This is a genomic window from Blautia sp. OF03-15BH (assembly GCF_003463065.1).
In the GTDB taxonomy this organism is placed as follows: domain Bacteria; phylum Bacillota; class Clostridia; order Lachnospirales; family Lachnospiraceae; genus Limivivens.
The window spans coordinates 1-57,671 of the sequence record NZ_QSCM01000014.1 but is presented as its reverse complement, the minus strand read 5'-3'; the positions used below and the strand labels follow the sequence as shown (position 1 = coordinate 57,671).

Genomic DNA, 57,671 nt, shown 5'->3' with positions numbered 1-57,671 from the left:
GTATTCTCTTTTCCTTTTTCAATAGTGAAAAATACTTTTGATATTACACTTGTGTTTGTCACTATTATTTTATGTTTAATTAATCATACCCCTTTTTATGGTCTTGGTATAGGAACCATACTGACAGCCTTATTTATAGGAAGAATTATTAATATTTATGAAAAAAAGATACAGTTATCTTTTTAAAGGTGGCAATTGGGTATTACGATGCTAAACTGTTGGGGTTTAGGCTAATATTATATACATCAGTGCTCCATCTTTTCCAATGCCAACCCAATCAATCGATCCGCCTGATCTGCCATGAACAGCGGGATATTCAGCACGTCATCGTCCAGTTTCAAATTATCCAATGAGAAACGGATGCGGAGCTTGACCTTATCAGGAAACAGTTCCTTGAATTTCTTCATACTCTTGCTGGTTGTGTTGGCTTCGGATTTGACCTCCACGGGGAAGATGTCGTTTTCCCGTTGAATGAGGAAATCCACTTCGTAAGGTGGGTTGTTCTGGCTCCAATAACGGGGCATGACTTCAAACTGAGTAATTAAAGTCTGCAACACAAAGTTTTCGGTTAATGCACCTTTGAATTCAGTAAAAAGGCGGTTACCTTCGCCAAAGGCAGTGGGGGCCAACTGTGCCAGACGGCGGAGCAGTCCTACATCCACCAGATAAATCTTGAAGGCAGACAAGTCATCGTAAGCTGCAATCGGCAGGCCGGGAGCTGAGCTGCGATAAATTTTATGCACCAAACGGGCATCTACCAGCCATTGCAAGGCATCCTCGTACTCACGGGCTCGTGCTCCTTCCTTGACCACTTTATAGATGAACTTCTTGTTCTCTTTTGCTAGTTGAGAAGGAATGGATTTCCAGATCATTGAGATTTTCGGGAACTCGCTGAGATTAGGATGTTTTGCAAAATCTCGCTCATAGGCTCCGATGATTCCGGACAATGCTTCCTGCATGGCAGAAACATCCCGTGCTTCCGTCCACATCAATACCGATTCCGGCATACCACCGGTGACATAGTACATTTTCAGCTTCTCATACAGCGGATTAAAGAAGGCATCAGGGATGGGTTCAAGAGTGTCCACCTGTTCCAGATACTGTGCCAGATTTTCATCACCGTTGGCAAGTAGGAATTCATTAAAGGTCATCGGGTCAATCTGCATAAAGTTGACCTTACCCACAGGAAAAGAGGAAGGTTTCGCCAGAGCAATACCCAACAGAGAACCAGCGCAGGCAACGTGATACTGCGGTGCGTTCTCACAAAAATACTTCATAGAGTTAATGACCTTAGGGCAGTCCTGCACCTCATCAAAAATGATAAGGGTTTTTTCAGGCACGATTTTTTGACCGCTTGCCAGTATAAGGTTTTGTAGAATCCGGTCCACATCCTTGGTTGTTTCAAAAAATTGCTTATATTCTTCATTTTCGTCGAAGTTAAAGTAGGCTGTATTTTCATAATAGCGCCTGCCAAACTCTTTCAGAATCCAAGTCTTACCCACCTGACGTACGCCCTTCAAGATTAATGGCTTGCGGTAGGGAGAATTCTTCCAAGCCAGCAATTTCTTTAAAATAAATCGTTCCATAGAATCACTCCTCACATTTTTATTGGAGTTTTGCTCTCAATAATCACACTTTTATTATATGCTAGATCCATGAAAATTACAACCGAAAACACAAAATTATTTGATTCTAATGCTTATCGATCACACTTTTATACGAGAAAGTGAGAAATATATTCTGCCTGTGATTTCATACTACTACTCATCGTGACGGTCTGAGATTGCCTCTTTCGAGCTTATAGTAGTAACTGGGTACCAATCTCTATTTGCTCTGCAAAAGCCTTCAGCGAGAGCCCCAGAACCATTCTAACGCTCTTTAATGTCCCGCCAGATTTCAGATGCTCTGGTAACTCAGTTGCCTATAGCAATCCGTGTATTAAATGAGTGCGAATATATGTATCGGCTGTTCTTTTTTGTTTTTTGTTTTTGAATGTTAAAATAGTGATGTTTTTCTTGTGTACAGTAGAGCACTAGAGTATAATAAAATCAGTTTTTGCGGCATAAATTCACAAACTATAATTTAAATAAGGAAATCGGCAAACCAGATGAAAGTCTGGGACGCAAAGCTACAGGGCCTGTAAAATGGCAGCCAGTTGCATGAAATGAGGTGCACTGTCTGTCTGACAGTGTTTTTTTACGGTGTTATTTCATAGACGTAACAATAATGGATTTATCAGGAAAGAATGAGGAAGATAAAAGTATGAAAAAGGCAAAACGTTGCCTGATAGCAGTGGTGTCAGGTGTACTTGCAGCAACTGCTGTCTTGTCTGGATGTGGACAGTCAAAGAAAGAAGTATCTAAAAACGATGATCATCTTACCGTTTATCTGTGGGAAAATCGTTTGATGAAAAATATTGCACCCTATATCCATGAACAGTTTCCTGATCAGGATATTGAATTTATTATTGGTAACAATGACACCGATTTATACAGTTATTTTAAAGAACATGATGAATTACCGGATATCATAACAGTACGTCGATTTTCTGGAACAGATGCACAGGACTTACAGCCTTATCTTATGGATTTTGCTTCTTATGATGTTGTTTCCAAGTATTATTCTTATGCGGTGCAATATTATAAGAATGCGGAGGATGAAATCCAGTGGCTGCCAATCTGTGGTATTCCGCAGACGATCATTGCCAACAAAACACTGTTTGATCAGTATGGAATTAAAATTCCGGAAAATTATGAGGAATATGTACAGGCCTGTCAGCAGTTTTATGATAATGGCATAAAACCGTATTCCATGGATCTTGGTGAAGATTGGTCAAATCAAGAAATAATTCAGGCGGCGGCAATCGGTGAGTTTACAAGCCTGGATGGTATTGAATGGCGAAACGGTGCAGAGACTGCAGCGGATGAAGTGAAGTTTGATGATGCATTATGGAAACGTATTTTTTCAGAAACCAGTCAGTTTCTTAAAGACTCGCACTTTGGTAAAGAAGATATCAATATTGACATCGACACAGGAACCCAGATGTTTGTCGAGGGAAAATCAGCAATGTTTCATGGACATCCGACGGTTATGCAGCAGCTGCAGAAACAGATGAATGCGGAGCTGATCCGTATTCCTTACTTTTCACAGACATCGGATGAATCCTATGTGTACATGACTCCGTCCTTAAACATTGCATTTAACAAAAACCTGGAAAAAGACCGGGAGAAACTGGATACTGCACTGGATGTGCTGGATTGTATGATTTCAGAAGAGGGGCAAAAGCTGATTGCGGGTGGAAGCAGTGTCATTTCATTAAATACAGATGTTCCAACCATGATGCAGGATGTGTCTGGACTGGAAGAGGGAATTAATAATAATGCTGTTTATATCCGATATTCCGCTCAAAAATCATTTGATGCAAGTCTTGAGGCTGTTCACGGATTACTGTCAGGGGAAATGGATGAAACACAGGCTTTTGATACTTTTCGCAGTGTAATGAATCGTAAAGCTCCAGAAGAAAAAGCAACGGTGAATTTTGAAAATGAATATTCCATTTCACTGAACGATAGAAATGGCCGTGATGCAGCATCTTCCATTTTAACTACGATCAGAGAAGAAAATGATGCACAGCTGGCTCTGGCACCATATTATTATTTCACTTCTTCTATGTACAAAGGAGAATGCACCAGCAGCCGGGTTGGCATGATGACAGCGAAGAGTTCAGATACAGCATTATATTTTACAAACATTAATGGTAAACAGGTTTGTGAACTCGTGGAAAATTATCTCGCCGATGCGGATGAGAATTTTTATGTAACCAATAAATACGAATTACCAATTGCATCCGGTATGAAAATGATCGTCAATCAAGCAAAAAGTGGATTTTTGTTAAAGGACTTGACAGTTAATGATAAGAAAATAGACAAAGAAAAGGAATACTCGATTCTTCTTACAGACACCACAATGTCTGTTTTGAAAAAAATAAATCCGAAATGTGAGATTGAGCAGCTTAAAGATACAACATTATCAAGTGCATGGATCGCAGCAATGTCAAAAGGACAGCAGCCGTCAGCACCGGAAGATTATATAGAGGTTGAACAGTAAAAGTGGAGATAGAACAAGCGGTAAACAAAAGAAAAAAAATAACAAGGCTGTTGCTTATACTGCTTATTATTCTTTTAAGCTTAGTTTGTATCAAGTATTTTATAAGTAAGTCTAATAAGTATATCAGCGAAAATGGAAAAAGCAGTATGAGAGCTGTTGTTGAACAGATACAGCAGACCTATGATCTTCAGGTGAGTGGATACTACAGCCAGCTGCAGTTGGTTGAGGAATTTTTACTTCATGAGAGGGAGCTGTCTCTTGAAACGGATACGAACAAAAATTTCTTTGAAGCATGGGAAAAAGAATCGAAAAGCACCCTTATATTCATTCAGGAAAATGGTCAGGCAGTATCAGCAGGTGGAACAAAAATGCGGATTGATATGCCAAGTAAACTTCTGCTGGACTTAAAGAATGGATACAATATTGGAAAACTGGTGCGTCTTGATTATGATCAGAAGAAAAAAGACGGTTATCTGGTTGCGATTCCATGTCAGGAATACACGATCAATGGAGAAACTTATACGGCAATTGGAACTGTGAATGATCATTCGAAACTGGATTCCATGTTAAAACTGAAAGGTTATGACGGGAAAGCATATTTGTTCATACTGGATCATGACGGAAATATTACATATACGAACCAGAGTGGTGATAAATACCAGCGTAATTATTCTCTGTTAAAACATTTAAAAGGGGAACAGGCTATTACAGAAGAAGAGGCTGATTTGTTCAAAAAGAAGTTTGATAACGGAGAATCCGGAGTTGCACTTTTGGGAAAACAGAACCCCTATTATCTGGGGTATTGCCCGATAGAAAGCAACAACACCATTTTGGTATGTATTGTGGCAAAGGGAGTTATTGACAATGTGCTGAGGGATTACCAGAAAACGGTGTTGTGTACAACAACACTCATGGCAGGTTTTATACTTTTACTTTTTGCCGGATTATTCTACAGTATTTCCAGACTTAGTCTTGCAGATCAAAAAGCAGAATATGAAAAAAGAAATAATGAACTTCATTTGCAAACAATGAAGGAAATGGAAGTAGTCAATCAAAAACTGAAAAAGGCAAAGAACGTTGCAACAGAAGCTTTACAGACAGCTGAAAATGCAAATAAGGCGAAAACAGATTTTCTGTCGAATATGTCACATGATATTCGCACACCTATGAATGCAATCATTGGTATTACGTCTTTGATCAGACATGATGCAGGTAATAAAGCAAAAGTTATAGAGTATGCAGATAAAATAGATATTTCATCACAGCATCTGTTGGGAATTATCAATGACGTTCTGGATATGAGCAAGATTGAGGCAGGAAAAACAGTCTTCAAGTATTCTGACTTTTCTATTCTGGATCTTGTACAGGAACTTGACACTATATTTCATACTCAAATATATGAAAAGCAGCAGACCCTTACAATCATAAAAGAAAATATTCAGCATGAGTGGGTGAATGGGGATCAGGTTCACCTGATGCAGATTTTCAGCAACCTGCTTTCCAATGCAGTGAAGTATACCCAGGAAGGTGGGGAAATTCAGTTCTTTGTAGAAGAATGTGAGACAAAGTCATCTGTCTATGCAAAGTACCGTTTCTTGGTTAGCGATAATGGCTTGGGAATATCGGCAGATTTCAAAGAGACAATCTTTGATCCGTTTACCCGTGCGGAAAGTTCCCTTACAAATAAAATACAGGGAACCGGACTTGGAATGGCGATTACTAAGAATCTGGTTGAGGCAATGGGAGGTACCATTGATGTGGAGAGTGAATTGGGACAGGGAAGCTGTTTTGAGGTTCTCTTGGATCTGAAAATTGCAGAGGATAGAACGGTTGCTCTGGCGGCACAAGAAGAAACCGATGAGCAGGATGGAAATATTCTGCAGGGAATGAAATTCCTGTGTGCAGAGGATAATGAGTTGAACGCAGAGATCCTGACGGAACTGTTAAAGATTGAAGGTGCGGAATGTACCATCTGTGAAAATGGCGAAGAGATTTTGAAAGCATTTGAACAGTCTGCTTCAGGTGATTATGACATGATTCTGATGGATGTGCAGATGCCTGTTATGAATGGTTATGAGGCAACGAAGGCAATCCGCAGAAGTTCCCATGAACTGGCAAAGACGATTCCGATCATTGCCATGACTGCGAATGCATTCTCAGAAGACATTCAGCATTCCCTTGCGGCCGGCATGAATGCACATGTTTCAAAACCGGTGGATATGAAGCTATTGGAAAAGACAATAAGAATCATAAAATCGGGGGGGGGTACAGAAATGCAGGTTACTGAACAGTGACAAATGGATTTGATGCGGCAGTGCAATTTTATTAAAACAGGAGGTTGACAAGGAGATGTATAGAGAAATATATTTGACAGACAGACAGGAGGTTTAATATGATTTCGAGAGCAAAGAAATATGTGGCAGTATTACTGGCTTTTGTATGCGTGTGTATGATATTTTCTCCCCAGACTGCATACGCAGCCGAGGACAGTTCGCAGCATGAAACTGTCAAAGTCGGTTTCTTTGCCATGGATGGTTATCATGTGATGGATGAAGAAGGCAACCGTAGTGGGTATGGCTATGATTTTCTTCGGCTGATGGCCCGTTATTGGGATGTAGATTACGAATATGTCGGATATGATAAGAGCTGGGATGATATGCAGCAGATGCTTGAAGATGGCGAGATTGACATGGTAACATCTGCCCGCAAAACACCGGACAGAGAAGAAAAGTTTGATTTTTCACGTCCGATCGGAACCAATTATGGGATGCTGACCGTCCGCAGTGACAACAGCACGATTGTGGACGGCAATTACAGCACTTACAACGGTATGCGTGTGGCGCTTTTGAACGGAAACACCCGGAATGAAGAGTTTGCGGATTTTGCAGACGACAAAGGATTTACATATGTTCCATCTTATTTTGATACGACCACAGAAATGGATGAAGCCCTTCAGAGCGAAAAAGTTGATGCGATTGTTACCAGTTCTCTGAGAAAAACAAACAATGAGCGAATCGTGGATAAATTTGGCAGCAGCGATTTCTATGTCATTGTTAAAAAAGGTAATACAGAATTGCTGAATGAGATCAATTATGCAATCGACCAGATGAATGCAGTTGAGGGTGACTGGAAAACGACGCTTTATAATAAAAATTATGAAAGCATAGAAACTAAGAATCTGGAATATACGGAGAAAGAAAAAAGTATTATTTCACAGTATTCCAAGGACAACCCGCTTCATGTTCTGTGTGATCCGACCCGTTATCCATATTCTTATAATGAAAATGGTGAGATGAAGGGTATTATCCCGGATTACTTCCGGAAAATTGCAGACTATGCCGGGATTTCCTATGAGTTTCTGACACCTGCTACCAGAGATGAGTATATTGCTTATCAGAAAAATACGGAAACCACAGATATGAGCATCGATGCGCGCCTGGAAACAGATAACTATGCTGAGACGAAAAAATGGGGGATTACTGCACCTTTCATTACGATGCAGCTGGCAAGGGTGACACGGCGTGACTTTGATGGAAAAATTAATGTTGTTACTACTGTTGACCAGACAGCATCAAATTCAATTGAAGATGCAATGGCACCCGGTGCAGAAAAACTGATGTGCAGTACCCGACAGGAAATGATGGAAGCTGTCCGTGAGGGTAAAGCAGATGCTGCCTTCGTCTACTATTACATGGCACAGGCGTTTGTGAACAGTGACACTACGGGCACCATGACATATACTCTGCTGGAGCAGCCTACATTCACCTACCGCATGGTAATTTCATCAACTGAGAACCATGCGCTGGCTGGTATTCTGACGAAAGCAATGTATGCCATGCCCAAATATCTTGTTGAAGATCTTGCAGCACAGTATACCACATACAAAGCAACAGAGCTGACACTTGTTAACTGGATCCGTCTGCATCCTGTTGTTACTGTTTGGGTTCTACTTATTTTTGGATTGCTGCTGACTACTATGGCTGTGATAATGGTGTGTCTCAGTGCAAGAAAAAAAGCTCAGAAGGCGGCCCAGGAGAAAGCTGAGGAAATGGCGGAACTGGCAGAGCATGCACAGGCTGCAAACAAGGCAAAAACAGCATTTCTGTCACATATGTCCCATGATATGAGGACACCGATGAATGCAATCATAGGATTTACCGGTATTGCAATGAAAAACAATCCGTCAGACGAAGTGAAAAATTGTCTGGAAAAGATTGACGAAAGCTCAGAGCATTTACTGTCGCTGATCAATGATATATTAGATCTGACCCGCATCGAAAGTGGAAAAGTGAATTACAATCCGGTACCGGCGGATGTGAAAAACATTACAGATTCTGCATTGGATATTACAAAAGGTTTTCTTATGAACAGGGATATCAACTTTAAAATTCAGCGTGAAGAAGCAAAGATTCCAAATGTACTTGCGGATCCTGCACGCCTGCGCGATGTGCTGGTCAATATTCTGAGCAATGCCGTGAAATTCACTCCGGATGGAGGGACGATTACCTTTGAAGCCCGGTGTCAGGAAAAGGGCGGGGATGGATATATAAATATGCGTTACCGCATTTCGGATACTGGTATTGGCATGAGTGAGGAATTTACAAAAGAAGTTTTTGAGGAATTTGCACAGGAAGATTCCGGTGTGAGAACGCAGTACCATGGAGTTGGACTGGGGATGGCTATCGTAAAGAAGTATGTAGATATGATGGGTGGAACCATTTCCGTGCAGAGTAAAAAGCATGAGGGAACCACATTTACTGTGGATATTCCTTTGGAAATTACAGATAAGGAATGCAATAAGCCAGACACAGGTATTTCTGAAAAGGTGAATCTTACAGGTGTGAATGTCCTTCTTGCAGAGGATAATGAACTGAATGCAGAGATTGCTGCCGTGCAGTTGGAAGAGTTCGGGATGAATGTAGAAAGAGCTGTGGATGGAAAGAATGCTGTTGAAATTTTCAGAAATCATCCGGAAGGCACATTTGATGTAATCCTGATGGATATCATGATGCCTGAAATGAATGGTTATGAAGCGGCAAAAGCAATCAGGGCAATGAATGACAGACCGGATGGAAAAAACATTCCTATTATAGCAATGACAGCTAATTCATTTGCAGAAGATGTTCAGGCATCACTGGATGCAGGAATGAACGCACATTTGTCAAAGCCGATTGTGATTAATGAAGTTATAAAAACGATTATAAGGTATGTATAGAATGAAATTGCATACATTGTGGTCGCCTTTAAAGAAGGATGGATACATTGGAATCATTGGATATTTTGACACTGTAAAATAGAAAAATGCAAAATTAGAGTAATTACAATGCCACGTAAAGGGATAAAAATGAATAAATCAGTATTGCAAAGGGGTATCATTATAATATTGTGCAGTTGCATCCTTTTTTCAATCTGTCCGGTTTATGCTTTTGCAGCAGAAAATCAGAAAGAGAAAATTGTCAGGATTGGTGTACCGGATGATACATATGATAAAATAAATGGAAATGGAAAAAGAAGCGGATACGGCTATGAATATCTGCAGAAAATCGCAGGTTATACCGGGTGGAAATATGAATATGTAGATTGTACATGGGAAAATTGTTTCGACAAATTAAAAAATGATGAGCTGGATATGATAGAAGGAATCTCTTATACGGAGGAACGGGCAGAGACTATGCTTTTTTCCGCTATTCCAATGGGAGACGAAAGATATTATGTCTATGTGAAACCCGATCATACAGACATCTCATCCTCTGACACTGCATCTTTCAATGGGAAAAAGATTGGGGTGCTTATGGGTTACCTGTCGGAAATGGTATTGAACGAGTGGGAAAAGAAATATGATCTGCATACACAGCATGTCAATGTTTCAAATAATGAGGATGCTTTGAAGAAAATTGCAGACGGAGAAATTGATGCTTTTGTATCGTTAGAGGATTCCCGTCTGGATGGGTACGGAATGGTGGCCTTAACGAATCTCGGAAGTTCAAAAATATATTTTGCAATCGGCCAGAGTCATTCTGATTTAAAGACAGAGCTGGATAATGCTATGAGAAAGATCACAGATGATGATCCTTATTATGCAGATGAACTGCATAAGCAGTTTCTGTCAGTGGACAGTGTATATTTTCTGACGGGAGAAGAACAGAAATGGCTGTCAGAGCATGGAACAATCAAAATCGGTTATTTGATAAACGATGGCGGGGTCAGTACTCTTGATCCAGAAACCGGAAAAGTGAGTGGCCTGATCATGGATTACACCAAGCTTGCACAAAACTGTCTGGAAGGACAGACTTTGAAATTTGATCTCAAGGGGTATGATTCACAAGAGAATATGCAAAAAGCGTTGCATGATGGAGAAATTGATATGATTTTTCATGTGATGCAAAATACAAATGCTGCCGAAGATCTGGGCTATGATCTGACAGATACTGTCTGGAAGTATAATATGGCGGCTGCAACGGTTAAAAAGAGTTTTGATGAAAATGCTGAAAATACGGTTGCGATACCAAGAGAAGACAGTGATTTGAAGTCTTATGTTTCCTATAATTATCCACAGTGGCATGTGAGGGAATATGCTGCCTGGGAGGATGCAAAAAAGGCTGTTTATAATGGAAAAGCAGACTGCATGATCATGGACTCAGGCAAGTTGAAGCAATATTCAGATGATAATAAACTGCACAGTGTTTTTCTGGAAAAGTACGGCATGGTGTCTTTTGCAGTCAGACGTGGAAACAGCATGCTGCTGTCTGTCCTGAATAAGACGATAAAAACAATGTCTGCTTCAAAATTCTCCAATGCTGTGTATATGTATGACAATAATCTGAAGAAAGTTACGGCAAAGGAGTTTATAAGGGACAATTTCTGGGGCTTTACGGTGCTTGTTGTATCTGTTTTTTTGATCGTGCTGATACTGATACTTGGATTACTCCGAAAAGCCAGAATTGCAGAGAAAAAGGCAAAAGAGGCACAGCAGCAGGCAGAAAAGGCGAACAGTGCAAAGACAGATTTTTTGAGACATATGAGCCACGATATCCGGACACCTTTAAATGGAATTATTGGGATGCTCAATATATCAGAGCGTTATTATGGCGATAAAGAAAGATTATATGAATGTAAAGCAAAGGTAATGGAATCCATGGACTATCTGCAGTCCCTTCTGAATAATGTCCTGGATATCGGAAAAGTAGAATCTGGAACATTACAGTTGGTAAACAAGCCATTTGATCTGCTTGCAATGCTCGTCAAACAGATTTCGATTGTTGAGACAAATGCAAAGGAGTATGGTATCCGCTTTGAAGGCGGCGCTTCCATGAGTACTTTTCATCACAGATATGTTATTGGCAGTGAGGAATATCTAACCCGCCTTCTTATGAATCTTGCCGGAAATGCAGTTAAATATAACCGAAGAGGTGGTAAAGTCATCCTGTATTGCAATGAGATTTCAAGTGATGACAAGACGGCGGTTTTTGAATTTGTATGTTCTGATACGGGACTTGGTATGAGCGAAGAATTTCAGAAACATGCATTTGAATCCTATGCCCGGGAAGGAAAAGAAACAACGAATGGCTATAGTGGTGCCGGACTTGGACTTTCTATTGTAAAAGATATTGTGGACAGGATGAACGGAACAATCAAACTGGAAAGTAAAGAAAATGTAGGTACAACGTTTACCGTCACGATACCACTTGAGATTGATCATAATGCTGAGAAGGAACAGCAAAAAAAAGTGGAAAAGCCTGATCTGTCGGGTAAGAGTGTATTATTAGTTGAGGATAATGAGCTTAATCTGGAAATTGCAAAAATGCTGCTGGAAGATGAAAAGATGGTTGTGACTACGGCAGAAAACGGCAAGGAGGCTGTGGATATTGTTTCCCAATCCGTTCCAGGCAGATTTGACTTTATTTTTATGGATATCATGATGCCGGTAATGGATGGACTGGAAGCAACCAGACAGATAAGGACATTGAACCGTAAAGATACAAAAGAGATACCCATCATTGCGATGACAGCGAATGCATTTCAGGATGATATCAGGGACTGCATCGATGCCGGAATGAATGCACATATTGCAAAACCGATTGACAGTAAAAAAATAGAGGATACTTTACAGCTGGTTTTAAAATAGAAAGGGAAGAAAAATGATGAGCAACAAAAGTAAGAGCAGGATGCGGCAATATGGAAGCCTTTTGTTGTGCAGTATTCCTTGTGTTGTGTTTCTGGCAGCCTCGGTCAGGGCGGTAGAAGCTATCGCGGTGATGAAGCAATTGACTGGCTCGGTTTCAGCCGATTGTGGAGCCAGACCGTGGGTTATGCAGTAACCACAAGCCGAAAAGCCGAATAGATTCTTTGAACGCAGATTGCGAATGTCCGCTTTACTCGAAGAAAAACGCTTAGTGAGAGCCTTGCTTTGGCAAGGCTCTTATTTTGTGATAAAGGTGATGAGCCGGCGGCTGTTATCCGGACCGCGTCATTTCAGATTGAGAACTCCAATGACATTTCAGACACTCTTCTGAGCAATATCTTACGGGAGGTGTCCCATGCTTGAAGACGCAGCCGGGATCAGCCGTGTAGTCCTTGCGTGCGGCACTGTTGATTTGAGAAAAGGGATCGATGGTCTGGCAACGATCATCGGTGATCGGTATGAGTTGTGTACGAGATGATGAAGCAATGCCAGTTGGAGAGGAAGTATATAGAAATAAAGTATATAGAAATGAAGTATATAGATAATAACGATTACAAATTCGAATTCTACGACGGAAAAGTCTTGACTATAAGGTGAGATACCGATATTCTTACAAAAGAGAACGAAACCGTAGGAAGGAAATAAAATGAAGAAAAAAACAGGAAAATGGATCAGGCAGGTCAGGCTGGCCGGGATTCTTTTTATCATTGGCGTGCTGACTCTTGCTATATATGGAAGCTTTGCAGCGTATACAAGCTTTAACAGTGTGAAACGAGTGGTGTCTACCGGAACGCAAAGTGATACGATGTTCAGCTCAAACTATCTTTCACAACTGAATCTGGATGATGTGAATTATCCGGTTAAGCGTATTTCGCTTGCAGAGAAGGACGGAACATGTACCTTCACAATCCAGATCTGCAATTATGTCTGGGGAGACAGTAAACGGTATAATCTTAACGATATTACCTATAAGGTAACCGCACAGCTGTATGCAATGGATGGTGGAAAGCTTCCGGATAATATTACAAACATTAAGATGGAGAACAATCTATTTAATGAAAATGGAACGTGTACCCTGGGAAATCAGACATTAAAGACCGGAAGTGCAAAGAAAAACTGGTATCAATTTGTGATACCGGTCGACTTAAAGGATAAGGTGAAGATTCAGGTGGTTGCCGAGCCATCCGAAGAGAGTAAGGAGACTGTAAATCGTCAGAAGCTTGCGGCTGTCTTTTCTTTTGCGGATTATGAAGCGGTCAAAAGCTGGACCGGACAATTTCTTGATTCAAAGACCAAGGATCCGGATGCATATGATGCTTTTAATTATGAAATATCCGGAAATGGAGCAGGGACAGTGACTATGACGTGGCCGAAGAGTCTGCAGCTGAGTAAATGGGCTACGAATGGCACGCAGGAGAGCGGAACGTACAGCTTTGAGGTGGATGGCGCGACGACGGCTGTTCAGTTTCAGTTTTACAGAAACCCTGAAGAGCTATCAGCATTAAGTGGAAAAAGCTGGGCAGAACTGGAACAGTTGGTGAAGGTTACTTTTACAGAAAAGGTTGAAAGAAAATAATGACGAGAAGAAATAGTTGGATAAGACGTGTCATAGCAGTCGGACTGGCGGCAGGTATGGTGATGAGTACGACGTTACCGGCACTGGCAGAACGCGCAGAAGGATATGAGAGTTCAGTAGAAGCAGAGAACGATTTTGAGGACGGCGATTCTGCGGCTTCGGAAGAAGACTCAAAGGAGCAGGAGGTTCAGACAGAAGCAGCCGCGGAAGAATCGGAGCAGGTTCAGTTATCACTGGAGCTTTTGGCAGAAGGGCTGGAGTCTGATGCAGATAGTCCGAGTCTGAGTCTGGATAAAGCAGCTGAATTATCCGGGAAATTGAAAGTTGATCAGGAAACCAATACTGTAGAGGTTACAGATGGGGAAGGATTAATTTTGTTATCTAATGTTTACCCGGCGCAGTATTCTACGTATACTATTCGATTAATTACAACAACAGGCTGGGATCTTACCCAGCCCTTAACCTTAAATGGAACCAGCTACAATTTCCTTGGGCTGGGTGATGAAACCAGCCCTTATGAAGGAGCGTTTGAGCTGGATCAGGGAACCGCTGCCACACAGTATTCTATAGCGGCATCTCGTTCTCTCTTTAATGCGCTTTCGACAAAAGCAAAACTTGGAACAATCCCATTTTGTATTTCAGAAAGCACACCTTCCATGCAGGAACCTTTGCTGGCAGGAAAATTAAAACAAGGCGGAGCGGATGAATGTTTAACCGGTAAAATTGTACTTAGGGATTTGAATTCAGACAAGATATCAAATGCAGTCATCGGCGGCCTGATCGGTACAATGGAAAAAGGAACCAGTGCCACTCTGACTTTTGAAAATCAGTTTACAAAAGAACTGACAATAAGTACATCGAGCCATACGGGTCTTTTTTGCAATACAATGGCTGAAAACACTTCACTGACAGCAGAATTTAAGAAAGCTTCCAATGCAGGAAGCATCAAAGTCGAAGCGACGGAAGCGGGGATGGATGCAGGTGGCTTTGTCGGTCATATGGAGACGGATGCAGGATTGAAGATTGCAGGAAGTTCCATAGATCAAGTCACTTCTGATTCCGGAAATGCAGGAGGTCTTGTTGGTAGTGTAACAGATGGAAGCATTCAGTTAAAAGAACAGACGACAGCCTTTAGTTTTGCAGATACACTTACAGTAAAGGCAGGAAGTACATCAGCAGCCGGAGGTCTGAACGGTTACTGGCTTGTTACGAAAGGGGAAGCAGTTAGTTGTGATCTTTCTGATTATCAATTTAAGAAGCTTGTGATTTCCGGTGGGCAGGATGTCGGAGGTCTGTTCGGCCTGCTGGAAAATACCAGTACGGCGAAGACTGCGATTTCTATTTCTGCAAGTACAGCAAATACCATGACAGCGGAAGTATCAGGTACGGTTACGAACTTTGGCGGAATAATCGGAACGTATCAGTCAGATCAGATGGATAATACGCTGACGATCAAAGGTGAGTTTGATAAAGCAATCGATGCAAGTACTTCAGGTGGTGCGAATGTAAATAGTTCTTATGGTGGAATCATTGGCGTCATATCCGAAAAGAGTTATGTTGAGATAGAAAACGTATCAGCAACTACAGCTGATATGAAGAAGGATCCGAAAGCCAGCTTTGGCGGACTGGTTGGAAAAATGAATGATGGGCTGCTCAATGTGGGTAATGTAGCATTGAAAAGCAGTAGTGACCTTTCATACGATGCCGACAATGTGGATGGCCGGGGAGGTCTGGTGGGGCATCTGGTAAAGGGTGTACTGCGTCTGCACGGATCTACAGATCTAAGTGATCAGAAGATTACAACTGCATACCATCATGTGGGTCAGATTGTGGGAAACAACGATGATGGACTGGTGTACGCACTTGGTAATGGCAATGGCTTGAATGCAGAAGGAAGCGGATGGAGTCTTACCCGTTATTCCGGTGCGGATAGAGGCGGTTCCGATATCGGAAACTGGGGTGCAGTAATACGCCTCGGCGATAAACTATCTGAAGGAAACGATGGTGTGGTTACATTTGATCAAGATGCACACACGGTTCAGGTGCAGAATGGAAACGGATCAGAAATTAGCAGTGCCAATGCATTTGCGGCATATGTACTGGCTTTTGATCTCTCGAAGGCATACACAGGAAGCTCTGCGGCACTGAGCTTTGCTAAGCCGGTAGATGCGACAAAATCGCAGGCAGTGTCACTTACCGGAGATATTGATCTTACCGGCACCGGTATTCTGGGTATTGGTAAAGAAGATAACATTGAGGATACTGCGCAGAGATTTGCCGGAACACTGAACGGAAACAGTCATACGATTACTTTGGACATTGGGACAACGTATGGTGCAAATGTTTCAGGTACAGAAGGAAATGCAGCAGGGCAGCTTTATGCAAAGAGGAGTGATCAGAGAGATGCACATTATAGTCTGGCGCTGATTCCGTTCGCCGGTAATGTGACAATTCAGGATCTCACAATTGCGGGCACTGTTGCCTGTAGAGTTCCTAAGAATGTAAAGGAGGAAGAAAATTCAGGTGATATCAGATATCCGGCATTCGTCTCAGCGGCAATCGGTCTGGCAAGTGGGAATACAACTTTTGAAAATGTGACTGTTAATACCAAAGTATCTGTTTCAGAAGAAACTGATGCAAAAAAGCTCCACGTCTGGCAGGCAGGCTTACTGGGAAGATGTGAAAGTGAAGTATTGACCTTCAAGAATTGTACCTTGGGAAGTGAGTCCTCGTTTATTGACGAACGAAATACGGATAATCAGAGAATTGGTGGTCTGGCGGCAGAAGTGATGGGAGACTGTGAAGTGTTGGTTGACACATGTACATTAAGCGGTTCCATCACATCAAAATCTGCTTCCAATGCTAAAGTCGGTGGTCTGATCGCAGTCAGCAGGGGCGAAACACAGAATGGTACCAGTAATTCTTACACGTCAGCATACACAACGATTAAGATATCAAATCTTCAGGTGAAGAAAGAGAATATTAATACTAATGGTGCAAATAACACCAGTGGCGGACTTCTTGGCTATCAGTGGAAGAACACAAATGTGGTTTTTGCTGCATCTGTGGACAATACAGCCAGCAAAAGCGGAGTTACGATTTCCGGAGCCAAATTGAATGCAAAGGCTCAGTTTGGCGGTCTGGTATATCAGGCAACCGGATACTGGAATGCAACTGCTGCGAACAGTATTGTATTTAAAACAGAGAATAAGGCAACAACCTTTACCGGAAAATCAACGAAGAATACGCCAAGCGGTCTGCTGGTGGGAACTGGCCTGATCAAAGTGACACAAAGTGAAAATGTAGAGTCTGCACTGTATCTCGAGGCAGGTACATGGGGAAATGCTTCCGACGTTGCTTATAAGATTGGCAGTGATGCGGTAACACTTGATATCGGAAACTCAGAATACTTCGATGAACTGGTCGGTACGACAAAGAAGGATGATGCAGGAAACAGTAATGCAGTAGTTTCTCTGGCAGTGCGTGACGAGAATGAAACAGCAGAGCGTATTGATATAGAAGGTACAGGAAATACCTATACCGGACAGTTAGGCAATTATAAAAATGGAAATACAAGATACTACTACAATCTGGACAGTTACAGGAAGAATAATTCGGCTTTGAATGTGGACAGTGTCACATCACCGGAAAATATGGTTCTCTGGAGTGTGGCACAGTATGCTGCTCCGAATATCAGAGGCTACTTCCGTCAGGGAGAGCAGACAGATGTCACGATCACCGGTCCGATTGACCTGACTGGATATTCCTACTATCCGGTGACACCGCTGGGAGTTGTGAATCTTGGAACGAATCAGACGGCGACCAGTGTGACCTTTGATTATGATGGCATGAATGCAAAAGAGACGGAAAGTAAGAATAAACAACTGTCAGATTCTGACCATCAGCATTATTTGATGCAGCACGGATTATTTTATCATACCACTCACAACATAGCGGTAATAAATACCTCTTTTTTGGGAACGATAGGAAAAGAAAGTGCAGCAGATGCCGGTACATACAGTTCCGGTGCATTGATTTATGGAAGCGTAATCGGTGATCCGGTCAACAATATCGTTGAAATCAGCCTGAATAATGTGACACTGGCTGGAATTCGTGTGACGGAGATTGCAAAAGATGGCGCAGCGTATGCACCGCTTCTGATTAACCAGATGGATCAGGCAGTCAAATTAACAGTAAATGCGCTTTCTACAGGAGAAGGGTATACGACAGGAGAAGGATCTGGTAAGACAACTGATTACGCAGCAACCAGTCTGATCGGTAAAGTCGGCAGTGCGACGGCAACGAAGTTGACTCTTTCATTTTCCAATATTGCACTGGATGGGCGTCTGAAAGAGGATACATCGAAGTCTACATCCGTTTATAACAATGGGAATGAGCTGGTTGATTATCATACAACCCATACAATATTTACCAGGGCAACTCTTTTAGAATCCTTTATGTATTCTTCAGAAGGTACCGGTACGTATAATTTCAACAGTACGGATGATAAGGTCACTTACGGTGTAGAATTGACGAATACAGGAACAACCGGGCGCAATCCGGATAAGCAGCATCAGTATTATGATAGTGACAGCTATATCACAGATGAACAGAATCAAACGGCTAATGAAGAGTATGTAAAATCCAGATATAGCAGCTCGAAATTTATCCGTTACGTCTATACGCAGCAGAATATCAATGAAAGCAAGTATGAGTTAGATATCAACCAGAAGACAACCGGTCTCCTGAAAGGATGTGGAACGTATGGTGATCCGTATATTATTGAAAATGCGCATCAGCTGAGTTCGCTGGCAGCCTATATTCAGAGTCCGGGCAGTGTTTCAAAATTCCAGGCAATTTTCAATTCAAAAGTATTGGAAAATCAGGCACAGACTGCGGAAGGATATCATCTCCTAAATGGAGCAACAAGTGATGCAACAGGAACAGATATTACTTATACCTGGGAGAACGGAGTCTGGAAGAACGAGAGCGGAAGCGCAGCTGATGAGGGAAAAGCAACGAGCTATCTGCTGAATGCATATTACAAGATTGATAAGGATATTACTTTGTCAGCAGAAAGCTTTGGCGGTCTTGGTACGAAAGAGAATCCATTCAGCGGAGTCATTGTAGGTGCCTCTAAGAATAATACTACAGTTGCCTTAACAGGAACCAATGCGAATAAAGACAGCTTTGGCGGTCTGATTGATTATAGCCGGGGAAGTGTCGTGAAAGATCTGATTGTGGATTATTCACAGGCAACGATCACCATGCAGGCAAAAAGTCTTCCTGGAAGCGACAAAAATCCGTTTTTTGGCGGCGTGGTTGGTTACTGCATGGGTGGGGATACAATCATTGATCATGTGTCAGTAAATTATGCTGCGAATTCCGTGACATTCAGTGGAACTTGTTCATATATGATTGCAGCAGGCGGCTACGTAGGGCTGGTCGGCGGCGCAACCCATGTCAAAGAAAATACGGACTACGAAAAGACCGGTGGCGGTGTGGTGTTCCGAAATATGGATGGAACATCCAATACCTTTAAAGTAGCGTGCACAGATGCGGTAGCTTCCAATAAAACAGTGAATATGGTAAAGCAAGATGGCACAGCCGATGGAAAAACAGCATCAAACGGTGGAAATTATTTTTACCGCAATCCTTATGTTGGACGTGTTCTGGATGGCTATGCTTGCGCGGAAGGATGCACTGTAGATAACACAGATAAAAACTATACCATTCCGACTTTGACAGCAGGAACAAATGACCTTCAGGTAAGCGAATCAGATGAAAGCCTGAATGTTACCGTAACATCTGCCCAGGGATTGTGGCTGCTTTCTGCAATTGTAAACAGTGGTGCAGGGGCGATGGACTCCAGTGGTAGTTACACCGATGTTGACAGCAAATTTGTGGATGCTTATCAATATGGCAAACCACGTACTGCATCCTACGAAGGAATTGGAACAGCGTCAGCTGAGGATAAGAATCTTGCGGATGAAGCGTACTGGGGCGGAGTGGTAAGTACTGCAGGCAGCGATACGGCAAAAAGTCGCATGTCTTATCTGGTGAAGAATTATACCACAGGAAATGCGGCTGCCCGTCTGGCCGGGAAAAGTACTTTGGCTAATACCAATATTCCGGTTATGCTCACGTTTGAAACAGGCAGCATAGATATGAGCAGCTACGGAAATGGTTTCCGGGGAATCGGTTCCAGCTATGGAAATAATAAGCATGTTTGGAGCAGTAACTGTAGTATTCCTGAAGTATATCGCCGCAATTTATTGATTAAGAGCATCAACACCGACAGGACAGAAGACACACTGATTACCTTAAATATGAATCAGAATGATTATCACACGGAATACAGCAGTGGTACATGGCGAAATCAGGGTGCCGGACTGTTTGTGGATTTTCACTTTACAGATGGGTGTAAGGTAAATCATCTTAAGATATCAGGAAACGTTAAGCTTGGATTATTTGATATAAATGGTAAATTAATGTGCGTGACAAAAAGAACGGATCCGGAAGTGCATATAGGGGTAGGAGGTTTTGCTGCAAGAACTGCCAATTCCAGTGTTACTGTAACCTTTGATCAGTTTAATCTGGAAAATATAAACGTATATGGTGGTACCATGACGGGTGGAGCCATTGGTTATATTGATGGATATAGTGGAGCGAAAAGGAATGTATCTTTTACCAACTGGACGATTCAGAACGAAAAGGTAACAAAATGGGTTTATAACGATGGAAGTACAGGTGGATTAGTTGGATGGAATATTAGTTATGGTACTTTGTCAATTACCGGAAATGAAGATAGTTCTGTAAAAGATGTAGATCAATTATCTGTTACCACACATGCAGAGAACTTTTATACAGCTGCTGCCGGTGGTCTTGTGGGCGCGAATGATTACAGTTCTGTAACAGTAGAGAATGTAAGCGCACAGAATTTGAGTGTTTCAGGCAAAAATCTGCGAGATCTTGGTGGTTTGTTGGCAGAAGGCAGAAAAGGTGGTACGCTCGAAGTGAAGAAATGTTCCCTTGCTTCTATGAAGATTACGCTAGAGATCAATTCCAACCAGAAATCTTCAAGCGCCTGCACAGGAGGTATCATCGGATTTCACGAAAGACCGCTGACGATTTCAGAAGTAGAGATTACGTCGGATTCGACCATCAATGGTCAGCAATTTACCGGTGGTTTCGTAGGCTATTCAGCTGTAGATGTGACAATTCGTGACTGTAGAGAAGAAAATATCAATATTAAGACAGATATGAACTGGATCGGTGGATTTATTGGATATGTCAACCCGAACAGAACAGCCACATTTCAAAATTGTCAGGAAGAAAATGTGAACATTCTTGGTCGGTATACAGGTGGTCTTGTCGGAGCTATGGATGGCAGTATCAAGGCATCCAATATAGAGTTTTTTAATGTGATTGGAGTAACTTATAATGATAAAGGATACGCAGCATTGTTAGTTGGTAATACGGAAAACAATGCTACGAATAAGTACAGTAACAAAGTCAGTGGATATAATCTGTTAGCAAAGAATTGTAAATTTGGTTATAATAACAAAGCGAAGGTAGATGAGTTATCGACTGCAAATATCCAACAGATAGATACGTCAGGTTTTTGGATTGGTAAAGTCGGAGTAAATGGTACAGTCAATCTGGTAGCGGTTGCAGTTCAGGGGGATGATGTCTTTCCGCAGAAGGATATCGGTACAAAAAATGGAACTGCTGCGATCATTTATGCAGATGCATTTGTGGATCAGACGTATCAGCCGATCAATTCCACAGACAAAACATCTTCATCTGCCAGCCCATGGCTGGATGTTAATCCGAAGAGCGAGGTACCTTTTGCTGACGGCACAGTTATGACCGGTAATGGTGTCGGAATGCAGAAAGGCAGTACAACAGCCGGCGCTGTTTTAAAGGGCTTACAGGAAAAGACACCTGCTTCTGATGTTTATTGGAATTTACTGGAGAAAAAAGCAGAATTTGTGAATTTCTTAGATACGGACAAGGATGCCTACGTGACGACGTACAGGAAAGAAGAAAGCGCCACTACCACCGTGAGTGATGACGTTGATTTTCCGGTACTTGTGGTAAATAACACCGCAGATGTGGATACGATGATCTGGAATTACATAGCTGCCATGACGAATGTCAGCAGCGGAACAGGTGTGAAACAACAGAAGAATAGCATTACCGCAACAACTTATCAGTGGGATACCACACAGAATTCTTTTAAAGCGAAAGAGAGTGCGAGCTTAAGTATCAGTAAGGCGAAGAAAATCAGCATCGTTCCGAATGCCTACGACAATCAGAACAGTCAGTTTACTTTGCTGGATGTCACTTATGCGAATCCGACCAACAATCAAGCAGAGCCGTTTCATTTGTACATACCGGTGCTGGTGAAAAAGGTGCTCTATATCAGCTTTAAGACAAGATTTCTTGCGGGAACGGATTACTGTGCAGCGGACTATCCAATGAATGATAAAGCAACCAATCATTATGCAACAGCTGGCTTCGATGAACCACTGACTGCTTACATAGAATACAGCTATGAGAAAGATACAGACTGGCAGTCGATGCTGGATAACGGGGAGAATTTGCTGTGGTATTACGACAAAATCATGGATCTGGCATCGGGCAGTACGGCAGCATCCGGGAAGACTTTACTGCCATCCGGGACACGTCTGACACTGGTAGACAGGCAGACGAAGCAGTACTATACTTATACGACAGATGGTACAGAAGATCTGCATAAATTTGATTTTGCACAGATGATGACATCAGATGGAAAGACTCCATTTTGCCCGGTCTATATCTGTGATTTACTCGATATGACGGTTTCAGATGCGGTCACGGAGGAAACAGAAGGAACAACGTATTACGTAGTAGAAAATGATCCGGCGAAAGCAACAGTCAGAGTAGGAACGACCTGTTACCGCAGGGCAGAAGAGAAGGATAAGGATGTCAGCAAGTATCGTATAACGATCACGGAAGCATCCAAATCAGAAGCTCGAAGTGAGGGATATTATCTGACTGTTCAGGTTCCGGAAACAGCAGGATATTCCGTTATCAACAATCGGTTAAATTATGGAGCGATTTCCCGTAAAGAGGGAACACTTCCGGCTAAAATTACGTCAGATGAAAGGAAGTCCGGATCCGGCTATGTGGTATACAATGGCGTTGAGCAGGAATTTACGGTTTCCACGACTCGTGTTCATAATGGAAGCGAGATAAGTGATACGGTCATGGAAAATGGAGACAGTGTAAAAATAAAATTGCAAAGTACATTGAAGCTGACAGAAGCAGGAAAAGATCGATTTGATAAAGTCGGTCCGTCTGAATTTTATCACAGATTTGATGTCAGTCTGAAAAAATACCTGAAGGAATTAAACGGTGGTGAATATGATGTGATTGGTACGGAGAATGTATCTTATACATATACGCTGACAGGCAATGGATTGAATGTTAAGAAAGAAGAAAAGCTCCAGAACGTAGCGGGACTTGATACATTAACGCTGCAATACGGAGGCAGTGAGCTGAAAAAAGCGCTGGAGACGGCGAAAAGTGATGAGACAGCAATAACTGCTACGGCAGAAATTATACTTACTTATGTGACTGCAGATCATTTCCCTGAGAGAAATACATCGGACAGCAGTGACAGTAGTGGTATGTCGGTTGTTGCAGCATCCGCCATTGCAAATACGGCAAGCCAGCTGCCGATCACCACGAATAAAGGTACAAGTGAGGATAAAAACCGCTATTATACTACGAATCCATCCAGAGCCAGTCTGGAGTATTCTGCAATCGCCGGAATCAGTGATGCTACGCGCCAGCTGGGAATTAATCCAAGCGATGAGGTGAATTCTTCTGATACGATTGAAACGAGGGCAAAGTATGATTATTCCAGTGTGGATTCCGCTGTTCTTAAGAAGGCGGCAAAGATTCGGTATACGCTGGAACTGTTCCAAAAGAATCAGGACGGAGCTTATGCAGAGACGCCGTTAGAGATTGGAGAATATCTTATGTCTATGCGTATGGAAGCTGCCGGGGAGCCTTCCTCTTCATCAGAAAAATCACGCCAGTGGACGAAGCCATTTGTCTCAAGTGAGGATAAGCAGGAATTTGCTTATATTGATTTTACGCCGCTTACTGGAGAAGCATTTGAAGCAAAGGGACATACATATGCCAACTATAAGGTGCGCCTGACAGCCGTGCTGCTTGATCAGGATAGTAAGGAAATTGATGGTACAAAAGCGTCGGATTATATTATCTATACGAACGCACGCATTTATCAGCAGATTCTGGAAACAATGCAGGGCGCAGAAGCCGGAAATAAATGATGCTGACAGAAGAGCAGAAACGAGGTGAGAGGATGCAGGGAAAAAAAAAGAAAGAAGGACTGACCTCGGAGGAATACCGGCAGCAGGCCAGGGATGAGATAAGTAAGGTCAAAAATGAGTGGAAGGTTTTTCTTAGGACAGGTATCATTATGTCTGCTGCGCTGATTGTGATTATTATTGCCTGCGTTGCATGGTTTGTCAGTAATAATAAGGTGACGATATCAACGACAAGAGTTCAGTCTGCAGGCAGTGAGTTTGAGCTTGCTGCCGCATCCAAACCAAATAGTGAAACTTCCGCAGGCGTGTATGATAAGCTGCTGGACGTACCGCAAGGAACTAAAAGCAGCATCAAAAACCAGAACTTTCTGGCAACGGATGGCAGCCATACCTCAATCACCTGGGCAATTACCGATGACAGCAATATGAACAATAATACAGAAGTTGGAATTGAGCCTGGTGCCAGTGGGAAAATGACATTCTATATCATTTCGCATAAGGAGGGAGCACTGAGCGTGACACTGGATCTGACGCTGACCGGCTATACGGGTGAGGAAACAGCAGCGACATCATCAAATTTGCAAAAGGCAAATCAGAGGGCGCAGCAGTTACTGGAGGGCCATGTCCTTCTGTTTGTAGGCTATGATTCCGATGCACGTTCTTATAAGGGCTGGATTTCCCAAGATGCCGGTCCTTGGTCGATGACTTTGGACTCAGAAAAAGCTGTATTATCTAGAGATGAAAATGGAAAACTGACCTGGTCTGTTCAAAATGCAAAAAAAGATACGGCCTATCCGGTTACACTTTACTGGGTATGGCCGGAAATACTTGGCTCTTATCTGGTAAAGGATCAAAGCAGCATTGGAAAACGACCGATTTTATTTCCGGAGGATTGGAACGATGGATCGAGTCATCTTACGGAACTTCCGAAAACATTATTTAAGGCCATGTGCAGTTTAAATGATAATCGATATTTTTACTGGAAAGAGAGTGAAGAGTTTGCAGGAACGGTTACAGAAGGGAAACTGAACCAGATGCGAACGGATTTCAATCCGGTCATGTACGGAACACTTGCTGTTTATTATAATCAGGCAGATGAGTATCTGGGCAGCAACGTCCGTTTTATAAAACTGAAGCTGGACGCACAGTGAGCCATACTAGGCCCTGTCAGCAGAGCGGCAGGGATGTATTGCGAATGTCCGCTTTACGCAAAAGCAGACGGAGTCTATTTTACAAGGAGGGAACAGGCAGATGAGCCAGTCGGCAGAAGAACAGCAGGAGCACAGGAAACAAAAGAAGGACTGGAAGCAGGAAAGACGAAAAAGACGGGCTATATGGGCAGTGGTATCGGCGGCACTTGCCCTTCTGGCAGTTCCGGTTCTTGCATGGCTATACATGCAAAGAAGTATGGAAACCATCACAGAGATAAAGAAACCAGAGATACTGAGTATCAAAGCCGGAGATATGCAGGATATAGAGCAGTTGGAGCTTGGCACAATCGATGTCTCCGGGGATCAGAAAACAAAAGATGTGGTGTTTTGTGTATACAGTGCGGAAAAGGGAAAAAAATATGATCTGCAGCTTGCGCACACTACAAATATTGGCTTTACGTATTCCATCTACAAGGCATCATCGCCGATCGAAGGCGGTGATGTTACGTATCTTGGCAAACAATATAAAAAAGGTGAATTGCTGCCGGGAGGTTATCTGAATCTGGCTGCGGATGGGAAACACGCCACGAATGCCTATCACAATAATACGTATGGAGAGTACAATAATGTGCAACAGGCTGCAGAACCCCTTTACTGGAAATCAAAAGAGCAGGAAACGCTTTCGAACAAGAAGGATGAGAGAGAGGAGTTTTATGTAAATTATTATATTTTGCACATTTCCTGGGATGAAACAGTCCAGAACAACAAGGAAACGGACATGATATATCTCATGGCGGGCTGATATGTCTTTACCTGAATCTGAAAAGCAGTTCTCTTTTTTATTACGAAAGATTTATGAATACCACTGCAAAGATCGCATTGAATAGCATCCCAGCTTAAACTATTTGACCATGCCGCACATAATGGTTCCAACTATCTGAATGGACACGGTTTTGTAAGCATCATGCTCTGTGTATCTATGTGGAAGAAGGATAAAAGAATCCAAACGGGAACTTGCTGCCGCCATGATCCGTAATATCATGCCTGAATTTCAAAGCATGGAACATGTCATTATTTTCTGTGACAGCTGGTATACGAAACAAAATCTTTTCTGGAAAGGAAACCATGTATTTATGAAAAGCAAATATCAAAAAACACTGATTGCCTGTTATCTCGGATTTATCACCCAGGCAATCGCAGCGAATTTTGCACCGCTGTTATTTCTGACCTTTCACCGGAACTATCAGATCTCGCTCGGAAAGATCGCATTCATTTCAACCGCATTCTTTTTCACGCAGCTCCTTGTGGATCTGTTCTGTGCGAAATACGTGGACAGGATCGGCTATCGCAGGAGCGTTGTTGCGTCTGAGATCCTGTCTGGCTGTGGATGGATCGGACTTGCTATTTTACCGGAACTTCTTCCGGATCCATACGTTGGTATTCTGATCAGCGTGATCATTTATGCGATCGGAAGTGGCCTGATCGAAGTGTTGGTCAGTCCCATTGTCGAAGCCTGTCCTTTCGAAAACAAGGAGGCCGTAATGAGCCTTCTGCATTCCTTTTACTGCTGGGGATCGGTCGGTGTTATTTTGCTTTCCACCATCTTTTTTGCCGTTTTCGGGATCGAAAACTGGCATATTCTGGCTTGTATCTGGGCCTTGATCCCGCTGTATAACACCTTCAATTTTCTTTCCTGTCCGATCGAATCGCTGACAGAAGAAGGACAGGGGCTGGGAATCCGTCAGTTATGCCGTATTCCGATCTTCTGGATCACTCTTGTGCTTATGGTCTGTGCGGGGGCAAGTGAGATTTCGATGGCGCAGTGGGCATCCGCCTATGTTGAATCTGCCCTTGGCATCTCCAAAAGCATCGGTGATGTCGCAGGTCCCTGTCTGTTTGCCATTATGATGGGCATCAGCCGTTCTTTCTATGGAAAATACGGCGAAAAAATGGATCTGATGAAATTTATGATCGCTTCCGGTGCTCTTTGTCTGGTGTGTTATCTGCTCTCGGCGCTTGCTCCGCTTCCGGCTCTGAATCTTCTGGGCTGTGTCGTCTGCGGTTTTTCTGTCGGGATCATGTGGCCGGGGACGATCAGCATTGCTTCCGGCAAGATTCCGCTTGGCGGAACGGCGATGTTTGCGCTCCTTGCCATGGCAGGAGACCTTGGCGGTTCCGTAGGTCCGGGTATTGTCGGTTTTGTCACACAACGGGCGAATGATGATCTGAAAGCAGGTATGCTGGCCGGCAGTATATTTCCGGTCATATTGGTGCTGTCTGTTCTTCTGCTGAGGAAAAAACGGGCAGAAGGAAAATAGATCATATCGCGGAAAGATCAGATGTATGGATTGCAGAATGCTGTCCGGATGGTGTAAAATACAAGAAAAAGACCATCTTCAAAGGAGAGCAGGAAAATGGAAAAAGATCTGTTTGGAATCAATCGATGGAAAATCAATCTTCATACACATACGACACGTTCGGATGGCAGCCGGACACCGGAAGAGGTCGCAGAGATCTATAAAAAAGCCGGTTATGATGTGATCGCGGTCACGGATCACTGGAAATATCATGAGAGTGGGGAAATTGGCGGCCTTCGTATTTTAGCGGGGGCAGAGTATAACATTGGCGGCGGCAATGCAGGTACCGGCGTGTATCACATCCTTGGCATCGGCTGCAGCAGGGAACCGGATCTGGCGGGAACAGCAGGTCCGCAGGAAATCATCGATGAAGTGCATCGCTGTAAAGGGCTTGCCGTTCTGGCACATCCGGCCTGGTCATTGAATACGGCACAGCAGGCGGCTAAGCTTTCCGGCATCGATGCTACAGAGATCTACAATTCTGTTTCCGATGCGGGAGAGTCTTCTCGCCCGTATTCCGGAGATTTTGTTGATACAGCGGCATGTCAGGGCCTGTTCTACTCGCTGCTTGCTGATGATGACGCACATTTTTATGACGGCAGTGATGAGACGAAGGCATGGATCATGCTCGAAGCAGGAGAAAATGCCTCCGATGAAGAGCTGCTGAGAGCGATCAGAGAGGAAAAATTTTATGCGACCCAGGGACCGGAGATCCACATCAGGAGAGAAAAGAATGAAGTGACGGTCAACTGTTCACCGGTCAGCCGGATTTCCTTCTTTTCAAATGCCGTATGGGCACCGGAGCGCGGACATAGAGGAAACGGGTTGACGAAAGCCGTGTGTCATGTGGAACCCTGGGAAACCTTCATCCGGGCGGAGGTTACGGATGCACAGGGAAAAATGGCATGGAGCCGGGTGATAAGGCTGGTTTAAGTCGGAAATAACAGGGTGTAGCCTATGAAAAAGCCTGCTTTTTTAACAAAAGACTGGTTTTCCAGGCATGGGATCACGACAAGGATCGTGCTGTTGTTTCTGGTGCTGGTCATTATTCCTTTTTTTGTCATGGCGGCCTTTGTGGTAGGGATCTTCCGGGATTATAATATTACGGCTCTTGGAAATTCTGCGATGGACTCCATGGCATCTGTGGGCTATCAGATATCCGGGGAACTGAAAAACCGCATGGAAAGTTCCCTGTTTGCTTACTATAATGACATTGTAGAACTGCTGTCGGGGGAGACGCTTACAGAAAGCGAAGAGAAGCTGATCGAAAAGAGACTGAACTCCAGCGTATATTCCATAGAGGGGGCTGTTGCCGGAGCGATCATTGACCGGAACGGAAAGGTTTACCGTGTAGGCAATGATGCGATGGCTGTTTCCTTTATGGAGGAACATCGGGAGGAGGTGCTTGCGGCGGGAGGAAGATGCTGCTGGTATGTCATGAGCAGGGTATATGGTCGGTCTGAGAAAAACAGCTACATTCTGGCCAGATCTCTGAACAATAAAGAAATGCAGCACGTCGGTTTTTTATATATGGTTATGAGTGATTCTCTTGTACAGGATGCGTTTGGTCAGCTGCAGTCAGATGAAGCGGTGCGTTATCTTACAGATTCCGAAGGCAGGATCCTTTACAGTTCCAGAAAAGAAGCGGACAGGGATCATCTGGATATCTCGGTCCTGGATGAAAAGAAGATCACGGATTATCATCTGACTACGCTGGAGGACGGGAGAAAAGTGATCCTTGCGGGCCGCAGGATCGCCACGACCGGCTGGTACTGTATTTCAGTGATCGAAATGTCCTATATCATGCAGCGGGCACTGGCACTTCTGAGACCGCTTCTTTTTATTGCGATCATTTATGTGGTGTTCCTGTTTATCATGCTTTATATGCTGCGCAAATATGTTTTCCGACCGCTTGGGACTCTGAAGAAGGCGATGGATCAGTATGCACAGGGAACACTGGATTCCATGCAGATCCAGGCGGTGGGCGAAGGAGAACTCCGCAGCCTGTCCAGACATTTCAATAACATGATCAGCCGGATCGATGTCCTGATGGAGGATTATCGGATGGAAGCGGAGGAAAAGAACCGTCAGAAGCTTCGGGTGCTTTCCGCACAGCTGACACCGCATTTTATCTATAATGCCTTGAATACGATCAAATGGGTGGCGGTACTGAACCATCAGGAAAACATTCAGAAGCTGATCGAATCCCTGAGCTATGTGCTGATGAATGCGGCGAGGGATGATGAGGCAGGATACTGTGTGGAAGACGAGTTAAAGCTGGTGGAAAACTATGCGGTGATCCAGAAAGCACGTTTCATGAATTTTGAGCTTGTGATCGAAAAAGATGAAAACTGCAGGAACTGCAGGATCCGCAAATTCCTCCTGCAGCCGATCATTGAAAATGCGGTCGTTCACGGACTGGGCAGAGGAAAAATAAAAAACACGGAAATCAAAGTGAAGGTCTGGGCAGATGAAGAGCTGCATATCCTGGTGGAAGACCGGGGTGTGGGCTTTGACGTGGAAGAATGGAGACGAAAGCCGGGAAAGAAAGAAGAACATACCAATATCGGGATTCATAATGTAGAGGAAATGATCCACATGGAATACGGGGAAAATTATGGCATGTGGATCGAGAGCCGTCCGGGAGAAGGGACCAGAGTCACATACCTGCTTCCGGTCGTCAGGGGGAAGAAACATGATACGGATAATTATAGTGGATGATGAGATCCTTTCCAGGATCGGACTGCAGTCTTTTCTGGATGGAAAAGAGGGCATTGTGGTGTCCGGCATATTCGGGGAAGCGGAAGAGGCATTGCATTTTCTGGAAGAGAATATGGTGGATGTTGTTCTGACGGATATTGAAATGGCAGAGATGGACGGGCTGGAGTTTATCCGTGAGATCAGGGAAAGACAGCTGGCTTTGGGAGTCATCATTGTCAGCTGCCATGAGGACTTTTCCTATGCGCAGCGGGCAATCTCCATCGGAACGGACAGTTATATCCTGAAGCACAGCGTAACAGAGAAATCTCTGATACAGGAAGTAAAAAATGTCTATGAAAAAACTGTCGGGAAAGAGACAGAAAAAAAGAAGGCAGGAACAGAAGAAAAAAAAGAGAAGCAGATCCGCAGACAGTGCATTTACCGCATTGGCGTTTTGCAGCTGAACGGACGGAGTACGGAACAGCCGGAAGGTTCAGAGATGCTGGTACATCTTCTGGAAGAGATCGTAAACCGTTATCAGATGGGAACGTTGTTTTCCCCTTATAATCGTGAGATTTTCATTCTGTTTCAGATGGACGGGCAGTCGTCCGAAGAAGAACGCCGGAAGCTGCTGGAACACTGGCTCCGTCTGCTTCAGAACAATATCAGCCAGTATCTGACCGGTGCAGTGGTGATCGGGATCAGTCAGGAATTTGAAGAGCTTCCGGAGACGAGAAAAGAATATCAGCATGCGGTTCTTGCAGCAGAACAGTATTTCTTTCATCCGGAGCAAAATGTCTTTTTTTATAAAAGACCGTCCGTTTCCAATGCTCTTGGCATTTTTGAAACAAAGGACTTTCTGGAAGAACAGTGGCTGGAACGGTTTTCCAGAGAACTGGAACAATGGCTGGAACTGAGCGGAGAGCAGCAGCTTTCCGTGACGGTTGTAAAGAATATCTTTCTCCAGAACATGCGCCAGATGATGCATTATATTTTATCCGGTTATCATTTTGAGGAACATTTTCGTGGAAAGTGGAGACAGGATACGGAGCTCATTGCTTTTATCTCATCCGCTGCCAGCAGCGTGGAACTGAAAGACCGTGCCGTGGAATATATGAAAGAGTTTCAGGCGGCAGCCTTCCGGGCGGGAGTGCAGAATCCGCTGATCGAGGTTTTGAACTATATTGACAGGCATCTGGATGGAAAACTTACACTGCCGGAACTGGCACAGCTGAGCTGTATGAGTGTCCCTTCGTTTTGTAAGAAATTCAAAGAGCAGACGGGGATGACGGTTATGCAGTACATCAATGAGAAGCGGGTGGCCTGTGCGGCTTCCCTTTTGAAACAGTCGCAGTACTCGCTGGATGAGATCGCAGCGCTGGCCGGTTTTTCAAATTCCAATTATCTTTTGCGGGTATTTAAGAAAAGTACGGGAAAGACGATCGGGCAGTTCCGGAAACAGTATGGCCTGCGGGAGTAGAAAAATAAGATTTTGAATCAAAGTATAATTTTTTGAATTTTCTGCGCAATAATCGTATGATTGTGAAAAAACAAGAGAAGTTATTGCCTTGTTTTGAATAAAGAAAACGAGTAGAATGGAATTATCAGGTAATTATTCAGGAGCGGACGTGAAGCTGCTGAAAAGAAAGAAAATGATAAGGAGGAAACGCGTATGAAAATGAGAAAATGGATGGCATTGTCCTGTGCGGCAGCAATGGTTTTGAGTGCATTGCCGGTATCTGCAGATGAGGTAAATGAGGATGTTTCCGGTTCCATTACCGTATGGGAGCATGACTACAGCTTTGAGGAGCCCTTAAAGGCAGTGATCGAAGGATTCAAAGCAAAATATCCGAATGTGGAAGTGGATTACGAGATCAAAGCCTCCGACTATCAGCAGGTTCTTGCAACTGCTCTTCAGTCCGGCGAAGGTCCGGATCTTTTCTGGACAAACGGTACCGCTACAGATATCATGCCGGGTTATGTGAAAAACGGCATGGTAGAAGATCTGACAGGTGCGGTAGATTTCAGTATCATGACGGAGGATGCGCTCAAGCTTGCCACCATCGATGAAAAACAGTATTCGGTTCCCTGGCTGACCATGGATTCCCGTGCCTGCTTCTACAACAAAGACATCTTTGAAGAGAACGGCTGGGAAGTACCCAAGACCTTCAGCGAATTTGAAGAACTGCTGGCAAAGATCAAAGAAGCAGGGATCACTCCTCTTTCCCAGGCTTATGGTGAATGGAGTCTCCTCTTTATCTGGGAGCCGGTGATGTCTGCTTATGATCCGGAATATACCAGAGGTCTCGATGATTATACCAGCAAGGCAGATGGACCTGGCGCAAGCGGTTCTCTCCAGAAACTGGTAGACTGGGCAAATGCCGGATACTTTGGCGACAACTGGCTCGGCGTGATCAACAGTGACGATATGATTCTTGGCTTTACGACCGGTAATGCAGCTATGATGGTTGGCGGTACCTGGAACATTTCCACTATTGACCAGAACAATCCGGATCTGAACTATGGTGCATTTGCAATCCCGGCAGAAGACGGAACCGCTGGTCTGGTAGGAACCGCAGCAAATGGATTCTCCATCAACGCCAATACACAGAACAAAGAAGCAGCAGAGGCATTTGCCGGCTACTGCGCAAGCAAAGAAGGACAGACTGCATGGGTTCAGACCATCGGCGGCGTATCTGCATCTCCGGAAATTGAATCCGCACATCCGGTTGCACAGGAAATATCTGTAAGCGGCGGCGGAAACATTTTCAGAAGCTGGCAGAATGTACTTACAACTTATGCAAAAACAGATACAGCTGATACTGTCTGGTCAGAGGATATTCTTAAAGTTATGAGCGGCGAGATCACAGTAGATGATATGATGACAGATGTTGCAGCGATCATGGAATAAGTTCAGAGAACGTTGACAGAATGCAGGTATCAGAAATGATGCCTGCATTTTTCAATCGCGTTACTTTTGTAGGAGGACCGGAAAATGAAAAAGAACAAAAATTATTTATTTTTTATCACACCGGGTTTTGTGATCTATACCATATTTGCGGTCATTCCGATTATTTATGTGGTATATCTGGCCTTTACCAATTATACCGGTATGGGAAAGGCAGATTTTGTAGGGTTTGAAAATTTTGTCCGGATTTTTCACGATGACCGTTTTACGCCCGCATTTTTCAATGCGCTGAAAAACAACCTGAAATATCTGCTGTGCGTGTGGTTCATCATCACACCCTTCCAGTATTTTCTGGCGTATTTCTTTTTTATCAAAATTCCGGCTTATAAATATCTGAAGTTTATGGTGTTTCTGCCTTATGTCATCAGCAGTACCGTCATCGGCTTTTTTGCAACGCTCCTGTTTAATCCGAATATCGGTCTTATGAATACGATCCTGAAGAGCCTGGGAATGAGACAGAATGCCTGGTTTGGAAATCCTTCCATCGCTTTTAAACTGCTTGTCCTGGTGATCATGTGGCAGGGTGCCGGTTCCGGTATTATGATCTTTTATGCAAATTTCATGGATATCCCGCAGGAGATCATGGAGGCCTGCAAGGTGGACGGCTGTACGGAGTGGCAGCGTTTTACCAGGATCCTTCTGCCGCTTTCTCTTCCGTCCTGTGCTTCGATCATCATGATGAGTACGATCTGGGCTCTGGGCGTATTTGATCTTCCTTATATCTTAGGAGGCGTGAACGGCGGCGTCGGCGGCAGCCTGGATTTTGCAAGCATGGTATTTTACCGCTATACCTTTGGAAGCGGGCTGGATGCGAAAACAAATCTGGGCTTTGGTTCGGCGATCAGTGTGATCATGTTTTTGTTTATGCTGATAGTCACGTTCCTTCAGAACAAGGTGCTGAGCAAGTTTGAATATGAGAATTAGGAGGGACGCTTTATGAGGGTAAAAAAACTGCGGGAAAGTGATAAAAGAGGCGGAAAAGAAGTTCTCTCCCGCCGGGGGAAAGCCTTCCGATGGACGATCTCCATTCTTTTGATCCTGTATACCGGTATTGCCATTTTTGTTACGGTGGTAACGTTGCTGGATTCGGTAAAAAACAGAAGTGATCTTTTAAAAAGCTTCATCGCCATACCATCCAGCGTTACGTTTGACGCATATAGAAAAGTTTTGTTTGAAAATGATTTTATCCGGTATTTCGGAAACAGCCTGATCCTTACGGTGGGCGGCACCGCCGGCTGCATCCTGCTTTCCGCCATGATGGCATACGGGATTGCGAGATATGAATTCAAGGGGAAAAACCTTTTATCCAGCTATCTGCTTCTCGGAATGATGGTTCCGGTCCAGGTGACGATCCTTCCGGTCTTTCTGATGCTGAAAAAAATGGGGCTGTTGAATAAGCTTGCCGGAGTTCTGTTTCTGTACATTGCCGGAATTTCCATGTCCTGTATCGTTTTCCAGAAATTCTTCAAGACACTGCCAAGAGAACTGGAGGAATCGGCACGAATGGACGGCTGTCATGATGTGAAGCTGTTTTTCCGGATCATTTTCCCCATAGCGAAACCGGTGATCGTAACGATGGCTCTGATCAAAGCCATCGGCTGCTGGAACGATTTCTATATGCCGATGATCCTTTTGGGGAAGAAGAATACAACGACTCTGACACTTGGGATTTATCGTTATGTGGGTCAGTTTACGAGATATATGAGTGAAACGATGGCCGCTGTTGTGATCACCTTGATACCGATCGTGATTCTGTACTTTGCATTTTCCACGCAGATCATGGAAGGTATGACCAGCGGAGCTGTGAAAGGATGAGGGAGGAAAAAGATGAGTACTTATAAGAAAGCAGATTTATCAGGTGCGGAGTGGATCTCCACAGGCGGAGCCTGCATGACTCCGATGATCCGGAAAACCATGGTTTTTCCAAAGGTAAAATCTGCGAAGATCACCATTGCAGGACTTGGGATCTTTGAAGCGTTTATCAATGGAAAGAGAGTGAGCGAGGATCTGTTCCTTCCGCTGAGTACAGACTTTCATGAGAGACCGGAGAAGCTTTACCGGGGAGTTCCTTATGGAGAAAAAATGAGGCATCGCCTTTACTGTCCGGTATATGACATCACTTCTTACCTGAAGGAAGGGGACAATACCATTGCCTTTCTGATGGGACCTGGCTGGTATGAGATGCCAAATGAGTGCTATGAATACGGTCATATCAAACTCTGTTATGTGATCGATTACCAGGATGAAAAAGGAGAAGAACACAGGACTGGCTCCGATGGCAGCCACCGCTGGAAGGAAAGCTATGTGAAAAAAGCAAACCTTCTGAAAGGTGAAGTGCATGATTACAGAGATTATGATGAGAGCTGGATGGAGAATGCCTTTGATGATTCCGGATGGCAGCCGGTTTCTCCGGAAAAAGAGCCGGAGACCCGTCTGTACATACAGGATTGTCCGGCTGACCGGGTGATCCGCCACATTACACCAAAACTTCTGGCGGAAAAAGGTGATGTACGGATCTATGATGCGGGAGAGATCTTTACGGGTTATCCCGTACTGGTATCGGATGCTCCGGCAGGGGAAGAGATCACCGTGGTACATGGGGAACTTCTCAATAAAAAAGGCCGTCTTGCCAAAGAGAATACCTATAAACAGAAGACCGTTTTCTATACGGATGGAACAGAACGCAGGATGCACTGTCGTTTTACCTGGTTTGGTTTTCAGTATTTTGAGGTAAAAGGAAATGCAAGGGTGGTTGATTGTGTGGTGATCCACAGCGACGTGAAGGTGGATTCCACGTTTTCCTGCAGTGATGAGACATTGAACTGGCTCAGGGAGGCATATCTTCGGACACAGCTGGACAACATGCATTGCGGAATCCCTTCCGACTGTCCGCATGTAGAGCGAAGAGGCTATACGGGAGACGGGCAGCTCACCTGTAATGCAGCCATGATCCAACTGGACGGCGAGAAGTTTTACAGGAAGTGGATCCAGGATATCGCAGACTGCCAGGATTCCATCACCGGCCATGTCCAGTATACGGCACCATACATTCCGTCCGGCGGAGGCCCCGGCGGCTGGGGCTGTGCCATTGTCATGGTTCCGTATGTCTTTTATCGCAATTATGGAGACGAAACGATCCTGAAGGAACTGTATCCGCAGATGCTTCACTATCTGGACTATCTGGAGAACCACAGTGAAAAAGACCTGGTGGTTTCTGACCGGGCAGGAGAGTGGTGCCTGGGAGACTGGTGTGTTCCGACGATGGGCTTTGTGAATAATATGGATGCGATCTATATACCGGCACCGCTTGTAAACACTTATTTTTATATCCGGTCCATGGAAAAAGTGCTGGAGATCGGAGAGATCATTGGGGAACACCAGGCAGATGAAGCGATCCGGGAGAAGATCCGGCGTAAGAAACAGGCGATACAGGACACCTACTTTGATCCGGAAACCGGTGATTTTGCCGGAAACCAGCAGGGCAGCAATGTATTTGCCGTGGATCTGGGGATCGGCGACGAGAGAACCTTTGCGAATGTCATCAGACATTACAGAGAGATCAAAAAGTATGATACGGGTATCTTTGCAACCGATGTACTTACCAGGATCCTGTTTGAAAGAGGAGAAAGTGAGCTTGCCGTTTCCCTTCTCACATCGAAGGAAGACGATACATTCTATTCCAGAATGAAGATGGGAGGTACCACCATTCCGGAGTACTGGACCGGTCACAGGTCCCAGTGCCATCCGATGTTCGGGGCAGTCAGCCAGTATCTCTTTGCATACGTTCTGGGGATCCGGCAGAAGGAACATTCGATCTGCTATGAAGATCTTGTGATCGCGCCGGAATGTATGGACAGTATTGAGGAAGCAGAAGGCTCGATCATGACGAAAAACGGCAGGATCTCCGTGAAATACAACAAAACAGAGATCACTGTCCGGATACCGGAAAAAACAAAGGCACTCCTGCTTATGAATGGACAGGAGCAGGTTCTGGAAGCAGGAAAAGAAACGGTAGTGAAACGATAAGAAAAAGAAAACAGGCAGTGAAAGGATGGAGGCAAAAGTTTTGCCTCTATCCTTTTTTTGTGCAGGAAATCAGCGGATTTCGATTGTATACAAATCAGAACAATCAAATTGTGAATTGACAGTGCAGTGATAAAGTGGTAAAATGCTAAAATCTTAGAAAGTGTAACTGTTCAGGACGTTCAGCCCAACAGGCCACAGACACGCGCATTGCATGCGCTATCGCTGCGTTCGCAGCTTCTGTCTGATTTTTCATTTTGCTGATGTTCTGAACTGTTACAAAATATAAATAAATGGAGTGAGAAGATATGGTTCGTTATTTTTTGAAACGTCTTGGCATGATGCTGGTTGCCCTGTTTATGATCATCCTGCTGACGTTTGTGATCGAGCATTCCATACCGGGTGGTCCTTTTACAAGCGACCGGAAAGTCACACCGGAGGTAGAAGCGGCATTGAATGAAAAATATCATCTGAATGATCCACTGCCGAAACAGTTTCTTGATTATCTGAACGGGATCCTGCACGGGGATCTGGGACCATCCTATAAATATACAGGGAAGGAGGTCACAGATTTCATTTCCAACGGTTTTCCGGTATCGGCAAAGCTTGGAGGCATCACTGTGATCTTTGTGATCCTGGCGGCACTCCCTCTGGGGATCCTTGCTGCTGTGAAAAATGGAAAGTGGCAGGATATGCTGGTCATGGGGATCGCGACGATCGGAGTGACGATTCCGTCCTTTGTGATCGCCTCTCTTCTGATCTATGTATTTTCTTTCCGGCTGAACTGGCTGCCGACCTTTGGACTGGACAGCTGGAAGGGGTATCTTCTTCCAGTGATCACTCTGGGAGGTTATTCCGTGAGTTATCTGGCCAGACAGATGCGTTCCAGCCTTCTGGAAGTGATGGGCCAGGATTATATCAGGACTGCACGGGCGAAAGGCCTGTCAGAAACAAAGGTGATCTTCAAACATGCACTTCGAAATGCTCTGATTCCGGTTATCACAGTGCTTGGACCGACCATTGCAAATCTTCTGACAGGAAGCTTTGTCGTGGAACAGATCTTCGCGATTCCAGGACTTGGTGTTCATTTTGTCAACAGTGTTTCCCAGCGTGATTATACAACGATCATGGGAGTGACCGTATTCTATGCGGCCTTTCTTCTGGCTATGGTATTCCTTGTGGATATCTTCTACTGCCTCATCGATCCGCGCATCAAATACGAATAAACCATAAGAAGGGACTGAGAAACCATGGAAAATAAATGGGAACTGCTTGAGTCCTCCAATGAGGACCGTGAGAAAATATGGACAAAAAACCGTACATTCGCAGGTGATGTATGGTTTCGCTTCCGTCATAAACCGACAGCGATCGCAGGACTGGTCCTGATCCTGGTGCTGCTGGTCTTTGCCTTCATCGGACCGTTTTTTACACATTACAGCTATTCAAAGCAGGATCTGGATCTGGTCAATATTCCGCCCCGCATGACGGTCTATGAGACAAAGGATCATTCCGGTTATCTTTATATTACCCAGTCTCTGAAGGTCGTATGGGTAAATAAGGATGGAACGCTGGGAAGACAGCTCACAAAGCTGCGTGATGAGAGTGCCTCTTCCATGATCATTTTTGACTGTAACGGAGAAGAAGTAGCACTATACTATGGGATCAAACCGTACCTGATCGCAGATCCGGCCACCCGTGTTATTTATGATACGGCAAAGGTCTGGAACCACTCCTATATTCTGGGAACAGACAGCCTCGGCCGGGATATCCTGACCCGGTTGATGTATGGCACCAGGGTTTCCCTTCTGGTGGCACTTATTGCAGTGGTGGTGAACATGGTCATCGGTATCGTGTTCGGAGGCATTTCCGGTTATCTTGGTGGTATGGTTGATACGGTGATGATGCGTATTGTGGATATCATCAGTACGATCCCGCTGACGCTTTATGTCATCCTGATTATGGTACTTCTGGGAGCCGGCATACAGAGTATTATCATTGCGATCGGCACGACCTACTGGGTGGACATGGCCCGTGTGGTCCGCGGACAGGTGTTAAGTCTGAAAAACCAGGAGTTTGTCATGGCAGCCAGAACCATTGGTTCTTCCACCAAAACGATCCTTCTGGAGCATCTGATCCCAAACTCCATGGGTTCGATCCTTGTTACCGTGACGATGCTGATCCCGTCAGCGATCTTTATGGAAGCGTTTTTAAGTTATCTTGGAATCGGTCTGCAGCCGCCGCTTGCAAGTCTTGGTACCATGTGTAATGATGCAACGCAGAACCTCAGAACCTGTCCGTATCAGCTTTTTATTCCGGCACTGGTAATCTGTCTGATCATGTTTGGCTTTAATTTTATCGGAGACGGACTGCGTGACGCACTGGATCCGAAGCTGAAAAAGTAGGAGGCGGAGTATGGAACCGGTAATAGAGATCAAAAATTTAAAAACTTCATTTATGACAAGCAACGGAGAAGTGCAGGCCGTACGCGGCATCAGCTTTTCTGTCAATCCGGGAGAGATCCTTGGCGTGGTGGGAGAATCCGGAAGCGGAAAAAGTGTCACCTCCATGTCGATCCTGCGGCTTCTTGCAGATACGGCTGTGATCAAGGAAGGCTCGGAAATCCTTTTTGAAGGAGAAAATCTGATCCATGTAAATAAAAAGAAACTTCGAAGCATCCGCGGAGAGAAAATTTCCATGATTTTTCAGGACCCGATGTCCTCGATCAATCCGCTGATCCCGGTGGGAAAACAGGTCGGAGAGATGATCCGGGAACATCACAAGGATATCAGCAAAGAAAAAATCCGTCAGGAAGTGCTGGAATTATTCCGTAAGGTGCGGATCCCGGAACCGGAGAAGCGTTACAACTGTTATCCGCATGAATTTTCCGGCGGTATGCGGCAGCGTGTCATGATTGCCATGGCTCTGGCAAATAAACCGAAGCTTCTGATCGCAGACGAACCGACAACAGCCCTGGATGTGACGATACAGGATCAGATCCTCCGGCAGCTTAAGGAACTGGAAAAGGAATACGGAACAAGCATTATTTTTATCACGCATGATCTGGGCGTTGTGGCAGAGCTTTGTGACCGGGTGGTTGTCATGTATGGCGGACTTGTCATGGAGGAAGCGATGATCGACGATCTTTTTGAGATGCCGCGTCATCCCTACACGATGGGGCTTTTAGCCTCCATGCCGGATATCGAACAGGATAAGAGTGTCCGTCTGCAGCCGATCCCTGGATCTCCGCCTGATATGACGAATCCGCCGAAGGGATGTCCTTTTGCACCGCGCTGTCCTTACGCACGCTCCATCTGTGCAGCAGAACTTCCGGATTTTGTGGAGGTCGGAGAACGGCACCGGACCCGGTGTTTCCTGCAATATCCGGATGCGCCGGCAGATGCACACAATCCGTTCAAAAAGAATCCATTGAAACAGTGAGGAACATTCGATGAGTGGAGAAAATATACTGGAGGTCGAGAACCTCACCAAACATTTTAAATTATCCGGAAAGCAGATCGTTCATGCAGTGGACGGAGTCAGCTTTGCCATTCCGAAAGGCAAGACTCTGGGACTGGTAGGAGAGTCTGGCTGTGGAAAATCCACCTGTGCCAGAACGGTCATCCGGATGTATGATGTGACCGACGGAAGAATCCTTCTGGAAGGAAAAGATATTACAAAACTGAAGCAGAAGGAACTGAAGCCTCTCCGGAAAAATATGCAGATGATCTTTCAGGATCCCTATGCTTCCTTAAATGCACGTATGACAGTGCGGGATATCATCGCAGAACCGCTGCTTGCCCACGGGATCATAAAGAAAAAGAACGAAGCGGATGAGATCGTTTATCCGATGCTGGAAAGAGTCGGACTGACAAAAGAGCATGCCAGCCGTTATGCACATGAATTTTCCGGCGGACAGCGGCAGAGAGTCGGCATTGCCCGTGCCCTGGTGCTCCAGCCGGAGCTGGTCATCTGCGATGAGCCGATTTCCGCCTTGGATGTGTCCATACAGGCACAGGTGATCAATCTTCTGAAGGATTACCAGGAAGAAAAAGGGATTTCTTATCTTTTTATCGCCCACGATCTTTCCATGGTGCGTTATGTATCCGATGAAGTCGGTGTTATGTATCTGGGTCAGCTGGTGGAACTTGCGGAGGCAGACGAGATCTATCGTCATCCGCTGCATCCCTATACCAAAGGCCTGCTTGGAAGCATTCCGGTGGCCAATCCGAAGCTGGCACGAAAGAAAGTAAAAAGCAGTATCGAAGGCGATATCCCAAGTCCGATCAACCCGCCTCTGGGCTGCCGTTTCCATACCAGATGTCCTTATGCAAAACCGGAATGTTCCCGTGTGATGCCGGAAATGAAGGATATGGGAGGCGGTCATAAGATCGCCTGTCATCTTTATGACTGAGGTTTTCCGGAACTGTTTTCATCAAAGCAGATCCTGAAACATAGACAGGCGCATATTTGCGCCAGACAAAAAACTGCAGGCACCGGGATAAAATCCACGGTACGCTGCCAATTCTACAAGGAGGAGAGAATATGAAAAAAAGACTGAGCTTTCTTCTGGCAGTCGGAATGATCATCGCAAGTGCATTTCCGGGTGTCGCAAACGCAACAACGATCGATGACCTGGAGCAGGCTACATCGGAAGAAAATGAAACCGGGGATGCAGAAGCAGCAGAGCTGGCAGATGCACAGGAGCTTACCTTTGTACTGAATAACCAGCCGGACGGCATTGACCCCAATGTGACAAATAACTCCTTTGCCACTCCGTTTCTGATCAACTGCTTTGAAGGTCTTGTAACCTATGACGAAGCAGGCGAGATCGTTCCGGGTGAAGCTGAATCCTGGGATGTCAATGATGATCTGACCGTTTATACTTTCCATTTAAGAGATGGCCTGAAGTGGAGCGATGGAAGCGCTCATACCGCTCAGGATTATGTTTATTCCGCACTTCGTGTCCTGACTCCGGAGACAACGGCACAGTATGTAAACATGATTTCCGATTATGTGGTAAATGCACAGGAATATTATGACGGCACCGTATCTGCAGAAGAAGTCGGAATCAAAGCACTGGATGACACCACTCTGGAATTTGACCTGAAAGCTCCCTGCCCGTATTTCGTAGATCTGGTAAGCATGTGGGTATACGATCCGGTACAGGAAGCCACCATCGAGGCAAACGGTGATAAATGGAGCAACCAGGCAGACACTTATGTCTGCAACGGCCCGTTCAAGATCACAGAGATGAACATGGGTGAAAATGTGGTTCTTGAGAAAAATGAGAACTACTGGGACGCAGAAAATGTCACTCTTCAGAAGATCAATTACCGTTATATCCTGGATACCTCCACAGCACTGACAGCTTATGAGAGCGGAGAGGTAGATGGTGTCAGATCCATCCCTTCCAGTGATTATGCACGTCTGAAAGCAGAAAACGCAGGTGTTAAGGTCGAAACAAGCTATGGTACGGTATACTATGATATCAACTGTGCCAAAGAGCCCTTCAACAATCCGCTGGTACGTAAGGCACTCTGCCTTGCCATTGACAGAGAGGCTCTGATCAACAATGTTGCTCAGGTAGAAGCACAGCCGGCTTACAGCTTCCTGGCTCCCGGCTATGTGGTTGACGGAAAAGATATCACAGAAGGACGTTCTGATTATGGTCTGTCTTCCACCGCAGATGTGGAGGGTGCAAAGGCTGCCCTTGAGGAAGCCGGTTATCCGAACGGAGAAGGTCTTCCGACCGTACAGCTTTCTTTCTATTCTGATGACAATGTAAAGAAGATCGCAGAAGCGATCGCAGAGATGTGGGAGAACAATCTGGGTATCCAGGTGGAAGTAACCTCCGCAGACTGGGCAGTCTTCTATGATGCGGTACAGGCCGGCGATTATGATGTGGCAGCAATGGGCTGGAGTGCTGATTATGTCAATCCGATGAGTTTCCTGCCGTTGCTCTACACCGATGATGTATCCAACAATGTCTTCTACAGCAATACGGATTATGATGCAGTAGTAGATCAGATCAAGGTGGAAAAGGATCCGGCGAAATTCTCAGAGCTGGTAATGCAGGCAGACGAGATCGCTTCCAACGAGTATCCGGTACTGCCGCTTTACTACAAGTCCAACAGCTATCTTCTGAAGGACTATGTACAGGGTGTGTATATGACATCCTCTTCCAATATCTACTTTAAGAACGCTCAGGTTCTTGCACACTGACAGGAGGTACTATGCGCTGTACGATCATGACGGAGGGATTCGGGGATATGGTTTTTGACCTTTACCCGGAACTGGCTCCGATTACAGTAAAGAATTTTGTGGAAACCGTACAAAGCGGTTTCTATGACGGGCTTGCATGGTGCAGGATCGTGAAAGGGTATGTGATCCAGGGAGGTTCTCCGGACAATGACATCATGACAGACAGTGACTGGCACATCAAAGGAGAGTTTGAGGAAAACGGGATCCCGAATCCGGTCCGCCATATCCGCGGTGCCATCTCCATGGCGCGTGATGACGGGTATGATACGGCCGGAACACAGTTTTTTGTGGTCCATCAGGATGCGGAAAAGCTGAATGGAAGATATGCCGCTTTTGGACAGCTGGTTTCCGGCTTTGAAGTGCTGGATGCCATCGCAGAGCTTCCGACCTCAGGTCCAGACACCTGGAACAAACCGCTCCGGATGCCGGTGATCCGAAAGATCATCATCGATCCGGAGAAATAAGGTATCGGAACGAACAGGAACAGATGATTTTCAGAAAAAGCAGGAAGAACAGTCTATGGCTGCATTCCTGCTTTTTTGTTGAAAAGTTTCTTGTAAAAAAGGCAAAAAAATGATATTATCATCGACAGTTAAGAGAGTCAGGAGAGAATAAAAAAGATGAAAAACAGGTTGGTTTTTCGGATCGGTACGTTTTTTTTATCTGCCAGCTTTATGATGGGTGTGATCCATACGGCTGCAGATCAGAACGTATTGGCAGAGGAAGCGTCAGGAGAAGAACTGATTACGATCGTGCCGGAGGAGACAGAAGCTCCACAGACAGCAGAAACATCGAGTGAAGAAGCCGGCAGTACCGTGCCGGAGGAAACAGAAGTTACGGAAACACCAGAAACAGCTGAACAGCAGACAACAGAGAAGGCTTCCGAAACTGCGGAAACAGAAACGGATCCGGAGGTTGTGATTGTACCGGATGTCCGGGAAACGGAAGGTACGGAGCCGACAGAAGTGCCGGAGACGGAAAACCAGGAAACAGAGGAGATCCAGACGGAGATCACACTTCCGGGAAAAAGTGTGGTTCTGCCGGTTTCTGCATTTTTACCGCTTCAGGAAGAGAAAACGCCGCTTTTTCTGAATGCTTACAGTGGTCTTTATCTGCTTCATATAAAAAGTGATCAGGAAATGACGGAGACGCTGCTTTTCAATCAGAACCTGAAAGAAGAGGATGTCGTGCTGTATCGTTTTGATGCAGAAAAAAACGGGACGGCAGATACGGAACCTGTCTCCGATGTCCTGGAGTTCCAGGAAAACGGAAAGCTTCTTTCACTGAGTCTGAACGCCTTTTCTGATTATGTTCTTGTGATCTCTCATGCGGAGGCTTATGCAGGGCTTGGCTGCACCGTAACGTGTACGGCCGGGCAGATGCAGGAAACAGAAGGCTCAGGAGAAGGATCGGATATCATTGTGATCGATCCGGAGCCGGAAACAGAAAGTGAAACTGCTTCAGAGCCGGAGAGTGAGAGCGTCACAGAAGCAGAAACAGAAAGCGAAACTGCTTCAGAGCCGGAGAGTGAGAGCGTCACAGAAACGGAGCGGACTCTCACATCCGTGAGTCTGAAGGTGGATCAGGATCTGGAGAGTGTTCCGGTCACTTTTCTGGAGCAGTTGAACGAGCTGGATGTTTATTCCGTTGTTCTGGTCTATTCAGATGGCTCTACGTCCTTGCCGGATGAAACAGAGGAAGCTTGTGACGTATCGGTGGACTATGAGGACGTGAGCAATGCGGATGGAAGCGTTCACAGAACATATCATGCCGTGGTAAAAGAGCTGGAAAACGGTAAGGAATTTGAAGATAGCAGCAGTATTGACATCGGGATAAAAACACCGGCTGAGATAAAGACGGAAGAAATGACGACGGTCATACTGGAAGGGAAAAAGAAATGGGCTGTGGTCCGGTCAACGCCGGAGATCACCGGTCGTTATGCGATGAACAGTGACAGGCTCATAAAAAAGATGTATTACGCTTCAGAGGGTGGTGAAGCTGTCTGCGCGGAAAAAGCGTTTGAACTGCAGGCAGGGATCACATATCAGTTTCTGATCAGTCTGAACTGAGAATAAAGTAAGGATTTTTGGGGATTTCGATAAAAAGCGGAAAAGCTGTATCCGAAATCCCTTTTTGGACGCAGCAGCGAAGGGACTGCGGATGTCCACTTTACTGCTTTATATGAAGATGCTAGGGTCAAAAGTTCAAAAAGCCGTTCATGCTTGCATGATAAGGCTTTTGAACTTGGGATCCGCCAAACATGAGAAAGTAGCGATTTACGCAGTAAATCAGCGGATTTCGAATGTTTGTAGAATTGCGAGAGCTGCTTCACAGCGGAGCAATTCGTAAGCATCAGTTGGGGGCAAAAGACCTTTTGCCCCCAACATCATATGAAAGAACAGGAAAAAGGAGGTGAAGCCTGCATGGAATATCCCGCACGGGAAGGATCCAAGGAGCAGAACTGTGGCAGCCGGGGGTTAAAACGAAGACTCACTGCTGCCCTGGCCGCTCTTCTGATCACGACTCTGGCCGTTGTTTCTGCAACGTATGCCTGGTACATATACAACACCGGCAGTCGCACAACGAATGTGCGGATGGCAGCAGGAGCAGGAGCCAGTCTTCAGATCAGCAACCGTTATGACGGAAGCTATGGTTCCGCTGCTGTTCTGGACAGCTTCACCGGAAGACTGCGGCCGGTATCCACAAACCGGATCCAGAGCGGCTTCCAACGGGTCAGCGAATTTGCCCCGGGAGCTGACGGGCAGGCAAAAAGCGTGGCTTCCACATTTGAAAAAGGAAACAGCAGCGATTATTATAAAACCAGTCTTTTTCTCCGGACCAACGGAGAGGATACGGATATTTATCTTTCCAATATCGGTTTTGAGGACAGCAGCGAGAAAAATCCGATCTCCTCTGCCATCCGTCTGGGCCTGGTCGTTCATGAAGCCGGAAAGAACGGCAAAGTTTCCGGAGAATATATTTTTGCCATCAGTAACAGGAAAAATCCGGAAGCAGAGTACAACACGGCAACAGGCAGGGAAGGGTATGTTCTGGATGCCGCCAAAAAGGACGGCAGTACGGTCCGTTTTACACCTTACACCTCGGAGGTGTTCTGTGAGTATGACAACAATACCGGAGCAGTGACCCTGAAAGACGGCTCGCTGAAGCTCTGCACCGTTTCGGGAAGTGCCGACGGGAAAAACGGGGAGCCTGTGGAAATCGAACTTTATATCTGGCTGGAGGGCTGCGATGAAGACTGTACCTCCAATCTTGCAGACCAGACGTTGAAAAACCTGGCAGTTTCTTTTGCCGGCGCAGGAAAAAAATAAGAGAGGAGCGGGAACTGTGAGTGAGGAAACAAAAAAACTGAAGCATTCTTTTTATCTTACGTTTTTCTGGGTTTTGCTGCTTCTGGCAGTGGTGAGCGGAACGACGTATGCCTGGTTTACACTCAACGGCCGCTCTTCTGTGAACGTGACGCCGACAGGCGGAACCGTCAGTGAAGGCGATACCGTTCTTCTGATCTCAAACAGTGAGAGCGGGCCTTTTGACAAAAGCTGTGAATTGCGCTTATCCGGAGATCCGGAAAGCTTAAAACCGCTTTCTACAGCGGATCTGACTTCTTTTTATCAGGCGACTGCTCAGGACCATGAAGGGATCGCAGTCCGTTACAGGGATTTGTCGGCAGAGGTGGACCAAAATGTGCTCCACGGCACCGTGTACCTGCAGTGCCGCTATGCGCCCTGTGACGTTTATTTTGACAGAAACGAACTGAAGCTTGGAACGGATGCGCAGGCACTGGCTGCCATGCGGCTGGGACTGAAGATCACGACAGGCTCCGGTTCGATGACTTATCTATTGAAACTGGATGATATGGGGGCAACAGCCGGAGCCGAGGCCGTGCGGACCGTTCCGGGGGCAGACACCGTGGTTTCTTCTGTAAACGGGGATGGTCAGGCGGTTTATACCGCCGATCCCGCACAGGAGATCGCAGGATTTTTTGCAGTGGACGGAGCGGAAGACGGAAGCTACGAGGCAGGAAGCAAACGCCTTTGTTCTCTGGGAGCAGACGAGGTGGCAGCCGTGGAATACTGGCTGTATCTGGAGGGCTGTGACGATCACTGTTCGAATCCGGTACAGAATCGAAGCTCTGCATTTGCCCTGGCCTTTGCCGGCGTGAGTGCGGAAGCAGAGAAGAAAGGGGGGCAGTCATGAGACACGTATGGAAAACGGGGTTTCAGATCCTCACGGCAGTGGCGGCAGTGACAGCCCTGACTTCTGCAACGTATGCCTGGTTTACCACAAACAGGCAGGTTTCAACCAGTACGGCATCTGCCCGGACCGGGACAGAGTCTTTGACACTGGAAGTCAGCAGCAGTGGCGGCAGCGCTTTTCGAAATCAGAGCAATGCGCCGATCACGCAGGTCAATGAGGCAGACGCATCAAAGCTTCTGCCGGTTTCCACTGCAGATCTGGTGAACTTTGTATACAGTCCGTCAACCGTGGATGATCAGGCGGTCCATTTTGAAAAGCTGGACAGCGAGAGGTACTATTATCACGGCAGGATCTATCTGCGGGCGGCAGGAGAAGGCTTTCCTTCCGGAAGCAGGCTGGAACTTTATCTGGATCAGTCGGATGGAGTTCTGGGAGAGGCAGCCGATGGACAGCTTCTCAGTGCTTCAAGGCTGGGGCTGGTCTTTGATGAAGATCCGGCTTCTGCCAGGATCTTACGTTTTACAGAGACGGAAAGTCCGGCTTCGGAACAGGTATATAATACGGTGATCGATGGCAGGACACTCGGAAAAGATCAGGTTTTAAGCTGGACCGGGACGGGGGTTTTACCGGCAGCAGATCCGAGCGTACCGGTGACCGATTATACGGCAGCCTTTACCTCTGATGGATTGAACCTGCCGGAGCAGCCGCTCTTTACGATGGAACTCGGGGTGATCTATCCTTTGGATGTATACTTTTATCTGGAGGGCTGTGATCCGGACTGCTCTGACAGCGTGAGCTATGACGGAGCGGACATTCATCTGGCGTTTTATGGCGTCTTATCAGAGGAGGGCAGCCGATGAGAGAAAAAGAAAAAAAGGAGCGGAAGCTGCGCCGGACCCGTGTATACACCTCGCTTCTTCTGGTTCTGCTGGCTCTGGTGGCAGTGACGGCGGCTACGGTGGCCTGGTTTTCCATTGCAGACAAAACAAAAGTCAATACCATGGGAATGAATGTCACAGGAGATCCAGATCTTCGGATCGACCTGGATCCTCATGGGACTATGGAAGAATACGTAAAGACCTTATCCTTTGAAGACATTGCGGCACGCATACAGAAGGAACGGGGATTTTCCATGAAAGATACGCCTCTGGAGCCGGTGACGACAGCTGATGAGGAGGTCTTCACTTACGAAAACGGAGCGGTGGTCTCTGATACCAGTGGTGCGTATCTCACCTTTACGCTGCATTTTATGGCAGAAAAAGATATGCTGGTCCATCTGACCAGCGCAGACAGTGAAAGCGGGGCAGGGGATGGAACGGCCGTATTGTCGGAAACGGCCGGCCTTCCGGAGTCCATGCGGATCAGTTTTTCCGTGGACGGCCAGACCTGGGTCTATGATCCGGGAATGGGAGATGATAGGGAAGCAGTTCGTGGAGCCAGTGTTTTCGGTCTTCCGGGTGCGGCGGCCATGCAGCTGACAGAGAGAAATGCCCTGTTTTCTCTTTTGGAGGGAAAGGATCAGGCGGTTCTGGTGCATGTCTGGATGGAAGGAAGCGATCCGGCCTGTACGGATGAACTGAGAGCGGCGGATTATTCGATCCGTCTTCGGTTTACCGGCGAAACGACAGAAAGCAGTACGGAGAAAGAGTCGGAATAAGTTTCACTTTTCCCGGGAAAACAGAGCAGAAAAAACAGGCAGCTGCCTGTGGAAAGAGCAGATAAAAAGGAGAAGAAAATGAAAGTTTTAAAGAAAGCAGGAACAGTTGTAGTCAGTGTACTTTTGTGGGTGGTCATTCTGGTGGCGGCGTTGTATGCCTTTACGACCATGGCAACCAGGGACAACCAGAATGTGGCAGATCTTTTCGGTTATACGCCTATGGCCGTGCAGTCAGATTCCATGGCACCGACCTTTGAAAAAGGAGATCTGATCCTGATCAAAAAGTGTGATACCTCCACGCTGAAAGAGGGAGATATCATCTGTTTCCATACAATCATCAATAATGAATACGCATTGAACACTCACCGGATCCAGTCTATCGTTGAACAGGGCGGAGCCAGAAGCTATACTACGCTGGGTGATAACAATAACGGGATCGCAGATACCCATGTGATCTCGGATGGTGATATCGTCGGAAAATATGTGGGAAAAGTACAGAAGCTTGGAACCGTCATGGATTTCCTTTCCGGAAGCACCGGTTTCCTGCTTGTGATCGTACTTCCGATGCTTCTCTTCTTTATCTATCAGATCTATCATCTGATCATGATCAGTATCCGTCTGAAAAAAGCCATTGCGGTGGAGACGGCCAGAGAGCAGGAGCTGGAGCGGCAGAAGGTCGCAGCCGGCAGTCAGCCGCAGCAGGATGCCGAGGCAGCAAAAGCGGCTCTGGAGGAAGCCAGAAGGCTGCGTGAGGAGGCGGAAGCCATCCGTGCCAAAGCAGAGGAAGAGCTTGCCAGGGCAAAGAAAGAAAATGGGGAGGATAAGCAGGCGTGAGCGGATTTTTAAAGTTTGCCTTTGAAGTATTGTCTCAGGTGGTGTACAACCTGGTGGCCTGGCTGGCTGCCTTTGTGAAGCTTTTTATCACAGGCTGGGCAGAGTATTTCACGATTTTTTTTACGTATTTTAAAACCCTGGATATCATAGGGAAAGTGCTGTCAGTACTGCTGATGCTGCTTTTGATCGCGATTCCTGTGCTGATCCTTGTCATCCTTATCCGTCACCTGATCCTGAAGCACCAGCTGAAGGCGGATCAGGTGGATAATGCCGTTCTCTATAAAGAGATCGGCCGTCTGAACAAGCAGGTCCTGTCTCTGATGGATGAGAAAAACAGGATCCTGGCGCTGAAGGTCAATGCTATGGGCGGCACAGAGCGGATTCCCTATGTGGGAGCTTCTGCACTGACGGATGATGTGCTTCCCACCGTTGGAAATGTGACGGCAAAGAGAGCAGACGGCAGTGTGGCTGAGGCAGGCGCGGCATCAGCCAGCTCTGCAGCAGGTAATGTGATCCCCGGCAATGTGACTGTGATCGGCGGAGACGGCTCTCTGGCCGCAGCAGCGGCCTCTGCAGCCCTTGGTGAGACAGCGGCAGCGGCGGTCGAGGCAGTGGAAAATGCCAAAGCCAAAGCGGAAGCAGACGAGAAGAAGAAGGTCATCCGCTTTCCGAAGCTGGCATTGGTGGATGCCCGTTATGCGGTATTCCAGTATCCGGCTTACGACAATGAGATTTCTCTGGAAGGCTTTGCAGAGGGCTACCGGCTTTTTGCCGCCAGTCAGCTGCACCTTTATTACACTCCGGAGATCATCCGGCGTTTTATTGCCGGCATGGCTTCCAGTAAGATCCTGATCCTGGAAGGTATTTCCGGTACCGGTAAGACCAGCCTGCCGTATTCTATCAGCCGCTATATGGGCAATCCGGCGACAATGGTTTCCGTTCAGCCGTCCTTCCGTGACCGGACGGAGCTTCTTGGTTATTTTAATGAGTTTTCCAAACGGTTCAATGAAACGGAGTTTTTGAGAGCTCTTTATGAGGCGGGATACCGTCAGGATCCGACACTGATCGTGCTGGATGAGATGAACCTGGCACGTATTGAGTATTACTTTGCAGAGATGCTGTCTGTGCTGGAGATGCCTTCGAAAGAGGAATGGGTGCTGGATCTGGTGCCAACAGCCTGGGCAGGAGATCCGAAGCTGATGGAGGGCGGAAAGATCCATGTGACCGATACGACCTGGTTTATCGGAACAGCCAACAACGATGACTCTACCTTTACCATCACAGACAAGGTTTATGACCGTGCCATGCCCATCGAACTGAACGACCGTGCCGATGCTTTTGAATGTGAGCTTCATGAACCCTGCTATATCCGTGCAGGATATCTGCAGGAGCTTTTCGTCCGTGCACGGGAAGAGCATCCGGTCAGCGATGAAATGATAGAGAAAATGACAAGGCTGGACAGCTATCTTGCTACCCGTTTCAAGCTTTCCTTTGGAAATCGTATCATGAAGCAGCTCTATGACTTCATTCCGGTTTATGTGGCCTGTGGTGGAACCGAGCTTGGCGGCATGGACTATATCATTGCCAGAAAAGTGCTGAAAAAATTTGAAAGTATGAATGTAAGCTTTGTCCGGGATGAGATCACAGGACTGATCGATTACATGGACAAAACCTTTGGAAAAAATGGAATGCCCGACAGCAAAGCCTACCTGGAACGAATCCAGCAGCTGTACTGATCCAGAGCGGGTAGAATCAGGTTGTCCCAAAGAGAGGATAAAAAATGTCAGAGACGATCAACGATTTATATTTGAAATATGCGGAAGGCATCGGAGAGAGCCTGGAAAGCGACCGGTACTTTCAGTATCTGTTTGAAATGGTGCAGGCCGGTGAGAATACGCTGCAGCAGAAGAACCGGATTCTCCACAAAGTAGTGGATGAACGCTGGATCGGAACGATCGAGGAAGGGATCGATGCCATTTTCAACATCATCGACAAGCCGCGGCGTTTTGTAACCACAAAGGAAGAGGTGGTGCCTGTGGCTCTGGCCAGAAAGATCACGGCAGACAGTGTGCGCCATCTGAGCATGAACACCCAGTTTATCGCCAGCGATGAAAACGGAGAGATCCAGCCCACCCGGATCCTGAACGTGTCCACAGAAGAGAGCTTTGATCTTTACGAAAACCGGTTTGTGTATCATCTGATCCAGCGGCTGTTTACCTTCGTAGATAAACGGACGGATGTGATCTTCTGGTCTGCCGGTGATGAGATCTGCAACACGATGAGCATGGAAAGCAAGGTGGACGATGCGTATGAGGAAATTTCTTATAAAGTAGAGATGACCATCAAAAACCGTCAGAGCTATGCGGAAAATGACAGTGACCATATGGAAGTCTTCAAACGGATCGACCGCCTGCGCCGGCTGGTACGGGATTTAAGAAACAGTTCCTTTTGTGAACTCATGGCCGGCTGTGCCAGAGTGCAAAGCCCGATCCAGAGAACCAACCTGATGATGAAGGATCCCAGCTACCGCGCCTGCTACAAGCTGTGGCAGTTCATCGAGAGCTATGATGAGGTGGGTTATACCATTGAAGAACAGGATTCAGCCCTGGAATTCGATGAAGAATATCTCTTACAGATGTATATAAACCTCATCACCAACTATACGGTGTTCAAAAGTCTTCTGGAATCGGATCCAAGAAGCATGCATGAGATCGCGGAGGAACACCGGGAGCCGGTGAAACCGAAATTCATCAAAGAGATCAAAGAGGAGATTGTGGAAGACCGCGATATTCCTGACGTGGAGATCCGGAAGGTCTTTGTGGAGGAAGTGACGCAGGCTCAGATCGAGGCGGAGGAGAAGCTTCAGAAGGAGATCGGGCAGAGAGAGGAACTGGAACGGACCGTTTCTGATCTGAACGGTCAGGTGGACAGCCTGAACGACCAGATGGAATATCTGGAGGAGCAGCTGGTGGATGCAAACATGCAGCTTGATCTGCTTAGGCAGCAGCTGGACGAGAGCCAGGCGGCCCTTGCAGCCGCCGGTGAGGAGACCCGGCAGGCGAAGGAGCAGGCAAAAGAGGCAGAAGAAAACCTGATCATCATCCGCCAGGAAGCAAAAGAAGAAGTGGAAGCGGCGAAGAAAGAGGCAGAAGAGGCTGCGGCCGCCGCAAGACAAGGTGCGGCACAGGAGATCAAAGCCACCCGTGACAAAGCACAGCAGGAGCTCGAGGCTGTACAGAAGGCCGCACAGGAAGCCCGTGAGAAAGCTGCCGCCGAGCTGGCTGCCGCACAGGCCGCCGCGAAAAAATCTGCCCAGTCTCAGGCTGAGAAGGCACGCAGGGAGGCGGATGCGGCGCTGGAGAAGGTTCGAAGGGAGTCCGGACAGGCTATGGAAAAGCTCCGCCGGGAAGCAGATTCAGCAATTGCGAAAGCAAGAAACGAGGCCAGGACGGCCAAGAGTCAGCTGAAAGAACTGGAGGAGGAAAAAGCCGGACTGGAAGCACAGTTGAAGAAGATGGAAAAGACTCTTGCTTCCAACCGTCTTTCCCGCTATCTTGTGAACTCTTTAAAAGAACACCGTGACCGGAAACATTCGAAAGAGGGCGGATCATGATAAAAAAAGGAATCCTTGTTCTGATCGATTTTTTATCGATAGCCATCATTGCAGCGGCGGTAGCCGTTCTTTGTATCGTTCTGATGACAAAGCCGGGAAAAGCCCCTTCTGTACTGGGGTATACGGTTCTTAGGGTGACGACGGGAAGCATGGCTCCCACCTATGATGTGGATACACTGCTTTTAGTGAAAAAAACAGAGCCTGAGAGGCTCCGGGAAGGCGATGTGATCTCTTTTTATTCCATGGATCCGGCGCTGGACGGTGCAGTCAATACCCACCGGATTGTATCCGTGGAAAAAGAGGGAGATGGTTACATCTATAAGACCAAAGGAGACGCCAACAATGTGGCGGATACCTATGAGGTGCAGTCGGAGTATCTGCTAGGGAAAGTGATCTGCTCCAGCCTGATCCTGGGAAAGCTTTCCCGCCTGGCAGCCAATCCCCTGATCTTTATCCCTGTGATCCTTGTTCCGTTGTCTGTAATCCTTCTCAGCAACCTGATCCATACGGTAAGACTGGCGAAAAAAATCAGCCGGGAAGAGGAAGAAGCAGCAGTACGGGAAGCCGTAGAAGAGCTCCGCAGAAGAAAACAAGAGAAAGATGGAGGGTGTGACTCGGTATGAGTCACACCCTCCATCTCTTAGAACTGTCTATTTCCCGACAGCACCTTTTAGTGTTAAGGGCAGATGTTTCTGCCCCCTCGTTTATGGCTGATGATCAGATGTTCAGAAGGTCACTGAATACTTTAAGGGCGCCGTCCGTATCGTGCGCAAGCACACGTTTTGCGAGAACTTTACCAAGCTGAACACCTTCCTGGTCGAAACTGTTCAGATTCCAGAGGAAGCCCTGGAACATGATCTTGTTCTCGAAGTGAGCAAGTAATGCACCAAGGGAAGCCGGGGTAAGCTGCTCACCAATAATAATGCTGGATGGACGTTTCCCCTTGAAGTTCTTGTTCAGGTTCTCATCCTCTTTACCGCATGCAAATGCCACAATCTGAGCTGCAACGTTAGCGCAGAGCTTCTGCTGGCTGGTGCTGTTCTCAATATCAACATCTACTCCGAGCTGGCTGTTTCTGAAGCCGATGAACTGAAGAGGGATAATATCAGAGCCCTGATGTAATAACTGGTAGAAGGAATGCTGTCCGTTGGTTCCTGGCTCACCGAAGATAACAGGACCTGTCACATAGTTAACCGGCTCACCGAAACGGTTGACTGTTTTACCATTGGATTCCATATCACACTGCTGAAGATGTGCCGGGAAACGGCTTAATGCCTGTGAATATGGAAGAACAGCTGTGGAAGGATATCCCTGTACGTTTCTCTCATATAAACCGATAAGAGCATCCAGCATATCCGGGTTCTTCTTAAGGTCGCGGTTTGTTGCAAGCTGATCCTCAGCAGCAGCGCCGTCAAGAAGCTGAGCAAATACTTCCGGTCCGAACGCAAGAGACAGGATCGCTCCGCCTACACCGGAAACAGAAGAGTAACGGCCGCCGATATAGTCATCCATGAAAATAGCGGTAAGGTAATCTTCGCTCTTGGCAAGAGGAGAAGTCTCGCTGGTTACAGCAAGCATATGTCTGGAAGGATTCAGGCCAGCCTTTGTGAGAGCATCTTTTACAAAGGCTTCGTTGGTCAGGGTTTCAAGGGTTGTACCGGATTTGGATACAACGATGAATAAGGAGTGCGCAAGGTCTACAGAAGCAAGGACTGCAGCTGCATCATCCGGGTCAACGTTGCTGATGAATTTCGCTTCCATTTTGAAAGTGTTATTGGCTTTCGCCCAGTTCTCCAGTGCGATGTAAAGAGCACGGGGACCAAGGTCACTTCCGCCGATACCAATCTGTACAACTGTGGTGAATTTTTCGCCGGCTTCGTTGGTGATCTCACCAGCATGAACCTTATTTGCGAAATCTGCTGCTTTCTTCTGCTGGGCAACGTAGAATTCACGTTTGTCTACACCATCTACAACAACCGGGTTACCAAGCTGCTTACGTGCAAGGTGATGAAGGACCATACGGTTCTCACCGGTGTTGATCACTGCACCATTGAATAATTCCTGGAATTTGTCAATCAGCTGTGCCTCATCAGCAAGCTTCGCAAGTGCGGCTAAAACGGTTTCGTCTACTTCTTTGGCTGCATAGTTGTAAGAAAGACCTGCTGCCATTGGTGTACTATAATCAGCTACACGCTTGCCACCTTCTTCACCGGACAAAGCTGCTGCAATGTCTACGTGATTCTTAAGCTCTTTCAGTTCGCCAAAAGAATCAAGTGTGTCAAGATTTTTCCATGTTGCCATAATATAATTCCTCCTTTAGATGGTTGAGATTATGCTCTCACAGGAGCTTTAATATAAGCCCGTATTAATGCCATTATACTGAAAAAAAACAGGAATTTCAATCTATGGATAAAGATTCGTGAAAATTTAACATTTTTATTCCAGAGGAAATGTGATGGAAAAATGTGAAAAAATATCAACAGATGATTGATGAAAAAATGTATCAGCAGTTTCATTGACAGCTCTTTTCCATATGAGTATAGTATTTTTTAATTGGAAGTTAGAGAACACTAACTTCAAAAGAAAGGAGAAAGTACGAATGTACAACAAGAAATACCTGAAAAAATGTATGGCAGTTATTCTCTCAGCCAGCATGGTAATGCCCACAAGTATTGCATCTATGGCATCTGAACCAGCAACAGAGGTGACAACAGAAGCTGCGATCGAGGAAAAGGAGACGGTACAGACGGAGGATGCTACCGAAGCAACAGTCGAAACAGAAGCCGTGGAAACAGAAACGGAACAGGCTGAGACGGTACAGACGGAAACCGCAATGGAAGAAGACACCGAAGCAACAGTCGAAACAGCAATTGTGGAAACAGAGATGGAACAGACCGAGACAGCGGCTGTTACAACAACCGCAACAAAAAAAGCTGCAGCGCCGAAAATTGCAGAAGACGAGTCAACAGTGATTTCTGATGATTGGGATGATGAGTATTCTGTTGACTACAAAATGATTTATCTTGACAGCGATGGAAGTGACCTGTGGTCAGAGGAAAAAATAGTACTTGATGGTTCTTCCTGGACATTTGATGCTTATGTGCCTGTCAGGGAAGGATATACTTTTAAAGGATGGGTAACAGAAAAGGGGTCTTCATCTGTCATTTATAAAGCAGGTGATAAAATCACAGTTACGGAAACAGATAGCAGTAAATATGAAAAAGTCGTGAAACTCTATGCGGTATGGGAAAAACAGGGAACGACCTACAAAGTAACTTACTATAATGCAGACGGAAGCCAGGAACTGAAGACTGACAGTAAGGTAAGCACAGAGGAGAGCTGCTCTTTCAGTGCCTATGCGGGAGCAGAGAAGAAAGAGGGCTATGAGTTCATCGGCTGGTCCACGACACCGAATGCGACAGCGATCGATTATAATACGACAAAAGGTCCGAGCCTGAAAGCCACAACCCCGGAACTGAAACTGTATGCAGTCTATGTGAAGACAGTAAAGAATGAGCAGGTAAACATAAATGTTTATGTAGAGTATCTGGATGAAAGCTTAAACAAAGGATACGAAGTAGACGAAAGCAGCAGGAAGGAAGTAAGTGTGACCTGCCGGACCGGAAGTGCCCATAAGGAAGCCGGATATACACACCAACTGAAATATAAAGATATCGCAGA

General features: G+C 45.8%; 36 protein-coding genes and 1 riboswitch (1 of these 37 running past the window's edge). Of the genes, 34 read left to right on the top strand and 2 right to left on the bottom strand.

Annotated elements, in window-relative coordinates; translation table 11 throughout:
* Positions 1-186, top strand: partial view of a YczE/YyaS/YitT family protein gene (locus tag DXA57_RS13250; protein WP_082424688.1) — the 3' portion only. Its footprint begins 420 nt before the window's first position; only the last 186 of its 606 coding nucleotides appear in the window; its start codon lies beyond the left edge, outside the window; it ends in the stop codon at positions 184-186.
* A gap of 59 nt (positions 187-245) precedes the next feature.
* Here DXA57_RS13250 and DXA57_RS13245 read toward each other — a convergent pair whose 3' ends face one another.
* A complete protein-coding gene (locus DXA57_RS13245; RefSeq protein ID WP_117767808.1) occupies positions 246-1,586 on the bottom strand; it encodes an ATP-binding protein in 1,341 nt (446 codons plus the stop codon).
* 501 nt (positions 1,587-2,087) lie between these two features.
* Positions 2,088-2,163: riboswitch (cyclic di-GMP riboswitch) on the top strand.
* A gap of 99 nt (positions 2,164-2,262) precedes the next feature.
* Between DXA57_RS13245 and DXA57_RS13240 the strand changes: the two genes are divergently transcribed.
* From DXA57_RS13240 to DXA57_RS13085, 32 genes are all read left to right on the top strand, one after another.
* The gene (locus tag DXA57_RS13240; protein ID WP_117767807.1) at positions 2,263-4,107 is read left to right on the top strand and encodes an ABC transporter substrate-binding protein; all 1,845 of its coding nucleotides are present in this window, start codon (positions 2,263-2,265) and stop codon (positions 4,105-4,107) included.
* A gap of 146 nt (positions 4,108-4,253) precedes the next feature.
* Entirely contained in the window at positions 4,254-6,401 is a 2,148-nt protein-coding gene (locus DXA57_RS13235; protein WP_117767806.1) for an ATP-binding protein, read from the top strand.
* 98 nt (positions 6,402-6,499) lie between these two features.
* Entirely contained in the window at positions 6,500-9,322 is a 2,823-nt protein-coding gene (locus DXA57_RS13230; RefSeq protein WP_117767805.1) for a transporter substrate-binding domain-containing protein, read from the top strand.
* Between the two features lie 129 nt (positions 9,323-9,451).
* The gene (locus tag DXA57_RS13225; protein ID WP_158571330.1) at positions 9,452-12,232 is read left to right on the top strand and encodes a response regulator; all 2,781 of its coding nucleotides are present in this window, start codon (positions 9,452-9,454) and stop codon (positions 12,230-12,232) included.
* 412 nt (positions 12,233-12,644) lie between these two features.
* Entirely contained in the window at positions 12,645-12,767 is a 123-nt protein-coding gene (locus DXA57_RS17540; protein ID WP_147345700.1) for a transposase, read from the top strand.
* A gap of 168 nt (positions 12,768-12,935) precedes the next feature.
* Positions 12,936-13,865 (top strand): hypothetical protein, encoded by a 930-nt coding sequence (locus DXA57_RS13220; protein ID WP_117767803.1) that lies wholly within the window; start codon positions 12,936-12,938, stop codon positions 13,863-13,865.
* Complete coding sequence (locus DXA57_RS13215; protein ID WP_147345699.1) at positions 13,865-24,214, top strand: hypothetical protein; 10,350 nt, start codon at positions 13,865-13,867, stop codon at positions 24,212-24,214. Before DXA57_RS13220 ends, DXA57_RS13215 begins: the two co-directional genes overlap by 1 nt.
* A 32-nt stretch (positions 24,215-24,246) precedes the next feature.
* Entirely contained in the window at positions 24,247-25,362 is a 1,116-nt protein-coding gene (locus tag DXA57_RS13210; protein ID WP_147345698.1) for a hypothetical protein, read from the top strand.
* Positions 25,363-25,462: 100 nt separating this feature from the next.
* Entirely contained in the window at positions 25,463-26,164 is a 702-nt protein-coding gene (locus tag DXA57_RS13205) for a hypothetical protein (protein ID WP_117767800.1), read from the top strand.
* A 331-nt stretch (positions 26,165-26,495) separates the two neighbouring features.
* Positions 26,496-27,680: an MFS transporter gene (locus tag DXA57_RS13195; RefSeq protein WP_117767813.1), complete on the top strand. Its 1,185-nt coding sequence runs from the start codon at positions 26,496-26,498 to the stop codon at positions 27,678-27,680.
* A 96-nt stretch (positions 27,681-27,776) separates the two neighbouring features.
* Positions 27,777-28,652 carry a PHP domain-containing protein gene (locus DXA57_RS13190; RefSeq protein WP_117767799.1) on the top strand — a complete coding sequence of 292 codons (876 nt, stop codon included), beginning with the start codon at positions 27,777-27,779 and terminating at the stop codon, positions 28,650-28,652.
* 24 nt (positions 28,653-28,676) lie between these two features.
* Positions 28,677-30,440 (top strand): sensor histidine kinase, encoded by a 1,764-nt coding sequence (locus DXA57_RS13185; protein ID WP_117767798.1) that lies wholly within the window; start codon positions 28,677-28,679, stop codon positions 30,438-30,440.
* On the top strand, positions 30,415-31,899 hold the full coding sequence (locus DXA57_RS13180; protein ID WP_158571329.1) for a response regulator transcription factor: 1,485 nt from the start codon (positions 30,415-30,417) through the stop codon (positions 31,897-31,899). The genes DXA57_RS13185 and DXA57_RS13180 overlap by 26 nt, the downstream gene beginning before the upstream one ends.
* Before the next feature lie 192 nt (positions 31,900-32,091).
* Entirely contained in the window at positions 32,092-33,330 is a 1,239-nt protein-coding gene (locus DXA57_RS13175) for an ABC transporter substrate-binding protein (protein ID WP_117767796.1), read from the top strand.
* 84 nt (positions 33,331-33,414) lie between these two features.
* Positions 33,415-34,311, top strand: a complete 897-nt coding sequence (locus DXA57_RS13170; protein WP_117767795.1) for a carbohydrate ABC transporter permease — start codon at positions 33,415-33,417, stop codon at positions 34,309-34,311.
* 12 nt (positions 34,312-34,323) lie between these two features.
* Complete coding sequence (locus DXA57_RS13165) at positions 34,324-35,202, top strand: carbohydrate ABC transporter permease (RefSeq protein ID WP_117767794.1); 879 nt, start codon at positions 34,324-34,326, stop codon at positions 35,200-35,202.
* A 12-nt stretch (positions 35,203-35,214) separates the two neighbouring features.
* Positions 35,215-37,413 carry a family 78 glycoside hydrolase catalytic domain gene (locus tag DXA57_RS13160; protein WP_117767793.1) on the top strand — a complete coding sequence of 733 codons (2,199 nt, stop codon included), beginning with the start codon at positions 35,215-35,217 and terminating at the stop codon, positions 37,411-37,413.
* 305 nt (positions 37,414-37,718) lie between these two features.
* Complete coding sequence (locus DXA57_RS13155; protein WP_117767792.1) at positions 37,719-38,636, top strand: ABC transporter permease; 918 nt, start codon at positions 37,719-37,721, stop codon at positions 38,634-38,636.
* A gap of 24 nt (positions 38,637-38,660) precedes the next feature.
* Positions 38,661-39,812, top strand: coding sequence for an ABC transporter permease (locus tag DXA57_RS13150; RefSeq protein ID WP_117767791.1), 1,152 nt, complete (start codon positions 38,661-38,663; stop codon positions 39,810-39,812).
* Between the two features lie 10 nt (positions 39,813-39,822).
* A complete protein-coding gene (locus DXA57_RS13145; protein WP_117767790.1) occupies positions 39,823-40,848 on the top strand; it encodes an ABC transporter ATP-binding protein in 1,026 nt (341 codons plus the stop codon).
* Positions 40,849-40,858: 10 nt separating this feature from the next.
* On the top strand, positions 40,859-41,821 hold the full coding sequence (locus DXA57_RS13140) for an ABC transporter ATP-binding protein (RefSeq protein WP_117767789.1): 963 nt from the start codon (positions 40,859-40,861) through the stop codon (positions 41,819-41,821).
* Between the two features lie 131 nt (positions 41,822-41,952).
* Complete coding sequence (locus tag DXA57_RS13135; protein ID WP_117767788.1) at positions 41,953-43,632, top strand: peptide ABC transporter substrate-binding protein; 1,680 nt, start codon at positions 41,953-41,955, stop codon at positions 43,630-43,632.
* An 11-nt stretch (positions 43,633-43,643) separates the two neighbouring features.
* A complete protein-coding gene (locus tag DXA57_RS13130) occupies positions 43,644-44,135 on the top strand; it encodes a peptidylprolyl isomerase (RefSeq protein ID WP_117767787.1) in 492 nt (163 codons plus the stop codon).
* Positions 44,136-44,291: 156 nt separating this feature from the next.
* The gene (locus DXA57_RS13125) at positions 44,292-45,740 is read left to right on the top strand and encodes a hypothetical protein (protein WP_117767786.1); all 1,449 of its coding nucleotides are present in this window, start codon (positions 44,292-44,294) and stop codon (positions 45,738-45,740) included.
* Positions 45,741-46,094: 354 nt separating this feature from the next.
* Complete coding sequence (locus tag DXA57_RS13120; RefSeq protein WP_147345697.1) at positions 46,095-47,000, top strand: hypothetical protein; 906 nt, start codon at positions 46,095-46,097, stop codon at positions 46,998-47,000.
* A gap of 16 nt (positions 47,001-47,016) precedes the next feature.
* Positions 47,017-47,886 carry a hypothetical protein gene (locus DXA57_RS13115; RefSeq protein WP_117767784.1) on the top strand — a complete coding sequence of 290 codons (870 nt, stop codon included), beginning with the start codon at positions 47,017-47,019 and terminating at the stop codon, positions 47,884-47,886.
* Complete coding sequence (locus tag DXA57_RS13110) at positions 47,883-48,746, top strand: hypothetical protein (RefSeq protein ID WP_117767783.1); 864 nt, start codon at positions 47,883-47,885, stop codon at positions 48,744-48,746. Before DXA57_RS13115 ends, DXA57_RS13110 begins: the two co-directional genes overlap by 4 nt.
* Complete coding sequence (locus DXA57_RS13105; protein ID WP_117767782.1) at positions 48,743-49,543, top strand: hypothetical protein; 801 nt, start codon at positions 48,743-48,745, stop codon at positions 49,541-49,543. The genes DXA57_RS13110 and DXA57_RS13105 overlap by 4 nt, the downstream gene beginning before the upstream one ends.
* A 78-nt stretch (positions 49,544-49,621) precedes the next feature.
* Positions 49,622-50,377: a signal peptidase I gene (locus DXA57_RS13100; protein ID WP_117767781.1), complete on the top strand. Its 756-nt coding sequence runs from the start codon at positions 49,622-49,624 to the stop codon at positions 50,375-50,377.
* Positions 50,374-52,113: a hypothetical protein gene (locus tag DXA57_RS13095; protein WP_117767780.1), complete on the top strand. Its 1,740-nt coding sequence runs from the start codon at positions 50,374-50,376 to the stop codon at positions 52,111-52,113. Before DXA57_RS13100 ends, DXA57_RS13095 begins: the two co-directional genes overlap by 4 nt.
* Positions 52,114-52,157: 44 nt before the next feature.
* Positions 52,158-53,990 (top strand): DUF2357 domain-containing protein, encoded by a 1,833-nt coding sequence (locus tag DXA57_RS13090; RefSeq protein WP_117767779.1) that lies wholly within the window; start codon positions 52,158-52,160, stop codon positions 53,988-53,990.
* Positions 53,987-54,613, top strand: coding sequence for a signal peptidase I (locus DXA57_RS13085; RefSeq protein WP_117767778.1), 627 nt, complete (start codon positions 53,987-53,989; stop codon positions 54,611-54,613). The genes DXA57_RS13090 and DXA57_RS13085 overlap by 4 nt, the downstream gene beginning before the upstream one ends.
* A gap of 94 nt (positions 54,614-54,707) precedes the next feature.
* Here DXA57_RS13085 and DXA57_RS13080 read toward each other — a convergent pair whose 3' ends face one another.
* Positions 54,708-56,291: a glucose-6-phosphate isomerase gene (locus DXA57_RS13080; RefSeq protein WP_117767777.1), complete on the bottom strand. Its 1,584-nt coding sequence runs from the start codon at positions 56,289-56,291 to the stop codon at positions 54,708-54,710.
* A 298-nt stretch (positions 56,292-56,589) separates the two neighbouring features.
* On the opposite strand from DXA57_RS13080, the gene DXA57_RS13075 reads away from it, so the two are divergent.
* Positions 56,590-57,671, top strand: a 1,082-nt coding sequence (locus DXA57_RS13075) for an InlB B-repeat-containing protein (RefSeq protein ID WP_199612738.1), incomplete at its 3' end; no start/stop codon positions are given.

What these genes read in the sequence shown, in the direction of transcription:
- DXA57_RS13245 (WP_117767808.1), bottom strand. Translation starts at nt 1,586, where the DNA reads ATGGAACGATTTATTTTAAAGAAATTGCTGGCTTGGAAGAATTCTCCC.
- DXA57_RS13220 (WP_117767803.1), top strand. Translation starts at nt 12,936, where the DNA reads ATGAAGAAAAAAACAGGAAAATGGATCAGGCAGGTCAGGCTGGCCGGG.
- DXA57_RS13195 (WP_117767813.1), top strand. Translation starts at nt 26,496, where the DNA reads ATGAAAAGCAAATATCAAAAAACACTGATTGCCTGTTATCTCGGATTT.
- DXA57_RS13135 (WP_117767788.1), top strand. Translation starts at nt 41,953, where the DNA reads ATGAAAAAAAGACTGAGCTTTCTTCTGGCAGTCGGAATGATCATCGCA.
- DXA57_RS13240 (WP_117767807.1), top strand. Translation starts at nt 2,263, where the DNA reads ATGAAAAAGGCAAAACGTTGCCTGATAGCAGTGGTGTCAGGTGTACTT.
- DXA57_RS13180 (WP_158571329.1), top strand. Translation starts at nt 30,415, where the DNA reads ATGATACGGATAATTATAGTGGATGATGAGATCCTTTCCAGGATCGGA.
- DXA57_RS13085 (WP_117767778.1), top strand. Translation starts at nt 53,987, where the DNA reads ATGATAAAAAAAGGAATCCTTGTTCTGATCGATTTTTTATCGATAGCC.
- DXA57_RS13100 (WP_117767781.1), top strand. Translation starts at nt 49,622, where the DNA reads ATGAAAGTTTTAAAGAAAGCAGGAACAGTTGTAGTCAGTGTACTTTTG.
- DXA57_RS13150 (WP_117767791.1), top strand. Translation starts at nt 38,661, where the DNA reads ATGGAAAATAAATGGGAACTGCTTGAGTCCTCCAATGAGGACCGTGAG.
- DXA57_RS13225 (WP_158571330.1), top strand. Translation starts at nt 9,452, where the DNA reads ATGAATAAATCAGTATTGCAAAGGGGTATCATTATAATATTGTGCAGT.
- DXA57_RS13170 (WP_117767795.1), top strand. Translation starts at nt 33,415, where the DNA reads ATGAAAAAGAACAAAAATTATTTATTTTTTATCACACCGGGTTTTGTG.
- DXA57_RS13190 (WP_117767799.1), top strand. Translation starts at nt 27,777, where the DNA reads ATGGAAAAAGATCTGTTTGGAATCAATCGATGGAAAATCAATCTTCAT.
- DXA57_RS13130 (WP_117767787.1), top strand. Translation starts at nt 43,644, where the DNA reads ATGCGCTGTACGATCATGACGGAGGGATTCGGGGATATGGTTTTTGAC.
- DXA57_RS13185 (WP_117767798.1), top strand. Translation starts at nt 28,677, where the DNA reads ATGAAAAAGCCTGCTTTTTTAACAAAAGACTGGTTTTCCAGGCATGGG.
- DXA57_RS13105 (WP_117767782.1), top strand. Translation starts at nt 48,743, where the DNA reads ATGAGAGAAAAAGAAAAAAAGGAGCGGAAGCTGCGCCGGACCCGTGTA.
- DXA57_RS13155 (WP_117767792.1), top strand. Translation starts at nt 37,719, where the DNA reads ATGGTTCGTTATTTTTTGAAACGTCTTGGCATGATGCTGGTTGCCCTG.
- DXA57_RS13175 (WP_117767796.1), top strand. Translation starts at nt 32,092, where the DNA reads ATGAAAATGAGAAAATGGATGGCATTGTCCTGTGCGGCAGCAATGGTT.
- DXA57_RS13125 (WP_117767786.1), top strand. Translation starts at nt 44,292, where the DNA reads ATGAAAAACAGGTTGGTTTTTCGGATCGGTACGTTTTTTTTATCTGCC.
- DXA57_RS13160 (WP_117767793.1), top strand. Translation starts at nt 35,215, where the DNA reads ATGAGTACTTATAAGAAAGCAGATTTATCAGGTGCGGAGTGGATCTCC.
- DXA57_RS13090 (WP_117767779.1), top strand. Translation starts at nt 52,158, where the DNA reads ATGTCAGAGACGATCAACGATTTATATTTGAAATATGCGGAAGGCATC.
- DXA57_RS13205 (WP_117767800.1), top strand. Translation starts at nt 25,463, where the DNA reads ATGAGCCAGTCGGCAGAAGAACAGCAGGAGCACAGGAAACAAAAGAAG.
- DXA57_RS13210 (WP_147345698.1), top strand. Translation starts at nt 24,247, where the DNA reads ATGCAGGGAAAAAAAAAGAAAGAAGGACTGACCTCGGAGGAATACCGG.
- DXA57_RS17540 (WP_147345700.1), top strand. Translation starts at nt 12,645, where the DNA reads ATGCTTGAAGACGCAGCCGGGATCAGCCGTGTAGTCCTTGCGTGCGGC.
- DXA57_RS13235 (WP_117767806.1), top strand. Translation starts at nt 4,254, where the DNA reads ATGAGAGCTGTTGTTGAACAGATACAGCAGACCTATGATCTTCAGGTG.
- DXA57_RS13230 (WP_117767805.1), top strand. Translation starts at nt 6,500, where the DNA reads ATGATTTCGAGAGCAAAGAAATATGTGGCAGTATTACTGGCTTTTGTA.
- DXA57_RS13215 (WP_147345699.1), top strand. Translation starts at nt 13,865, where the DNA reads ATGACGAGAAGAAATAGTTGGATAAGACGTGTCATAGCAGTCGGACTG.
- DXA57_RS13110 (WP_117767783.1), top strand. Translation starts at nt 47,883, where the DNA reads ATGAGACACGTATGGAAAACGGGGTTTCAGATCCTCACGGCAGTGGCG.
- DXA57_RS13165 (WP_117767794.1), top strand. Translation starts at nt 34,324, where the DNA reads ATGAGGGTAAAAAAACTGCGGGAAAGTGATAAAAGAGGCGGAAAAGAA.
- DXA57_RS13080 (WP_117767777.1), bottom strand. Translation starts at nt 56,291, where the DNA reads ATGGCAACATGGAAAAATCTTGACACACTTGATTCTTTTGGCGAACTG.
- DXA57_RS13140 (WP_117767789.1), top strand. Translation starts at nt 40,859, where the DNA reads ATGAGTGGAGAAAATATACTGGAGGTCGAGAACCTCACCAAACATTTT.
- DXA57_RS13120 (WP_147345697.1), top strand. Translation starts at nt 46,095, where the DNA reads ATGGAATATCCCGCACGGGAAGGATCCAAGGAGCAGAACTGTGGCAGC.
- DXA57_RS13145 (WP_117767790.1), top strand. Translation starts at nt 39,823, where the DNA reads ATGGAACCGGTAATAGAGATCAAAAATTTAAAAACTTCATTTATGACA.